Annotated in this window: 52 protein-coding genes and 1 pseudogene (1 of these 53 only partly in view); 38 read left to right on the forward strand and 15 right to left on the reverse strand. The window is 70.8% G+C overall.

Features of this window, described 5'->3' with window-relative positions; translation table 11 throughout:
• Window positions 1-7 carry the start of a hypothetical protein gene (locus OG385_RS30420; RefSeq protein WP_266859564.1) on the reverse strand. It extends 311 nt beyond the left edge of the window, so 7 of the gene's 318 nt are visible here — the first part of the coding sequence; its start codon is at window positions 5-7; its stop codon lies beyond the left edge, outside the window.
• A gap of 69 nt (window positions 8-76) precedes the next feature.
• Between OG385_RS30420 and OG385_RS30425 the strand changes: the two genes are divergently transcribed.
• Window positions 77-925 (forward strand): LysR family transcriptional regulator, encoded by an 849-nt coding sequence (locus OG385_RS30425; protein WP_266859565.1) that lies wholly within the window; start codon window positions 77-79, stop codon window positions 923-925.
• Between the two features lie 49 nt (window positions 926-974).
• On the opposite strand, the gene OG385_RS30430 is transcribed toward OG385_RS30425, so the two are convergent.
• From OG385_RS30430 to OG385_RS30440, 3 genes are all read right to left on the reverse strand, one after another.
• Window positions 975-2459, reverse strand: coding sequence for an amidase (locus OG385_RS30430; protein WP_266859567.1), 1485 nt, complete (start codon window positions 2457-2459; stop codon window positions 975-977).
• Entirely contained in the window at window positions 2456-4150 is a 1695-nt protein-coding gene (locus OG385_RS30435) for an MFS transporter (RefSeq protein WP_266859568.1), read from the reverse strand. Before OG385_RS30435 ends, OG385_RS30430 begins: the two co-directional genes overlap by 4 nt.
• A gap of 205 nt (window positions 4151-4355) precedes the next feature.
• Entirely contained in the window at window positions 4356-5036 is a 681-nt protein-coding gene (locus tag OG385_RS30440) for a pyridoxamine 5'-phosphate oxidase family protein (protein ID WP_266859570.1), read from the reverse strand.
• 242 nt (window positions 5037-5278) lie between these two features.
• Here OG385_RS30440 and OG385_RS30445 point away from each other — a divergent pair, with 242 nt between their 5' ends.
• Window positions 5279-5731 carry a PPOX class F420-dependent oxidoreductase gene (locus OG385_RS30445; RefSeq protein WP_266859572.1) on the forward strand — a complete coding sequence of 151 codons (453 nt, stop codon included), beginning with the start codon at window positions 5279-5281 and terminating at the stop codon, window positions 5729-5731.
• Here the strand turns inward: OG385_RS30445 and OG385_RS30450 are convergent.
• Window positions 5689-6459 carry a sirohydrochlorin chelatase gene (locus OG385_RS30450; RefSeq protein ID WP_266859574.1) on the reverse strand — a complete coding sequence of 257 codons (771 nt, stop codon included), beginning with the start codon at window positions 6457-6459 and terminating at the stop codon, window positions 5689-5691. The genes OG385_RS30445 and OG385_RS30450 overlap by 43 nt on opposite strands.
• Window positions 6456-7595 (reverse strand): uroporphyrinogen-III synthase, encoded by a 1140-nt coding sequence (locus OG385_RS30455; protein WP_266859576.1) that lies wholly within the window; start codon window positions 7593-7595, stop codon window positions 6456-6458. Before OG385_RS30455 ends, OG385_RS30450 begins: the two co-directional genes overlap by 4 nt.
• A 190-nt stretch (window positions 7596-7785) precedes the next feature.
• On the opposite strand from OG385_RS30455, the gene OG385_RS30460 reads away from it, so the two are divergent.
• The 5 genes from OG385_RS30460 (at window position 7786) to OG385_RS30480 (ending at window position 15681) form a co-directional block, all read left to right on the forward strand.
• Entirely contained in the window at window positions 7786-9915 is a 2130-nt protein-coding gene (locus OG385_RS30460) for a molybdopterin oxidoreductase family protein (protein WP_266859578.1), read from the forward strand.
• Window positions 9912-11174, forward strand: a complete 1263-nt coding sequence (locus OG385_RS30465; protein WP_266859580.1) for an NAD(P)/FAD-dependent oxidoreductase — start codon at window positions 9912-9914, stop codon at window positions 11172-11174. Before OG385_RS30460 ends, OG385_RS30465 begins: the two co-directional genes overlap by 4 nt.
• Window positions 11171-13777, forward strand: coding sequence for a nitrite reductase large subunit NirB (gene nirB, locus OG385_RS30470; RefSeq protein ID WP_266859582.1), 2607 nt, complete (start codon window positions 11171-11173; stop codon window positions 13775-13777). The genes OG385_RS30465 and nirB overlap by 4 nt, the downstream gene beginning before the upstream one ends.
• Window positions 13774-14166, forward strand: a complete 393-nt coding sequence (nirD, locus tag OG385_RS30475) for a nitrite reductase small subunit NirD (protein WP_266859584.1) — start codon at window positions 13774-13776, stop codon at window positions 14164-14166. The genes nirB and nirD overlap by 4 nt, the downstream gene beginning before the upstream one ends.
• A gap of 96 nt (window positions 14167-14262) precedes the next feature.
• Entirely contained in the window at window positions 14263-15681 is a 1419-nt protein-coding gene (locus OG385_RS30480; RefSeq protein WP_266859586.1) for a NarK/NasA family nitrate transporter, read from the forward strand.
• 56 nt (window positions 15682-15737) lie between these two features.
• On the opposite strand, the gene OG385_RS30485 is transcribed toward OG385_RS30480, so the two are convergent.
• Window positions 15738-16139, reverse strand: coding sequence for a glyoxalase (locus OG385_RS30485; protein WP_323183949.1), 402 nt, complete (start codon window positions 16137-16139; stop codon window positions 15738-15740).
• A gap of 242 nt (window positions 16140-16381) precedes the next feature.
• Here OG385_RS30485 and OG385_RS30490 point away from each other — a divergent pair, with 242 nt between their 5' ends.
• Window positions 16382-17020, forward strand: a complete 639-nt coding sequence (locus tag OG385_RS30490; protein WP_266859590.1) for a DUF998 domain-containing protein — start codon at window positions 16382-16384, stop codon at window positions 17018-17020.
• Between the two features lie 83 nt (window positions 17021-17103).
• On the opposite strand, the gene OG385_RS30495 is transcribed toward OG385_RS30490, so the two are convergent.
• From OG385_RS30495 to OG385_RS30505, 3 genes are all read right to left on the reverse strand, one after another.
• Entirely contained in the window at window positions 17104-17811 is a 708-nt protein-coding gene (locus tag OG385_RS30495) for a DUF2470 domain-containing protein (protein WP_266859592.1), read from the reverse strand.
• A 185-nt stretch (window positions 17812-17996) separates the two neighbouring features.
• Window positions 17997-19142: a mannosyltransferase family protein gene (locus OG385_RS30500; protein ID WP_266859594.1), complete on the reverse strand. Its 1146-nt coding sequence runs from the start codon at window positions 19140-19142 to the stop codon at window positions 17997-17999.
• Window positions 19143-19647: 505 nt separating this feature from the next.
• A complete protein-coding gene (locus tag OG385_RS30505) occupies window positions 19648-19869 on the reverse strand; it encodes a hypothetical protein (protein ID WP_266859596.1) in 222 nt (73 codons plus the stop codon).
• A 255-nt stretch (window positions 19870-20124) separates the two neighbouring features.
• Here OG385_RS30505 and OG385_RS30510 point away from each other — a divergent pair, with 255 nt between their 5' ends.
• The 8 genes from OG385_RS30510 to OG385_RS30545 all read left to right on the forward strand — a co-directional run bounded on the left by OG385_RS30510 (window position 20125) and on the right by OG385_RS30545 (window position 27820).
• Window positions 20125-20679 (forward strand): YceI family protein, encoded by a 555-nt coding sequence (locus OG385_RS30510; protein ID WP_266859598.1) that lies wholly within the window; start codon window positions 20125-20127, stop codon window positions 20677-20679.
• 105 nt (window positions 20680-20784) lie between these two features.
• Window positions 20785-21909, forward strand: a complete 1125-nt coding sequence (locus OG385_RS30515) for a PP2C family protein-serine/threonine phosphatase (protein WP_266859599.1) — start codon at window positions 20785-20787, stop codon at window positions 21907-21909.
• A 173-nt stretch (window positions 21910-22082) separates the two neighbouring features.
• Window positions 22083-23141: a chitinase gene (locus OG385_RS30520; RefSeq protein WP_266859601.1), complete on the forward strand. Its 1059-nt coding sequence runs from the start codon at window positions 22083-22085 to the stop codon at window positions 23139-23141.
• 174 nt (window positions 23142-23315) lie between these two features.
• On the forward strand, window positions 23316-24095 hold the full coding sequence (locus OG385_RS30525; RefSeq protein ID WP_266859603.1) for a GntR family transcriptional regulator: 780 nt from the start codon (window positions 23316-23318) through the stop codon (window positions 24093-24095).
• Between the two features lie 124 nt (window positions 24096-24219).
• A complete protein-coding gene (locus tag OG385_RS30530) occupies window positions 24220-25014 on the forward strand; it encodes a TauD/TfdA family dioxygenase (RefSeq protein WP_266859605.1) in 795 nt (264 codons plus the stop codon).
• A 49-nt stretch (window positions 25015-25063) separates the two neighbouring features.
• Window positions 25064-25918, forward strand: a complete 855-nt coding sequence (locus tag OG385_RS30535; protein WP_266859607.1) for an ABC transporter permease — start codon at window positions 25064-25066, stop codon at window positions 25916-25918.
• A 41-nt stretch (window positions 25919-25959) separates the two neighbouring features.
• Window positions 25960-26757, forward strand: coding sequence for an ABC transporter ATP-binding protein (locus OG385_RS30540; protein ID WP_266859609.1), 798 nt, complete (start codon window positions 25960-25962; stop codon window positions 26755-26757).
• Window positions 26758-26842: 85 nt separating this feature from the next.
• Entirely contained in the window at window positions 26843-27820 is a 978-nt protein-coding gene (locus OG385_RS30545; protein WP_266859611.1) for an ABC transporter substrate-binding protein, read from the forward strand.
• 282 nt (window positions 27821-28102) lie between these two features.
• Here the strand turns inward: OG385_RS30545 and OG385_RS30550 are convergent, their stop codons facing one another.
• From OG385_RS30550 to OG385_RS30565, 4 genes are read right to left on the reverse strand one after another with little or no spacing between them, the layout of a single operon-like run.
• Window positions 28103-29737 (reverse strand): 3-(methylthio)propionyl-CoA ligase, encoded by a 1635-nt coding sequence (locus OG385_RS30550; RefSeq protein ID WP_266859613.1) that lies wholly within the window; start codon window positions 29735-29737, stop codon window positions 28103-28105.
• Complete coding sequence (locus tag OG385_RS30555) at window positions 29734-30147, reverse strand: hypothetical protein (protein ID WP_266859615.1); 414 nt, start codon at window positions 30145-30147, stop codon at window positions 29734-29736. Before OG385_RS30555 ends, OG385_RS30550 begins: the two co-directional genes overlap by 4 nt.
• Entirely contained in the window at window positions 30144-30596 is a 453-nt protein-coding gene (locus tag OG385_RS30560) for a hypothetical protein (RefSeq protein WP_266859617.1), read from the reverse strand. The genes OG385_RS30555 and OG385_RS30560 overlap by 4 nt, the downstream gene beginning before the upstream one ends.
• The gene (locus tag OG385_RS30565) at window positions 30593-31582 is read right to left on the reverse strand and encodes a zinc-binding dehydrogenase (RefSeq protein WP_266859619.1); all 990 of its coding nucleotides are present in this window, start codon (window positions 31580-31582) and stop codon (window positions 30593-30595) included. The genes OG385_RS30560 and OG385_RS30565 overlap by 4 nt, the downstream gene beginning before the upstream one ends.
• 172 nt (window positions 31583-31754) lie before the next feature.
• Between OG385_RS30565 and OG385_RS30570 the strand changes: the two genes are divergently transcribed.
• From OG385_RS30570 to OG385_RS30650, 17 genes are all read left to right on the forward strand, one after another.
• A complete protein-coding gene (locus OG385_RS30570) occupies window positions 31755-32684 on the forward strand; it encodes an amidohydrolase family protein (RefSeq protein ID WP_266859621.1) in 930 nt (309 codons plus the stop codon).
• A complete protein-coding gene (locus OG385_RS30575; RefSeq protein ID WP_266859623.1) occupies window positions 32684-33706 on the forward strand; it encodes an NADP-dependent oxidoreductase in 1023 nt (340 codons plus the stop codon). Before OG385_RS30570 ends, OG385_RS30575 begins: the two co-directional genes overlap by 1 nt.
• A 202-nt stretch (window positions 33707-33908) precedes the next feature.
• A complete protein-coding gene (locus OG385_RS30580) occupies window positions 33909-35126 on the forward strand; it encodes an acetyl-CoA C-acetyltransferase (protein WP_266859625.1) in 1218 nt (405 codons plus the stop codon).
• Between the two features lie 43 nt (window positions 35127-35169).
• A complete protein-coding gene (locus OG385_RS30585) occupies window positions 35170-35928 on the forward strand; it encodes an SDR family oxidoreductase (RefSeq protein ID WP_266859627.1) in 759 nt (252 codons plus the stop codon).
• On the forward strand, window positions 35928-36617 hold the full coding sequence (locus tag OG385_RS30590) for an HAD family phosphatase (protein ID WP_266859629.1): 690 nt from the start codon (window positions 35928-35930) through the stop codon (window positions 36615-36617). The genes OG385_RS30585 and OG385_RS30590 overlap by 1 nt, the downstream gene beginning before the upstream one ends.
• A complete protein-coding gene (locus OG385_RS30595; protein ID WP_266859631.1) occupies window positions 36614-37369 on the forward strand; it encodes an SDR family oxidoreductase in 756 nt (251 codons plus the stop codon). The genes OG385_RS30590 and OG385_RS30595 overlap by 4 nt, the downstream gene beginning before the upstream one ends.
• A 103-nt stretch (window positions 37370-37472) precedes the next feature.
• Window positions 37473-38501 (forward strand): phosphotransferase family protein, encoded by a 1029-nt coding sequence (locus tag OG385_RS30600; RefSeq protein ID WP_266859633.1) that lies wholly within the window; start codon window positions 37473-37475, stop codon window positions 38499-38501.
• Between the two features lie 4 nt (window positions 38502-38505).
• Window positions 38506-39687: an acyl-CoA dehydrogenase family protein gene (locus OG385_RS30605; RefSeq protein WP_266859635.1), complete on the forward strand. Its 1182-nt coding sequence runs from the start codon at window positions 38506-38508 to the stop codon at window positions 39685-39687.
• A complete protein-coding gene (locus OG385_RS30610; protein ID WP_266859637.1) occupies window positions 39684-40844 on the forward strand; it encodes an acyl-CoA dehydrogenase family protein in 1161 nt (386 codons plus the stop codon). The genes OG385_RS30605 and OG385_RS30610 overlap by 4 nt, the downstream gene beginning before the upstream one ends.
• Window positions 40845-41156: 312 nt before the next feature.
• Window positions 41157-42716, forward strand: coding sequence for a Re/Si-specific NAD(P)(+) transhydrogenase subunit alpha (locus OG385_RS30615; RefSeq protein WP_266859639.1), 1560 nt, complete (start codon window positions 41157-41159; stop codon window positions 42714-42716).
• Window positions 42713-44137 carry a Re/Si-specific NAD(P)(+) transhydrogenase subunit beta gene (gene pntB, locus OG385_RS30620; RefSeq protein ID WP_266859640.1) on the forward strand — a complete coding sequence of 475 codons (1425 nt, stop codon included), beginning with the start codon at window positions 42713-42715 and terminating at the stop codon, window positions 44135-44137. The genes OG385_RS30615 and pntB overlap by 4 nt, the downstream gene beginning before the upstream one ends.
• Before the next feature lie 141 nt (window positions 44138-44278).
• The gene (locus tag OG385_RS30625; RefSeq protein WP_266859642.1) at window positions 44279-45631 is read left to right on the forward strand and encodes an erythromycin esterase family protein; all 1353 of its coding nucleotides are present in this window, start codon (window positions 44279-44281) and stop codon (window positions 45629-45631) included.
• Between the two features lie 69 nt (window positions 45632-45700).
• On the forward strand, window positions 45701-46354 hold the full coding sequence (locus OG385_RS30630; protein ID WP_266859644.1) for a phosphoribosyltransferase: 654 nt from the start codon (window positions 45701-45703) through the stop codon (window positions 46352-46354).
• 228 nt (window positions 46355-46582) lie between these two features.
• Entirely contained in the window at window positions 46583-47152 is a 570-nt protein-coding gene (locus tag OG385_RS30635) for a 2Fe-2S iron-sulfur cluster-binding protein (RefSeq protein WP_266859646.1), read from the forward strand.
• A complete protein-coding gene (locus tag OG385_RS30640; RefSeq protein ID WP_266859648.1) occupies window positions 47149-48138 on the forward strand; it encodes a xanthine dehydrogenase family protein subunit M in 990 nt (329 codons plus the stop codon). The genes OG385_RS30635 and OG385_RS30640 overlap by 4 nt, the downstream gene beginning before the upstream one ends.
• Window positions 48139-48201: 63 nt before the next feature.
• Window positions 48202-50292, forward strand: coding sequence for a xanthine dehydrogenase family protein molybdopterin-binding subunit (locus OG385_RS30645; RefSeq protein ID WP_266861268.1), 2091 nt, complete (start codon window positions 48202-48204; stop codon window positions 50290-50292).
• A 72-nt stretch (window positions 50293-50364) separates the two neighbouring features.
• Window positions 50365-51228, forward strand: a complete 864-nt coding sequence (locus OG385_RS30650; RefSeq protein ID WP_266859650.1) for an endo alpha-1,4 polygalactosaminidase — start codon at window positions 50365-50367, stop codon at window positions 51226-51228.
• Window positions 51229-51295: 67 nt separating this feature from the next.
• Here the strand turns inward: OG385_RS30650 and OG385_RS30655 are convergent.
• Window positions 51296-51469: pseudogene (locus OG385_RS30655) on the reverse strand (HAD hydrolase-like protein); the annotation flags it as partial.
• Window positions 51470-51681: 212 nt separating this feature from the next.
• Between OG385_RS30655 and OG385_RS30660 the strand changes: the two are divergent.
• From OG385_RS30660 to OG385_RS30680, 5 genes are all read left to right on the forward strand, one after another.
• Complete coding sequence (locus tag OG385_RS30660; RefSeq protein ID WP_266859652.1) at window positions 51682-53901, forward strand: NADP-dependent isocitrate dehydrogenase; 2220 nt, start codon at window positions 51682-51684, stop codon at window positions 53899-53901.
• 369 nt (window positions 53902-54270) lie between these two features.
• Complete coding sequence (locus OG385_RS30665) at window positions 54271-54525, forward strand: hypothetical protein (RefSeq protein ID WP_266859654.1); 255 nt, start codon at window positions 54271-54273, stop codon at window positions 54523-54525.
• Complete coding sequence (locus OG385_RS30670) at window positions 54522-55526, forward strand: ATP-binding cassette domain-containing protein (RefSeq protein ID WP_266859656.1); 1005 nt, start codon at window positions 54522-54524, stop codon at window positions 55524-55526. The genes OG385_RS30665 and OG385_RS30670 overlap by 4 nt, the downstream gene beginning before the upstream one ends.
• Window positions 55526-56437: an ABC transporter permease gene (locus OG385_RS30675; protein ID WP_266859658.1), complete on the forward strand. Its 912-nt coding sequence runs from the start codon at window positions 55526-55528 to the stop codon at window positions 56435-56437. The genes OG385_RS30670 and OG385_RS30675 overlap by 1 nt, the downstream gene beginning before the upstream one ends.
• A 99-nt stretch (window positions 56438-56536) precedes the next feature.
• A complete protein-coding gene (locus OG385_RS30680; RefSeq protein ID WP_266859660.1) occupies window positions 56537-57580 on the forward strand; it encodes a lactonase family protein in 1044 nt (347 codons plus the stop codon).
• The last annotated feature ends 91 nt before the right edge of the window (window positions 57581-57671 follow it).

Here is a 57671-nt window from a genome sequence, read left to right on the forward strand (position 1 = left end):
TGATCATGTGCCAATTTTGATGGCGACCACCGACCGTGTCCAAGATCGGTTCGATATTCAGCGATAACCTGGAGGCATGATTGAACTACAGACCCGTGAGCTGGAGTACTTCATCGCAGTCGCCGGCGAGCTGCATTTCGGCCGGGCCGCCGTGCGGCTCTCGATCGCCCAGCCGGCGCTGTCGAAGGCGATCCAGCGGATCGAGACCCGGCTCGGTGTCCCGCTGTTCGTCCGCTCCAGCCGCCGAGTCGAACTCACCCCGGCCGGGGAGGCGTTGCAGGAACACGGGCGGCACGCGCTCAACGCGGTCAGTGCCGCGGTCCGCAACGCCCGGCGCGCCGGCGACACCCAGGCCCACCTGCGACTCGTACTCAAGCCCGGCGGTGACGCGGGCCTGCTGTCCGGGATCCTGGCCGCGTACGCCCACCAGCCCGACGCCCGCCGGGTGGACATCCTGTTCAGCGGCCCCGCCGACCGCGCCGACTTCCTGCTCGGCGGCCGGGCCGATGTCGGCCTGCTCTATGTGCCGTTCGACGATCTCGACGGCCTGGCCCACGAGACATTGCGTACCGAGGACCGCGTGGTCATCGTCCCGTCCGGGCACCGGCTGGCCGGGCGCGCCTCGGTGCTCATGTCCGATCTGGAGGGTGAGACGCTGCCGCGCTGGAAGGGGATCCCCGGGGGCGACGGCACCGGCCCCGAGGTCACCGATGTGGTCCAGATGCTCCACATGATCACGGTCGGCCGGATGATCGGGGTGCTGCCGCGCTCACTGGTCGAACCGGTCCCGGCCGGCCTCACCTGCGTCCCGGTGACCGACGCGCCGCCCAGCCGTCTGGTGCTCGCCTGGAACGAGCAGGACCGCCGCCCGCTGGTCGCGTCGTTCGTGGCCGCCGCGCGCAGTACCGGAACCGCACCTGAGTGAGGCGCGGAGCACCCTTCACCGCCGTGCCCGGCCTGCCGTCCGGTGGCTTTCAACCGGCCGCCGCTCCCGGATCCGCGGAGAGGAGGCGTGCGTACCGGTGCTGCCAGGGAGATGCCTCCTCCAGCTGGGCGCTGAGCGAGATGAGGGTGGTCTCGCCGGCCGGGCGCCCCACCAGGGAGACTCCGACGGGCAGCCCGCCCCGGGACCAGTACAACGGTACGTTGACGACCGGCTGGCCCGTCATGTTGTACGGGCTGGTGAACGCGCTGAAGGCGCTCTGGCGCCGCAGGTTGGCCAGCGGATCGCCGGTCTCGGCGAAGTACTCCACCGGCTGCGGCAGCGAAGCCAGTGTCGGGGTGAGGATGACGTCGTAACCGGCGGTCGCCTCGACGGCACGGCGGCTCGCCCGCTGCATACCGGTGATCGCGGCGGCGAACCGCTCGCCGGTGACCGTCCTCCCGTACTCGCGCCAGGCGCGGGTCACCGGGCGCAGCAGCTCCTCGGCCCCGGGTTCCACGGCGTAGCCGAGTGACTGCACGCTCCATGCGGCGGTGAAGAAGTCGCCGAGCTCGGGGCCGAACGGCGTGGCGATGTCCTCGATGTCATGTCCCAGCTCCTCCAGGAGCTGGGAGGCGTGCTCCCAGGCCGCCAGGCACGTGGGGTCGACGTCCACGCCCGGGGCTGCGGGCTTCGCGTACCGGCCGATACGCAGTCGACCGGGGCTGCGTTCGGCGTGGGCCAGGAACGTCTCGCCCTCCGGCAGCGGCGGCGCCCAGTGCGGGTCGCCCGGCATGGGTCCGGCCAGCACATCCAGCATGGCGGCGGCATCCCGTACGGTACGGGCCAACGGGCCTTGCACGGCGAGGCCGTTGACCTCGGCCCCGGCCGGCCCGGAGCTGACCCGGCCACGGGACGGCTTGATGCCGAACAGCCCGCAGGCGCTCGCCGGGATCCGGATGGAGCCGCCGCCGTCACTGGCGTGTGCGACCGCCACCATGCCGAGTGCCACCGCGACCGCCGCCCCGCCGCTGGAGCCGCCGGCGGACAGCGCGGGGTCCCAGGGATTGCGGGCCGGCCCGGTCAGGTCGTTGTCGGTGTAGCAACAGCAGCCGAATTCCGGGGTGTTGGTCTTTCCCAGGCTGATCGTGCCGGCCTCGCGCAACCGGGTCACCGTGTGGGCGTCCACCTCCGGTACGGACCCGGCGAAGGCCCGGGAACCGTACGTCGTGCGCACACCGGCGGTGTCGACCAGGTCCTTGACAGCCGTCGGTACGCCGAACAGCGGTGAGAGACCCTCCTCCCCGCGCCGCTCCTGCACCGCTGCGGCCTGCGCGACGGCCGCACGGTGATCGATGGTGAGGAATGCTCCGTAGCGGTCGTTGAACTGCTCGATACGGGCCAGTTGGTGCTGTACGAGTTCCAGGGGGCCGACCTCGCCCCTGCGTACGGCTGCGCCCTGGTCGAGGGCGCTGAGTCCGTGGAGACCGCCACCCGCCTGCTGGGGCGCTCCGGCCTGTCCCGTCACTTCCGTCATGCGCTGATCTCCTTCATCCCGGCGAGCTGTTGTGCCACCAGACGCTCGTGGGCCTCGGTGTCGCGGCGTGCTTCACGTGGGCGCCAGCGGCCGGTCATCACGAAGATGCACGGCAGGAACAGCACCTGGCCTCCCAGGCAGACCCACCACCAGGTCTGCCACTCCTGCGCGTTGTGTGCGGTGGCCTTCTGCACTTCCGGGCCGTGGACGCGCAGGATCTTCAGTTGTGGTGCGGCCTTCCGGACGGTCCGCAAGCCGCCCGCGCCGACCTCCTGCACCGCCCGCGCCGTCAGCGGTGCGGGTGCCTTGCCCGGGGGATAGGAGGAGAGCTGCGCGAAGAGCTGCGGATGGGCGCGCGTGATGGCCAGGGCGGGGGCGGCCTGGACAGAGGCCTCTTTGACCGCTGTGCCGTGCTCGATGAGCGGGGTCACGGTGCTCACGACCAGCGGCAGGCAGGCAGCGGAGGCGGCGACCGTGATCCGTATGAGCCACCCCCACACGGCCAGCCCGGTCGCGATGGCCGCGGGGTTGCGCCGCTCGACCGTCTCGGTGAAGCCCGCCATCCACGGTGAGTACGCGACGCCGCTGGTGGCGCCGATGCCCGCCACGATGAACGCGAAGGTGTAATAGCCCGTGTGCGGCTGGGTGGTGTGCAGCACGAATGCGAGGGTGAAGCCGATCGAGCCGAGCGCACCGATCAGCATGAACGGCTTGCGCACCCGCAGCCGGTCGGAGAGGAGTCCGGCTGCCACCAGGAAGACGGCGTTCGTCCCCCAATACCAGTTGAGCAGGGAGTTCGTGCGCTGCGCGGAGTATCCGAAGTTCGTGGCGAAATAGACTACGAAGTTGCCGACCGCGGCGAAGTACAGCAACAGGTAGAGGCTGATGGCGAGGGCCGAGCCGAGGACATCGAGGCGGAGCATCTGGCGCCACTGTCCGTGCAGGGCCGACTCGGCGTCGATCCCCTTGGCGCGTGCCTCGACCAGGGCGCGGTCACGCAGGCTCACCATGATCTGGCCGCGCAGCGCGGGGGCGAGTTCCCGCAGTCCGATGAACGCGGCCACGAACACGACCAGTCCGGCGACCCCCGCATACCGGATCTCGTCCTGCCAGGTGGTGGAGCCGGTGAAGGTGCGGCCGGTGACCGCCGTGACCACGAGACTCCCGACAACCGGGCCCATCGTCCAGTACCCCATGGCCGAGGCGCGGCCGAGCTGCGGCGAGAAGTCGCGGATCAGCGCGGGGGTGGCCACCAGGATCATGCCTTCGACGAGTGCGACGCACGCGTAGATGACCAGGTAGCTCACCTTTCCCGGCGCGTTCGGCAGGGCGAACGTGGTGAGCAGGCCGACCAGGAGCAGGCCGTACACCGCGATGTTCGCCCGTCCCCAGCGGTCGGCAAGACCGGCCACCAGGGAGGCGAAGGCGCCGACCGCGTTGGCGGCCACCGAGATGTAGACGAAGTACAGGAACGTCATGTGGTAGTGGCTGATGATGGCCGTCGACACGGCGTACTGGATGTAGAGCTGGTAGTACAGAACGACCGTGGCGAGCACGACGATCGCCAGATACCAGTAGCGGCGACGGTTCTCCGGATAGTGGTCCAGCTGACGGTTGCCCAGCCCCCTCAACGCTGAAGTGAGCGCCCGGCCCTGCGGCCGTGCTGTCCCCGCCGGTGACGGAACCGTCATCCTGGCCTCCTGCCGATGAGTGCGTACGCCTTCGGGCGTCGCATGGCCGGGAGGGTAGTACTGACTGGTCGGTATGGGCCAGGGGTGCGCAGAGGATTAGTGATCCGGGCATCCGCACGCCGGTCGCTCCGGACGTGACCGCGTGCCGCAGGCAGCCGGGCGGCGCGGAGGCCGAGCGGGCGGGGGCGGACCGGCGGGGTCGTGACTACGTGGCGTCGGTCCCCGCGCGGTCTGCGATGTGGGGCGGGGCGGTGATGCCGGGGGTGAGCAGGGGGTCCGGTTCGAGGGTGCCCCAGGTGGTGCGGAGGGGGAGGGTGCCGGCCCAGACGTCCAGCTCGGCGTCGGGACTCCCGCCGTCGTCCGGGGGACCGGTGCGAATCTTCACCGATGCCTCGTCGAGGGAGAGGGCGAGCAGGGCGGTGGCGGCCAGTTCCTTGCGGCTCGGGCGGCGGGCGTAGTCCCACTGGCCCGGAGTGGCCTGCTCGGTGAGGCAGCGCAGGCCCTCGGTCTTCTCGTCCGGGTCGGTGACGAGACGAGGGGTGCCGAAGACCATGGCACTGCGGTAGTTGACACCGTGCTCGAAGACCGAGCGGGCGAGTACCAGGCCGTCCACGTGCGTGACGGTGACGCAGACGGCTGCCTCCGGGGACGCGGCCAGGCTGCGACTGGCGACGGAGCCGTGGAAGTAGAGCGTGGTGCCGTCCGATCCGTAGACCGTGGGGACGACCATCATGGTCCCCTCGACGGTCACCCCGAGATGGCAGATGAAGCCTGCGGCCAGGATGGCGTCGAGGTCGGCGCGTTCGAGGCTGCCCTGTTCGCGGAGCCGGCGGTGGCGTGTGCGCTCGGACTCCGGCAGCGGCCGGCTGGGGAGGGCTGGGCTCATGGCTGTCTCTCCGCGGTGACGGTGTACGGGGCTGAGCCGTTACTGGTACTGGTCCCCGCGCTCGCACGGTTTCCGGCGGTCCGGATCCCGGCTTCCGGCGGAGCATACAGATTTCGTCCCTGTATGCCCAGATCTTCTTCTGATTTCGTTGCACTGGTGGATTGATTCAACGAATTCCGTCACTGAGTCATCGACGGCTGTTCGATGATTCCAAGGGGTGGGGGAGGGCCGGGATTCCTGCCGTGGCTACCGTTGCCCAGTACCCCACCGATCCCGACCTCTGGAGCAGCCCCGTGTCCGTACCCCTCGGCGATGACGTGGTGGCGCTGCTGCGCCGCCCCAGCACCTGCTACATCGCCACGACGATGCCCGACGGTTCGCCCCAGCTCACCCAGACATGGGTGGACACCGACGGCGAGCACGTCCTGATCAACAGCGTCGAGTCGCATCAGAAGACCCGGAACATCGCGCGCGACCCGCGCGTGGCCGTCGCGGTCTCCGACCCCTCGGACCCCTCCTCCTACGTCCAGATCCGTGGCCGGGTGCTGCGGGTGACCACCGAGGGGGCTGTCGACCACATCGAGGCGCTCGCGCAGAAGTATCTCGGCGGCCCCTACCCGTGGTTCGGCGGCCGGGACCAGGTCCGGGTGATCTATGTGATCCGGCCCGAACGGGTCAGCAGCCCCCGCGGCTGACGACCGGCACCGCGGGCCTCGTCGTAGCGGCGCATGACGAGGCGGGCGAGCGCGTCGTGCGTGCCGAGCGGGGCGGAGGTGAGGCAGGCGCCGGAACGGGCGGCGCTGCGGGCGAAGAAGCCGGGGCTCAGCAGGTATTCGGCGACAGCGACGCGGGCGTGGCCCTCGGAGCGAAGTGCGGCGACGGCCTCGGCGGGGGTGGGGCCGACGGCACAGAGGTGGGCGGGGACGACTCCGTCCCCGCCCGGGAGGTGTTCGCGCAGCAGCGAGGCCATGGCCGCGGTGCCGGCGTTGGCGCCGGGATCCGTGGATCCCGCCGCCGCGAGTACGACCGGCCCGTCCCCGGCGCGCCACCCGGCGTCGGCGAGACGGTCGGCGAGGGCCTCGGCCAGCAGCGGGTCGGGGCCGAGCACACGGGCGACCCGGACGCGCAGGTGCGGCGCGGCCGCGAGGGCGCCGGGGATGTCGGCGCGGACGTGGTATCCGGCGCCGAGCAGCAGCGGTACGAGAACCACCTCACCGTTCAGTCCGGCCAGCGCCTCCGGCAGGGAGGGGGCGACCAGGTCGAGGAAGCACCGCTCCACGCGCAGTCCGGGACGGAGCGCGCGCACCCCGGCGACGAGCGCCTCGGTCACCGCGACACCTTCGGCGTCCCGGGTGCCGTGGGCCACCGCGAGCAGGGTCGGCGGCGCCTGGCGGGCGGGATCGGGACCGGCAGGGACGGTCATGCCGTCGCCAGCCGGTAGCCGCGCTTGGGCACGGTCCTGACCAGGTCGCCGTGCGGGCCGAGCGAGGCGCGCAGCCGGCCGATCGCGGCCTCCACCGCGTGCTCGTCCGCATCGGAGCCGGCCCAGGCGCGGCCCAGCAGTTCGGCGCGGCTGAGCACCCGGCCAGGTCTCTCGGCCAGCGCGCGGAGCAGCGTCGCGCCCTTCGGCGAGAGCCAGTAGTTCTCCCCGTCGACCAGCAGCGCGCTGCCCTGGAGCACCAACGCACGCCCGGCGACGCGGAGTTCCTGGCGGCTGCGCCGGGGCAGCGTCTCGGTGAGCGTGCGGACCAGCGCGCCGAGGCGGCCGCGTTCGGGCCAGACCACCGGCAGCCCGGCGTCCAGCAGCGGCCGGCCGCAGACCGGGCCGACGCAGACCGGCAGTACGTCGCCGGACATCGCCTCCAGTACCAGCTCATGCAGGCCGTCGGCCGCCGCGGTCTCCAGGAAGGCGGTGATCGCGGGCGCGCTGGTGAAGGTCAGCGCGTGGACCTCGCGGCGGACGGTCTGCTCGACCAGCCGCCGGACCGGGCCCGGGTCCTCCGGCGGAGCCCAGCGGTAGACGGGGACCGGGACGACCTCGGCGCCGCGCTCGCGCAGGGCCGCGCCGAACGCGGTGAGCGGCAGGCCGTGTTCCTGCACCGCGATCCGGCGGCCTGCCAGTGGCTGGGCCAGCAGCCAGGTGAGCAGTTCGCCGGTGACCTCGCTCCCGGGGGAGTACGCCTCGTCGAGCCCGCTGGCGCGGACCGCGCCGGTCGCCTTCGGGCCACGGGACAGTACGACGGCGTTCCGGCACGCGGCGGACAGCGCGGCGCCGCGCCCCCAGCCGTCGGCCGCGCTCATCCAGCCGCGCCAGCCGACACCGGTGGTCGCCACGACGTAGTCCAGCGGCGCGGTCAGGCACAGCTCGGTCGCCCGGCGCAGCGCGATGTCGTCCTCCAGCGGGAGGATGCGCAGCGCCGGTGCCTCGACCACGCGCGCGCCGCGCCGGGTCAGCAGCGCGACGAGCTCGTCACGGCGGCGCGCGGCGGTCACGCCGACGGTGTACCCCGTCAGCGGGCCCGTCGGCGCGGTCGGGGTGGGGTTGCCGGAAGTGCTCATGGACGCAGACTCGGGCCACCCGGTTACCGGGAGATTGCCCAGCCGTCACGCGCGCGTGAGATGACGCCGTGCGGTGTTACGGCGCATGTCCGCGACCGCACCCCGTCCCGGCTGCGGTGTGAGGGACGCGTACCGCGGGCGCAACACGGGCGACAAGGACGCGTAACGACCGGCGGCCAAGGTCGATGGCATGACGACCCTCACCGACACGCACTGCCCGTACTGCTCGCTGCAGTGCGGTATGCGCCTCGCCGCGGCCGACGGCGCCGGGACGCTGGTCGTCGAGCGGCCCGGCTTCCCCGTCAACAGGGGCGCGCTCTGCGGGAAGGGCCGGTCCGCCGCAGAGCTGCTCGGCCCGGCGAACCGGCTGAGCACGCCGCTGGTCCGTGAACGCGGCGAGTTGCGGGCGGCGAGCTGGGACGCGGCGCTGGACCGGGTCGCGCGGGGCTTCGCGGCGATCCGGGCCGAGCACGGCGCCGACGCGGTCGGAGTCTTCGGCGGCGGCGGGCTGACCAACGAGAAGGCGTACCAGCTGGGCAAGTTCGCCCGGGTCGCACTCGGCACCGCCAACATCGACTACAACGGCCGCTTCTGCATGGCGTCGGCCGCCGCCGGGAACAGGATCGCCTTCGGCCTGGACCGGGGGCTGCCCTTCCCGCTGGAGGACATCCCGCGCACCGAGTGCCTGATCCTGGTCGGCAGCAACCCCGCGGAGACGATGCCGCCCGCGCTGCGCTACTTCCGCGAACTCCGGGAGAACGGCGGCACGTTGATCGTCGTCGACCCGCGCCGCACCAGGACCGCCGCCCTGGCCGACCTCCACCTTCAGCCGCTGCCCGGCAGCGATCTGGCACTCGCGCTCGGCCTGCTGCACCTGCTGATCGCCGACGGGACGGTCGACACCGATTTCGTCGAGGCGCGCACCACCGGATTCGGGCAGGCACGTGCCGCGGCGATGGCCCACTGGCCGGAGCGCGTCGAGCGGCTCACCGGCATAGCGGCCGAACAACTCCGGGATGCTGCCCACCGCTTCGGACGGGCCAGGACCGGCATGGTGCTGACCGCACGCGGCCCGGAACAGCAGAGCAAGGGCACCGACACCGTCGGCGCATGGATCAACCTCTGCCTTGCTTCGGGCAAGGCGGGCCGGCTGTACTCCGGTTACGGCTGTCTGACCGGCCAGGGCAACGGGCAGGGCGGGCGGGAGCACGGCCAGAAGGCCGACCAGCTCCCCGGCTACCGCTCCATCGAGGATCCGGCCGCACGTGAGCACGTCGCCCGCGTCTGGGGCGTGCACCCGGACAGCCTGCCGCGCTCGGGCCGTTCGGCCTACGAGCTGCTCGACAGCCTCGGCGCGCCGGGCGAGGACGGCGTGCACGGGCTGCTGCTGATGGGGTCCAACCCCGTCGTCTCCGCCCCGCGCGCGGCCCATGTGACGCAGCGGCTGCGCTCACTGGACCTGCTCGTGGTCAGCGACCTCGTGCTCTCCGACACGGCGCAGCTCGCCGATGTCGTCCTGCCCAGCGCCCAGTGGGCGGAGGAGACCGGCACGATGACCAATGTCGAGGGCCGGGTGATCCTCCGGCAGCGGGCGGTGGACGCGCCCGACGGCGTACGCGGAGACCTGTGGCTGATGCGCGAACTCGCCGAACGGCTGGGCGTCGACCGGGGGTTCCACGACGACCCGGAGACGGTCTTCGATGAGCTGCGCCGTGCATCGGCCGGCGGTGCGGCCGACTACGCGGGCATCAGCTACGACCGGATCCGCGCCGGGGACGGCGTCTTCTGGCCCTGCCCGGCCGGGGACCACCCCGGCACGCCGCGACTCTTCCTGGACGCCTTCGCCACGCCGGACGGCCGCGCCCGTTTCGCCCCGGTCACCCACCGCCCGGCGGCGGAGGAGCCCGACGCGGAGTACCCGCTGTACCTGACCACGGGGCGCGTGCTGTCGCAGTACCAGAGCGGGGCGCAGACCCGGCGGGTCGGCGCGCTCAACTCCGCCGCACCCGGACCGTTCGTGGAGCTGCACCCGCTGCTCGCGCGGCGGCTGGCGGTGACGGAGGGGGAGCTGCTCGCGGTCACCTCCCGGCGGGGCCGGGCGGTCGCACCGGCCCGGATCACCGATGCGATCCGAACGGACACGGTGTTCATGCCCTTCCACTGGCCGGGTGCGGGCCGGGCCAACACACTCACCAACCCGGCACTGGACCCGACCTCGAAGATGCCCGAGTTCAAGGTCTGCGCGGTGCGGGTGGAAGCAGCGCGGGCCGGAGCAATGCCGGCCGGAGCGGCGCGGTCCGGCGAAGGGGAACCCGTATGAACGAGCGCCTGAACCATGGCCTGACGGCACGTCATATCGCGGTCGTCGGGGCCGGGATGGCCGCAGCGCGCTTCGCCGAGCGCTACCGCGCCCTCGGCGGCACCGCCCGGATCACCCTGTACGGGGCCGAGGCCCGCGCTCCCTACAACCGGGTGCTGCTCGCCGATGTGCTGACCGGACGTTACGACGCGGAGTCGATCGCTCTGCCGACCGGTGAGGCTCAACTGCGGCTCGGTATCGAGGCGGTGGCCGTGGACCCCGGCGCACGCACGCTGACGCTGGCCGACGGCCGCCGGGAGGCCTGGGACCAACTCGTCCTCGCGACCGGCGCCAACCCGCTGCTGCCCCCGGTCCGCGGCCTGCGCCGCCCCGACGGCGCCGGGCTGCGCGACGGCGTGCACGCCCTGCGCACCCTCGCCGACTGCGCGCGGCTGGCCGAGGATGCAGGCAGGGCGCGACGCGCGGTGGTCATCGGGGGCGGGGTGCTCGGCGTCAGCGTCGCCCGGGCGCTGGCCGCCATCGGCCTCACCGTCGAGATCGTGCACCAGGGTCCGCATCTGATCGAGCGGCAGCTCGACGCCGAAGCGGCGGCCGCGCTCCGCGCCGGGCTGCGCGGGCTGGGCGTCGAGGCCTATCCGGGCAACCGCGCCCGTGCGGTCGTGGAGGGGAGCGCCACCGACGGCGCCGCCGTCGAGCTGGCCAACGGCTACCGCCTCAGCACCGACCTGACCGTCCTCGCCTGCGGTGTCCGGCCGCGCACCGCGCTCGCCCACGCCGCCGGACTGGACGTCGGCGCCGGCGTCGTCGTCGACGACACGCTGGCCACATCCGAGCCCCACGTGTATGCCATCGGCGACTGCACCCAGCACCGCGGCACGGTGCACGGGCTGTCCGGACCGGCCTGGGAGCAGGCCGACGTACTTGCCGCACGGCTCTCCGGCGCGGACCCCGGCGCGCTCTACCGGGGCGCGCGCCCGCTGGCCCGGCTCAGCGCCGGACCGCTGGAGTACGCGGCCTTCGGCGATGCCCACCTCGACGATGCCGATCAGGCAGCCGATCCCGGACTGGACGTGCTGCGGCTGACGGACGCGACGCGCGGCACCTACAAGAAGCTCATGCTGCGCGACGGGCGTCTGGTGGGCGCGATCCTGCTCGGCGACCTGGCCACCGTGGGCGACCTCGCCCTTGCCTGCGAGCGCGACGACCTCCTTTCCGACCGACCCCTGCACCTGCTCACCCCTTACGGAGCCTCCCGATGACGCATCACCAGACATCCGGCCGGCTGCCCCGCCGGCTGAAGGATCTCGTCCTGGTCGGTCACGGCATGGTCGGCCAGCGCTTCCTGGAGGCGCTGACCGGGCAGCCCGGGGCCGCCGCCTGGCGGATCACCGTACTCGCCGAGGAACCGCGCCCCGCCTACGACCGGGTCCATCTGACCTCGTGGTTCTCCGGCACCAGCGTCGAGGAACTGTCGCTCGCCGCGCCGGGCTTCCTGACCGAGCACGGCATCGACCTGCGCCTCGCCGACCCGGCCGCCGCGATCGACCGGGCCGCGCAGACCGTCACCACCGCATCCGGCGAGGTGCTGCACTATGACGCGCTGGTGCTGGCCACCGGCTCGTACCCGTTCGTGCCGCCGGTCCCCGGCCACGACGCGGCCGGCTGTCACGTCTACCGGACCATCGAGGACCTGGAGGCGATCCGCGCCGACGCCGGCCGGTCGGGCACCGGCGTCGTTGTCGGCGGCGGCCTGCTCGGCCTCGAAGCGGCCGGCGCCCTCAGGGCGCTCGGCCTGGAGACGCACGTCGTCGAGTTCGCGCCCCGGCTGATGGCCCTCCAGATCGACGAGGGCGGCGGGCAGCTGCTGCGCCGCAAGATCGAGGACCTGGGAGTCCACGTCCACACCGGGGCCGGCACCCGGGCCATCGTCACCGGCGACGACGGACGGGTGTGCGGGACGGAACTCTCCGACGGCCGCGAACTCCCGGCCGGTCTGGTCGTCTTCTCGGCCGGTGTACGACCGCGCGACCAGCTGGCCCGAGAGAGCGGTCTGCCGGTCGGTGAGCGCGGCGGCATCGTCGTCGACGAGCGCTGCCGTACCCAGGACCCGCACGTCTACGCCATCGGCGAGTGCGCGCTGGCCGCCGACGGCAAGGTCTACGGCCTGGTGGCCCCCGGCTACGCGATGGCCGGCACGGCCGCCCGCTCACTCGCCGGCGAACACCGCGACGAGTCCGCCTTCACCGGCGCGGACACCTCGACCAAGCTCAAACTGCTCGGCGTCGACGTCGCCAGCTTCGGTGACGCCCACGGCGCGACCGACGGCGCGCTCGACGTCCTCTACAGCGACAGCCGATCCGGGGTCTACAAGAAGCTGGTCATCGGCCGCGAAGGGCAACTGCTCGGCGGTGTGCTGGTCGGCGACACCGAGTCGTACGGCCTGCTGCGCCCGCTGGCGATCGGCGGCAAGCCGTTGCAGACCGCCCCCGAGCGGCTGGTACTTCCGGCCGGTGCCGGCCCGGCCGGGCCGGTCGCGCTGCCGGACGATGCCGTGGTCTGCTCCTGCCACAACGTCAGCCAGGGCGAGATCCGCGCCGCCGTCCGTGAGCAGGGCTGCACCACCGTCCCCGCGGTCAAGAAGTGCACCAGCGCGGGCACCGGGTGCGGCAGCTGCGTCAAACTGCTGGGCACCATCGTGACCGAGGAGCTGGCAGCGAGCGGCGTCAGCGTCGACACGAACCTGTGCGAGCACTTCGCGCACACCCGCGCCGAGCTCTACGAGATCGTCCGGGCCACCGGGATCACCTCCTTCTCGGCCCTGATCGACGGACACGGCAGCGGGGAGGGCTGCGACATCTGCAAACCGGCCGTCGCCTCGATCCTGGCCGGCTCGGACAACGGCCACATCCTCGACGGCGAGCAGGCCGCGCTGCAGGACACCAACGACCACTTCCTGGCCAACCTCCAGCGCAACGGGTCCTACTCGGTGGTGCCACGGATCCCGGGCGGCGAGATCACCCCGTACGGTCTGATCACCATCGGCGAGATCGCCCGGGACTTCGGGCTCTACACGAAGATCACCGGCGGCCAGCGGATCGATCTCCTCGGCGCCGCGGTCGATCAACTGCCCGGGATCTGGAGGCGGTTGGTGGACGCGGGCTTCGAGTCCGGCCACGCGTACGGCAAGTCGCTGCGTACGGTGAAGTCCTGCGTCGGCGAGACCTGGTGCCGGTACGGAGTGCAGGACTCGGTCGGCCTCGCGATCGAGCTGGAGCTGCGCTACCGGGGCCTGCGCTCGCCGCACAAGCTCAAATCCGCGGTATCCGGCTGCGCACGCGAGTGCGCGGAGGCGCAGGGCAAGGACTTCGGCATCATCGCGACTTCCTCCGGCTGGAACCTCTACGTCGGCGGGAACGGCGGTATGACGCCACGTCACGCGGACCTGCTGGCTGCCGACCTGGACCGGGAGACGCTGATCCGGAGCATCGACCGATTCCTGATGTTCTACATCCGCACCGCCGACCGGCTGGAGCGGACGTCCGTCTGGCTGGACCGCGTCGAGGGCGGCCTGGAGCATGTGCGGGCGGTCGTCATGGACGACTCGCTGGGCATCTGCGCCGAGCTCGATCTGCTGATGGAGCGTCATATCGGCGGCTACCGCGACGAATGGGCCGCCGTGCTGGACGACCCCGAACGGCTGCGCCGCTTCGCATCCTTCGTCAACGCCCCCGGCACGCCCGACCCTGCCGTGGCCTTCATGCCGGAGCGCGGCCAGATCCGGCCGGCCCGCCCCGGCGAGAACGAGCAGAGCCCCGCACCGGCCCTGGTGGCCGGAGCCCGACTGGAGGTGCGTACCGCATGAGCACACTGGTGGAGATCTTCGACGGCACTCGGTGGACGCCTGTCTGTGACTACCGGGACCTGATTCCCGGGCGCGGTGTGGCCGTGCTCAGCGGACGCGGCGCGCAGGTGGCGGTCTTCCGCGACCGGGCGGGCGCGCTGTACGCGGTCGACAACCGCGACCCGTTCAGCGGCGCGTACGTCATCTCACGCGGCATCCTCGGCAGCCGGGGTACGGCCCCGACGGTGGCCTCGCCGATGTACAAGCAGGTCTTCGACCTGCGGGACGGCCGCTGCCTGGACGAGGACACCGCCCCCGACGGCACCCCGGCAGAGCTGCGGGTCTGGCCGGTTCGGACCGGAGCGGCGGCGCCCTCACAGCTGGTCGGAGCGGCCGTGCGCGAGCCGTAGCACGGCTGAGCGGCGGGGGGACGACCGGCGAAACCCGCCGCTCCTAGCGTCGGGTCGACACGTACCCCCAACTCACGAACCAGCAGGTGACAGCTGATGCGCACTGCCGTCGGAACAGCCGGAACAGCCGGAACAGAAGCCCCGGCCGGGGACGTTCCCCGGGATACAGAAGGGGCGGTGGACGCGGCCCGGCCCCGGTCCATCACGGACTGGCGTCCGGAGGACGAGGTGTTCTGGGCGGAGACCGGGGCGGGAGTCGCCCGCCGGAATCTGGTCTTCTCGGTCCTGTCCGAGCACATCGGATTCTCGGTGTGGAGCCTGTGGTCGGTACTGGTGCTGTTCCTCGGACCGGAGTACCACGTCGACGCGGCAGGCAAGTTCACACTCACCGCACTGCCCACGGCGCTCGGCGCGGTCCTGCGTCTGCCCTACACCTTCGCGGTGGCGAGGTTCGGCGGCCGCAACTGGACCATGGTCAGCGCGCTGCTGCTGCTGGTTCCGACGGTGCTGGCGGGGCTCGTGCTGCGGCCCGGTGTCTCGTACGGAACGCTGCTCGCCGTGGCGTGTGCCGCCGGTGTCGGCGGCGGCAACTTCGCTTCCTCCATGGCGAACATCAACGCGTTCTACCCCCAGCGCCTCAAGGGCTGGGCGCTGGGGGTCAACGCGGGCGGCGGCAACCTCGGCGTCCCGGTCGTGCAACTGGTCGGCCTGCTGGTGCTGGCCACAGCGGGCGCGGCGCACCCGCGGCTGGTACCGCTGGTCTACCTGCCGCTGATCGTGCTGGCCGCGCTGGGCGCGGCGCTGAGGATGGACAACCTGACGTCGCTGAGGAGCGACAGGCGGGCGCTGCGGGAGGTGGCCGGGGAGCCGCACAGCTGGGTCATGTCGCTGCTCTACATCGGCACCTTCGGTTCGTTCATCGGCTTCGGCTTCGCCTTCGGACAGGTCCTGCAGGTGCAGTTCCACCAGCAGTTCGACACCCCCGTGAAAGCCGCGTACCTGACCTTTCTCGGCCCTCTGCTGGGCTCGCTGGTACGGCCGTTGGGCGGGAGGATGGCGGACCGCTGGGGCGGCGCCCGGGTGACGCTGTGGACCTTCGCCGCGATGGCGGCGGGCACGGGCGTGGTGCTGGTCGCCTCGCAGCAGAAGTCGCTGCCGATGTTCCTGACCGGCTTCGTGGCACTGTTCGTGCTGAGCGGGATCGGCAACGGCTCGACGTACAAGATGATTCCGGCGATCTTCCAGGCCGGGGCACGGATCGCGGTCGCGGCCGGAGCCGACGAGGACACCGCGGAGCGGGACTCGCGGCGCCGGGCGTCGGCGCTGATCGGACTGGCCGGCGCGCTCGGGGCGTTCGGCGGTGTCCTGGTGAACATCGCCTTCCGGCAGTCGTTCATGGCCGTCGGGGACGGCGACGCGGCGTACTGGGCCTTTCTGGCGACGTACGCGGTGTGCTGCGCCGTGACGTGGGTGGTCTATCTGCGGCCCCGGGTGGGACCGATGCCGGGGGTCTGAGGGCGGCGGTGTACCTGGCGCGCGAAGGCACGTCCGGGCCACGGGCGGGGGCGGGATCAGCCCCCGTCGGCCTCCCGCTCCGCGTCCGCGTCCGCATGGAACTGGGGTGTGTAGCAGACGGCGATGAGGAGTCCTTCCGGGCTGAGCAGCCGCGCGGTCACCTGCGTCCACGGTTCCGTCCGGGCTTCGTGGATCAGCCGGTGGCCGCGCTGCTTCAGCTCGTCGGCTGCCCCGGCGACGTCCAGGACCTCGAACTCCACACTGGCTTGAGGGATGGGAACATCTGTCGGCCACTCCTCGGTTCCGAAGCAGGCGCGAGCGGCCTCGGCGAGCGGCCACAGCCCGAAGTGCTTGACGCCGCCCAGCCTGTGGGTGAAGACGTAGTCGCCTTCACCGCCTTCGAACGTCAAGTGCAGAGCGTCCTGATAGAACGCTCGCGCAGCCTCGCGGTCCCGCACGATCGGCGCGATGCTCGTAACGAATTCGACCTGCAACGGCTCGTCCCTTCCGCCCGATGTCCTGACAGACGCCAGGATCAGCGGCCTTCCCCGGGAAGAACGGCAGCCGCGCCACCCGCCCACCAGCCGCCCATCCGTTCGGTGCAACGGCACGCACGCACCCGGGCGGCCGCCCGCGAGCGCGGTCGTGCTTCCCGCGTGGGATCCAGCGAGCGCAGAGCATGGCATCTTATGGTGATCCGATGCGACTTGTACCCTGGTGGGCCTTGCTCTCGTCCGGGTTCGCACCTGTGTTGCTCATCGGGGGCTGGAATCTCGCGGAGCTGCTGCAGGGGCCCGGCTACAACCCCAAGACCCGCACGATCAGTGTCCTCGCCGCTTACGGTATGCCCGGATACGGGGTGATGACCGGGATGCTGCTGGCCCTCGGGGCCTGTTACGTCGTCACCGCGATCGGGCTGCGCTCCGCCACGCTCCTCGGCCGGGCCGCGCTCGCCGGGGGCGGGATCTCCGCGATGGTGCTGACGCTGGTACCGGCGCCCCCGAGTGGAGGTTCGTTCGGTCACGGGGCTGTGGTCACGGTGGGGTTCGGGCTGCTGGCCGTCTGGCCGGTACTGGCGGTCGACCGTGGTGCGGACGCGCCGTGGGGACTGCGGCCTGCCGCAGTCCGGGACGGGGGTGCGTCATGGGGGCTGCGGCACGACGTGTCGATCGCGGTCACTGCCATGATGGGCGCCTGCGCGGTCTGGTTCCTCGTCGGGCTCCAGCTTCACGGGCTGCCGGGCGTCGCCGAACGTGTCCTGACCTTCACGCAGGCGCTGTGGCCCTTCCTGGTCGTCATCTCCTGCTGGCCGCACCAGGTCAGCAGCGAACAGGCGTAGCGCGGGCCCTACGGCCGCGCTTGGGCCATATCCGGTTGAGGCGGTCTCTCGTGCGGGACGCGTCGGGCGCGGCCCGTGGCCGGTCAGGCGAGCAGCCGGTTGAGGTGGGACACGCGCCGGGCGGCGGCCACCAGGGAACGGATCTGAGGGCCGGCCTGGTCGGTCCGGGTCAGCGGCTTCGCGAACGGCAGGCGCACATCACGGTGGGTTCCGGGGTATTCCAGACGCAGGGTCAGGCCGTAACGGTCCATCGCCAGCGGCAGGACGCGCACCATGCCCTTGTCCGGCTGTGGCTGTGCGAGACGCAGGAGGAGGGGCACGAGTTCGCTGTGGCCGTCCATGAGGTGGGTCAGCATCGCCGCCTCGCCGGTGGCGATCGGATCGGGGTCCGTCCTCTGCAGCGCGGCATACGTGACGAAGGCCCGGCCGTTGTGGTCGTCGAGGACCGCCTGGCCGAACTCCATGCAGGTGCTCGCCGTGGTCTCCATGCTGTACTCGGCCAACAGCAGGCCGGTGACCGTGACGCGGGCCCGCATCCGGTCCCGTACGGGCGTGGGCGCGATGTCGGTGAGTTCCAGCCGGACCGGGACGCGTGTGCCCGGGTGGGCGGGGCGGGCCTCGGGCGGCGCGTGCAGGTGGACGTGGCCCATCGCGCCGGCGCCGTCGAGACGGTGCACCTCGATGGGGTCGTGACCGTCGCTCACCACCGTCATCGAGTGGGCTGCGGTCAGGATCGACAGCACGCGTTCGGCGGGCGTCGGCTGCGTGACGCGGGCGTTGAAAGGGCGCATCCAATTTCTCCAGGAGGAGCGGGCGGGTAGGTCTCATTACGGCTACTTAGGTATGCCTAACCTAACCTATAGCCCCGGGGTCCGGACAGCAGGGCGGCGTGCCGGTCCGGAGCGCCGCCGCGGCCCGGACCGGCCGTGCCCGCAAGGTGTCGCCCACTGGTGTCGCCCGACTCACCCCAACTCCCTCACCCCGCCCACCTGCCCGAGAGGAAGGTCAGTGCGACGGCAGTCGTGACAGGGGTGGCGACAGCGAGGCAGAGGGTCTTGAACCCCGGCCTGCGCAGGCTCCACCCCGCCAGGGCGATCCACAGCGGCCACCACAGGAGGGTGGAGCGGGGGATGGACATGTACCAGTACGAGGTACCCAGGGCCCACAGGGTGAGGCCCATGTACAGCGCCTCGGCCCAGCGGCGCTGCCGTACCAGGAAGGCGACGAGGGCGAGTCCGGCGACCATGGCCAGGAGTTCGGCCTGGAACATGACGGCGTAACCGGTGGTCTGCGCATGGGCGAAGGCGGCGTGCCAGGTGTTGGACCAGGCTTCCCAGGGAGCGTGGAACGTGCGGTTCCAGCCGTGTTCCTCGGCGTGTTTCCAGGCCATCCAGTCGCCGGTGTGGGCGTGCAGGAAGCCGCTGTAGAGCGCCACGGGTACGGCGGGCAGGGCGAGCCAGGGGAGTTGGCGCCACTGGCGGCCGGTGCGGGCGGTGAGCAGGAAGTGCAGCGCGATGGCGGCTGCGAGGAACAGACCGTTCACCCGGACCGCGGTGGCCAGGGCGGTCAGCGTGGCGGCGAGCGGCCAGTTGCGCCGCTGGGCGGCGAGCCAGGCGGGCAGTGCGAGGGCGAGGAAGAGCGCCTCGGTGTAGCCGGCGGCCAGGAAGATCGCACACGGCGAGAGCAGCAGGAAGGCCACGGTGCGCCGGCCGGCCCCGTGGTCGGGCAGGTGCAGCCGGGTGATCCGGGAGAGCGCCAGAACGGCAACGGCCCCGGCGGCGAAGGAGATCAGCAGGCCGGCCGCTGTCCAGTTCGTCACGACGGTGTGCACCGCCCGCAGTACGAGCGGGAAGCCGGGCAGAAAGGCCTCCCTGTGGTCCAGGGTGCTGCGCAGGAATTCGCCCTGCCCGGGGAAGTAGCCGTCCTTGGCTATGTGCAGGTAGAAGTACCAGTCCCACTGCTGGAAGGGTGCCAGAAGGGGACCGGCGGCACGGGAGTTGTGGTCGGCGGGAAACAGCCAGCGGGCGCAGTAGGCCGTGGTCCAGATACCCAGGCGGGTCACCAGATACAGCCACAGCACCTCACGGTCGGCAGGGCTCACCCGCAGAAGAAGCGATCGCAAGGCCCCCGGCCGGTGGCGGGGACCGGACTCGGATCGGTACCGGCTGTCTCCGTACCACCGGGCCCCGCGCGAACGGTTTCCGGTCGGCCGGTCTCCGTGCGACCGGTCTCCGTCCGGCTTGGCTTCGCACCCTGCTGACGAGTGCGTCCGCTGGCCCGGCGCGCGGGACTTGCGTGCGGATACGGGTGTGTTCTCACGCAGCCCGGACGGCAAGAACGGCATGGTGACTCTCTCCTGGTCTGCGGGGCGTGCCGGGATGACCGGTGGCACCCGCGGTTCCTGCGTGTTCGGCTCTCCTGGGAATACGCCTGGGACCGGGCATCCGGCTGACACGGGACACCGGGAAATGAGCGTGATGATCGTCACGGAACCAGGAGCCATGACTGCACATCAGGCCGGCGGACCGCACTGGGGCATCTCGATGGAAAGCCGCAGGGAGCCCCAACCCAGTGGCCGCGGCGCCCCCTTGACGGCCCCGTCCGGCGGCGCTCCGGCGCTCCGGGAATCAGGCAGGTCGGGCCGATGCGTACTGGTGGGCTCGCCCGCCCCGCCACTTCACCCACGCCTCGTCGTCCAGCAGGGTGTCCGCGTCCAGCAGCCCGGCCCGCCGCAGGAACTCGACGACGTCCGCGTCGTGATGGGCCAGGCCTGCGATCTCTCCTTGGATCGTCACCCGCCGTCCGCCGCTGGGGGAGGGCGGGTGCACCACTATCGGTGTGCTGTCCATGACCTCAGGGTGCGTCCGGCCGCCTGTTCCGGCACGCCGGGAGGCCGGCGCACCCCGGCTGATCCGGAGCCGCAGCCGTGCGCGGACAGCGGGGCGGCGCGCCCTCTCCGGGGGCCCGGGGGAGGGGCATCGCGGGCTCTGAGCCCTTGGCCCATCGGGGTGACCGGCGGGCGGCACGGTGGCGCGGCCCGGCTCCGGTACCGGCCGGTCTGCCTAGCGTGAGGTGCCCTTCCCCCGCGACCCCTGGAGTACGCCATGACGATGCCCGCCCTCGCCGACCTGACCGGTACGTATGTGCTCGACCCGGCCCACACCCGCATCGGGTTCGTGGCCAGGCACGCGATGATCACCAAGGTCCGCGGCTCGTTCGCCGAGTTCGAGGGCACGCTCAAGCTGGACGGCTCGGACCCGGCCAAGTCGAGCGTCGCGGTCACCATCAATACCGAGACCATCGACACCGGTAACGAGCAGCGCGACGGGCACCTGCGGACCAACGACTTTCTCGATGTCCCGAACTACCCGCGGATCACCTTCACCTCGACCGGGATCAAGCAGGTGGACGGCACCCACTTCCGGCTGACCGGCGATCTGACGATCAAGGACACCAGCAAGCCGATCAGCATCGACTTCGAGCTCACCGGCACCGCCCAGGACCCCTTCGGCAACCAGCGGGTGGGCTTCGAGGGTGAGGTGGCCGTGAGCCGCAAGGAGTACGGCATGACGTGGAACGCGGCTCTCGAAGGCGGTGGCGTCCTCGTCGGCGACAAGGTGGTGCTGGAGTTCGACATCTCGGCCATCAAACAGAGCTGAGCAGCAGCTCTGTGCGGCCCGGAGCACACGGCGTCCGAAGCCGGGCCGGTCCGAAGCCCTGGCCGCCCGAAGCGCGGGTGCGAACCGGGTGAGACAGGCAGGAGTATGAGTTCGTTGCGCTTTCTGCACTCGCTCCAGGGGCCGCGACGCCATCCGAAGGCACTCATGGTGGTGCCGTTCGCTCTGATCGCCGCTGTCACGGTGGTGGACGTCTTCACCCCGCCGGCTGTGCATCTCGGACCCTTCCTGGTGGCGGCGCCCGCCGTGACAGCGTCGTTCGCCGGCCCCCTCGGCACCGCGGTCGTCAGTGTGGTGGCCCTCGTGGCCGACGCGTTCGTGGCCGGCACCCGGGGCAGCGTCACCGATCTCAATCACACCTACCAGCTCGCCGCACTCTTCATGATCTCCGTCTTCGTCACCTTCCTCGCCCATCTGCGAGTGCGGCACGAACGTGAGATGACCCATCTGCGCTGGGTGGCACGCGCGGTGCAGCGTGTGGTGATGAGGCCGCTGCCGGAACGCAGCGGGCCGCTGCGCATCTCCTCGGTCTATCTGGCGGCGGAGGCGGAGGCGCAGCTCGGCGGCGATCTGTACGCGGTCACGCGTACGGCGGGCGGAACCCGCGTGATCATCGGTGACGTACGCGGCAACGGACTCGAAGCCATGGGTGAGGCGGCCGGTGTCCTCGGCGCCTTCCGGGCGCTGACCCACTACGATCCGGAGCTCCCCGAGGCCGTTGCCCAGCTGGAGGCCGGTGTCGCGGCCGACCGGATCGACACGGCCGGGGCGCAAGGGGCCGACGAGGACATCGGGGAGGCCTTCGTCACCGCGGCCGTGCTCGACATCCCCGACGCCGAACCGGAACTGGAGCTGGTCAGCTGCGGCCACCCGCCGCCGCTGGTGGTGCGCGCGGGCCGGGTGCACTCGCTCGACGTACGGGAGCCGGCCCTGCCTCTCGGGCTCGGCCAGCTGCTCCCCAGCGCCTTCACCGCGGAGACGTTCGACTTCGGTGTCGGCGATGTCCTCCTCCTGTACACGGACGGCGTCATCGAGGCCCGGGACACCGCAGGCCGGTTCTACCCGCTGCCCGACCGGATCGCGTCCTGGGGGGCCGACGGCCCGGACGCGCTGCTCGAACGGCTCTGCACCGACCTGCTGCGTCATGCCGGCGGCAGCCTGGGCGACGACGCGGCGATGGTCGCCATCGAAAGGCTGCCGGCCGGCGAATGAGCGGACGCCCCGTCGCTGTTCACCCCTCACCTGCGCCTTGGTCCAGACCTATTGACCACAGGTCTGGACCACTTTAGATTGACAGGTACGTGACATTACGTGGATGCCTGAGTGTGTGCCAGGTGCGTGATGCCCGTGCTCCGCCAACTCGCCGGGCCAGGAAGGGACACGACATGATCGGTCGGACGGTACGTCTTCTGGGGGTCGGTCTCGCGACGGCCGCCGTCGTGCAGATGCTGGTCGCCGCCGCGCCCGGCAGTCCGCGGGCCGTCGACACCTGTGCGGTCAAGTCGAAGCCCGCGGGCAAGGTGCTCCAGGGGTACTGGGAGAACTGGGACGGGGCCGCCAACGGTGTGCACCCGCCGCTCGGCTGGATCCCGATCACCGACCCCCGTATCCCCGCCCACGGTTACAACGTGATCAACGCGGCCTTCCCGGTCATCCGCTCGGACGGTACCGCCCTCTGGGAGGACGGGATGGACTCGACGGTGAAGGTCCCGACCCCGGCCGAGATGTGCCAGGCCAAAGCCTCCGGCCTCACGACACTGATGTCCATCGGCGGCGCGACGGCGGGGATCGACCTGAGCTCCACCGCGGTCGCCGACCGGTTCGTGGACACCGTGGTGCCGCTCCTGAAGCAGTACAACTTCGACGGCATCGACATCGACATCGAGACCGGACTGACCGGCAGCGGCAACATCAACCAGCTCTCGGCCTCCCAGTCCAACCTCATCCGCATCATCGACGGCGTGCTCGCCCGGATGCCGTCGAACTTCGGTCTGACGATGGCGCCCGAGACCGCGTACGTCACCGGGGGCAGCGTCACCTACGGCTCGATCTGGGGCGCGTATCTGCCCATCGTGAAGAAGTACGCGGACAACGGCCGGCTCTGGTGGCTGAACATGCAGTACTACAACGGCAGCATGTACGGCTGCTCCGGTGACTCGTACTCCGCCGGGACGGTCGAAGGCTTCACCGCGCAGACGGACTGCTTGAACAAGGGGCTCTCCGTTCAGGGCACGACGGTCAAGGTCCCCTACGACAAGCAGGTGCCGGGACTCCCGGCGCAACCGGGTGCGGGCGGCGGGTACATGTCGACCGGGCAGGTGGCGCAGGCGTGGAACACCTACAACAGCGGTCTCAAGGGACTCATGACCTGGTCGCTCAACTGGGACGGCTCCAAGGGCTGGACCTTCGGGGACAACGTTTCGTCGCTGTTCAACCAACTCTGATCCGGGCAATGGGAGTTGGGCGGGCTCACCCCGCGTCGGTAAGGCTTTGGCGCTTTCCGGGATTCCCTGGTGGCTTCGCGCGGGCCGCCCTGGCTGGATGGGCCGGTACTGTGGCGTCCGCGCGGTTGGTGGTGGCATTGACCGACGACACCGACCGAGGAAGAGGGCTGCGGCTTGGCACGCAAACGGACGGAGGACCTGCCTGACCTGTCCGGGCTGCTCCTGCCTCGTGACCAGCGGATGACGGCTGTGGAGCAGTCGTTGCTCAGGCATCGCTCCAGTACGCAGGTGGCGGTCTCCCTGGCGGAGCAGATCGCTGCCCGGTTGGCCTGTGTCATCACCTTCGACCTGATCCACGGCGGTCAGCGCCTGCTCGAACAGGACATCTGCGAGATCCTCGGTGTCAGCCGGGCGCCGGTCCGTGAAGCGCTGCGCATCCTTGAGCGGGACCGGCTCGTCGAGTTCCAGGCACGGAGGGGCGCGCTCGTCACCGCGCCGACGGCCAGGGAGGTGCGCAACGTCTTCGACGTGCGGATCGCGCTGTACGTCATGCTCCTCCGGGAGGAGATGAAGGAACCGAAGCGGCTGCTCGCCGTCCTGGACTCCCACATGTCCGCGGTCGAGAGGTCGGTCTCCCAGTCCGTCGACGACCAGTCCGCCGACGACTATGCGACGGCGACGTTCTTGCTGAACTCGTCGATCGCGGCGGCGGCGAGCAACCAGACCCTCGCGGACCTGTTGCAGTCCGTCTCCCTCCAGACGCTCCGATATGTGCGTCTGGGACTGGCGCGCGACCCCGGGAGCATCCCGCGGTCCCTGGAGAGCTGGCACACCCTTCGGGCCGCGGTGGCGGCGGGCAAGGCCGCCCCGGTGATCCGGATCGCCGTGGATCGCATCGAGCGAATCCGCGACGCGGCCCTGGTGGCCCTTGAGGACACCCGCGTATCTGACTGAACGTATCTGACTGAACGGGTTTCGTCCGTGGGGTTGACAGTGGTCACCCCTTCTTTATTCTTGTCGACATCAATCTGAAAAAGGATTGAGCCATCCCTGTCGGCACGGATCGCGGAGGAACATCATGGCCCTGAAGATCACACCACTCACCGGGTCGATCGGTGCGTCGGTCGAAGGGGTCCGCCTGGGGGAGGACCTCGACACGGCGACACTCGCCACACTCCGGGAAGCGTTCCTGGAGCACTGCATGCTCCTCTTCCGGGGACAGCACCTCGAACCGCCGGCGCACGCCAGGTTCGCACGCCACTGGGGCGACCCGGTCGTCACGGCCATGCTCAACCAGCTCGCGGACGCTCCGGGCGTCGTCCAGATCACCGACGTCAAGAAGGAGACCACCGCCACCGAGGCATGGCACTACGACGCCGCTTTCGAGGCGGTCCCGCCCAAGATCTCGATGCTCTCGGCCGTCACCATCCCGGTGGGCGGCGACACCCTGTGGTCGAACCAGTACCTCGCTTTCGAAAGGCTCTCACCGGATCTGCGGCGTGTGCTGGAGACCCTGCGGGTGCGCTTCCGCGGCATCCGGCTCGGCCGGATGATGGGCATCCCCGAGGCGGAGCGGCCGCAGGCGGTGCACCCCCTCGTCCGTACCCACCCGGAGACCGGGCGCAAGGCCCTCTATGTCGGCCACCTGGAGAACAGCTGCATCGAAGGCTGGACCAGGGAGGAGAGCGACCCGCTCATGGAGTTCCTCTACACCCGGTCCGTCACCCCGGACAACGTGTACCGGCACGGCTGGCAGCCCGGTGACCTCGTGATGTGGGACAACCGCTGCACGATGCACTACGCCGTCCACGACTACGGCGACCAGCCGCGGGCCCTCAACCGGATCACGCTCCACGGCGAGGCCCCGGCCTGAGCGACCGGGCATCTTGAACCTCTTGATGCATTCCCGAGACGGAGAGGCCATGACCTCCAGCAACACCAAGTCACCCGTTCCCGTGGGGGCGGCCGGAGCCGCCGAAGGGCAAGGCCGTCCCCCGTCCGCTCGCCGCAAGCGCGGACGGATCAAGGTGCGCGCATGGCAGGTCTTCCTGCTGATCGCCTGGTTCGGCCTGTGGCAATGGACCACCAGCGCGGGCATCCTGGACCCCGTCCTCTCCAAGTCCCCTGAGCAGTCGTGGCATTACCTCGTCACTGCCGGGGAGTCGGGGGAGCTGTGGTCCAACACCCGGGCGACGATGACGGCGGTGCTGCTGGCCTGGGTCATGGCGGGGGTCGCGGGCGTCGTAGCGGGGCTCGCGCTGGGCCTCCTGCCCTCCACCGAGCGGATTCTCACGCCGTTCCTGGACGCCATGAACTCCATGCCGCGCATCGCGCTGGCGCCGCTGTTCATCGTGGCGTTCGGCATCGGGCTGTGGGCCAAGGTCGCCCTCGCATCGACGCTCGTCTTCTTCATCGTCATGTCGGGGGCGCGCGCGGGGATACGGTCCGCCGACGCGGAGTGGCTCCGGCTGTCGGCCGTCCTCGGAGTGAACAAGGTCCAGCTGTTCACGAAGATCTTCTTCCCGGTCGCGACGCCCGCCATCTTCGCGTCCCTGCGCCTCGGCCTCGTCTACTCGCTGCTCGGTGTAGTGGGCTCCGAGCTGATCTCCGCCGAGAACGGTCTCGGCCAGCTGATCGCGAACTACTCCGCCATCTTCCGGATGGATGCGGTGTACGCGATTCTCATCCTGCTGGCTGTGATCGCCGTCATTCTCAACCAATTCATGGGCGCCATCGAGGCACGGCTGCTCAGGTGGCAGCCCCCGGAAGAGCGGTGAACATGCCAGCCCGATCCCATAGGTCCGAGACGGATCCCGCCATGAACGGCGCGTCGGCACTTCAGGGTGGCGCGCACCCGGCCGACGCCGTGACGTTCGAGAACGTGACCGTCACCTTTCCCTCTGCCGACGGCGGAGTCCGCACGATCCTCGAAGAGCTCAACCTGTCGATACCCGCCGGGCAGTTCGTGGCGGTCGTCGGCCGGAGCGGCTGCGGCAAGACGACCATGCTCAACATGGCGGCAGGTCTCGTCGAGGCGGCCGACGGCGCGGTGACCGTCCTCGGGTCCGCACCCCGGGCCGCCCGCAAACGGATGGGATTCATGCTCGCCCGCGATGCCCTGCTTCCTTGGCGCACCGCGTCGGGCAATGTGCAGTACGGCCTGGAGCTGCGCGGGGTCAAGCCCACCGCCGAACGGAAGGAGACCGCTTCCCGCTGGCTCTCGACCGTCCACCTCGCTGACCACGAGAAGCACTACCCCTGGCAGCTCTCCCAGGGGATGCGCCAGCGGGTCGCACTGGCCCGGACCTGGGCCCTCGACCCTGAACTGCTCCTCATGGACGAGCCGTTCGCCGCTCTTGACGTCAACACGAGGCGATCCGCCCAGAACGAGTTCCTCGATCTGTGGCAGCGGGAGGAACACCGCACGGTCATGTTCGTCACGCACGATCTCGGTGAGGCCGTCGCGCTGGCCGACCGTGTCGTGCTCATGGGGGAGGGCGGAGTCCTCGACGACGTCATGATCGACATCGAGCGGCCGCGGGATCTGACACACATCACGATGGACTCGGCCTATCAGGACATCCTTGAGCGGCTCCGTGCCCATCTGCGCCGGTGAACGCCTGCGGCGTACCCGGCCGGTTCACCGTCCGTCCGCTTTTGCCCCCGGCCCCTGCCACATCGAACAGTAGAGGAGGCCCAGGGTGTACAAGGCCAGCAAGCCGGCTGCCGTCGGGCTCGGTTTCGCACTCGTCCTGCTGACCGGCTGCGGCCAGGGCAACTCCGGTGACCAGGGCGACGGTTCGAAGATCGTCCTCGGCAACTATCTGCACAACTCCATCGCCTGGCCCTCGACCATCGCCATCGAGCAGGGCTTCTTCAAGAAGGAGGGGCTGGATGTCAAACCCCTGGCGGCGAAGTCGGGCCCCGAGCTCGCCGCGCAGCTCATCGGCGGCTCGACCCAGATCGCGGCGGTGAGCCCGGACAACATCATCCCGGCCATCCAGCAGAAGCAGCCGGTCACCCTGCTGCCGCCCTACGGCCGGCTGGACATGGTGCTGCTCGCCCCGAAGTCCGGTCACATCACCAACGTGAAACAGCTGGCCGGGAAGCGGGTCGGCGTCGTCTCACGCGGGTCCGCCGTGGAGAAGTACGCGCAGGAGGTACTGAAGGCGAACGGTGTGGACCCCGGCTCCGTCACCTTCGTGGCCGTGGGCGGGGCCGTGACGCAGGAGCCCGCTCTGCGCAACAACACGGTCGATGCCGTCGTCGGCTCCTCGTCGACGTACTTCACGCTGGCTTCGCACGGGCTCGACCTCGTGCCGTTCTCGGACGCCCTCGCAGGCGGGGCCGGTGACCTCAGCCGCAATGGCCTTCAGGTCCTCTGGGCCACCACGAAGGGCTACAAGGCCAAGCACCCCGGTACCGTCGGCAAGTTCTGCAGGGCGATGGACTCCGCGGTGAAGTGGATCAACGACGACACGAACAAGGCCGCCGGTGTGAAGTCGTTGTCGAAGCTGCTGGGGCTCAGGGCGGATGCGGCCGGCCGACTCTGGGACAAGGTTCATCAGTCGTACATCACCTCGACCGACGCCGCCGCCTGGAAGACGAACGTGAAGTTTTCCACCGGGAAGCCGGACGCTGTGCCATTCGACGTGATCGACAACAGCTGCGGACAGTGAGGGCCGGCGGGCGAACCCCGCATCTTCGCTGACCGTTCAGAGCCCCGCCCCGGCCGATGCCACCAGGACCCCTGGGTGGCGAAGGCCGGGGCGGGGCCCTTTTGCTGCCGGAGCGGCCGGACTGCCCGGGTCGTCCTGATGTGCCCGGCGCCCGGCCCTGCGCCCGGCCCTGCGTACGGCCCTGGAACGACGAAGCCGTCGGCGAACGGCCCGTTGCCGACCGCTCCGGCCGTGGTGCAACGGACCGCCCGACGGCGGCTCCGGTGGGGGAGACGCCCCCGGTCAGCTGTGAGTGAGGTGTTCTCGGTACTGCTCCCGCAAGGGCGCCTTGAGGATCTTGCCCGTTGCCCCCATGGGCAGGGTGTCCACGAACACCACGTCGTCGGGGACGCACCATTTGGCGATCTTCCCAGCGAACGAGCCGAGGAGCTCCTCCGCCGTCACCGCGGAGCCGGGCCGCCGGACGGCCACGAGGATCGGGCGCTCATCCCACTTCTCGTGCGCGACACCTATGCAGGCAGCCGCCTCGACCTCGGGGTGGTTCACGGCGAGGTTCTCGATCTCGATCGAACTGATCCACTCGCCACCGGACTTGATGAGGTCCTTGCTCCGGTCCGTGATCTGCATGAACCCTTCGGGGTCCATCGTCGCGATGTCGCCGGTCGGGAACCAGCCGTTGACGAGGGGGCTCGGACGGCCCGGGGGGTAGTACCCGCTGGTGACCCAGTGGCCCCGCACCATGAGGTGGCCCGGCGTGCGGCCGTCCCACGGCAGCTCGGCGCCCTCATCGTCCGTGATCTTCATGTCGATGCCGAACAGGGAGCGGCCCTGCTTGGCGAGCACCGCCTCCTGCGCCTCGCGGTCGAGAGCCTGGTGGCTGAGCTTGAGGACCGACGCGGAGCCCAAGGGGCTCGTCTCCGTCATGCCCCAGCCGTGGATGACCCGGACCCCGTGGACGTCCCGCAGCTCACGGGCCATCCAGGCGGGGCAGGCGGCGCCTCCGATGACGGCCCGCTGGAGGGTCTTGAGCGTGATGCCGGTGGCGCGTGCGTGGTCCAGCTGCCCCTGCCAGACGGTGGGGACGCTCCCGGAGATCGTGACGCCCTCGGCCTCCTGGAGCGCCGTGAGGGCCGGGCCGCTCAAATCCTTGCCGGGCAGCACGAGTTTCGCCCCGGTGAGGCATGCGGCATACGGGATGCCCCATGCGTTGACGTGGAACATCGGCACGACGGGCATGACCACGTCGCAGGCCGAGAGCCCCATCGAGTCGGGCAGGGCGACACCGTACGAGTGCAGCACGGTCGAACGGTGCGAGTACAGCGCCCCCTTGGGGTGTCCGGTGGTGCCGCTCGTGTAGCACAGGGAGGCCGCTTGCTTCTCGTCGAAGTCGGGCCAGGTGTAGTCGCCGTCCTGTGCCGCCAGGAGGTCCTCGTACGCCGTGACCTCCAGGTCGTCGCCGGCGGGCTGTGCGGCCGCAAGCTGCCCGGCGTCGCTCAGCAGGACGAACTTCCGGACGCCGGGCACGCGCGGAGCGATCTCCCGGACCAGGTCGACGAAGGTGAGGTCGAAGAAGAGGACCGAGTCGCCGGCGTTGTTGATGATCCAGACGAGCTGGTCCGGGTGCAGGCGCGGATTGAGCGTGTGCAGAACCGAACCGGAACCGGAGACGCCGTAATACAGCTCCACATGGCGGTAGCCGTTCCAGGCGAGGGTGGCGACGCGGTCGCCGGGCCCGACGCCCATCGCCCCGACGGCCTGCGCCACCTGCCGGCTGCGGTGGGCCATGTCGCGGAAGGTGTACCGGTGGATGTCCCCCTCGCACCGTGCCGAGACGACCTCGGTGTTCGCGTGATGGCGCTCGGCGTGCGTGAGGAGAGTAGAGACGAGGAGCTGCTGATGCATCATCAGGCCGTTCACCGGGCCTCCTGGAGTGAGTCGGCGGAGTGGGCGGAGCCCCTGGCTTCGACGGAGCCGGCGGCGCGCAGCCGCATGGCGGTGAGCAGTTCCAGCGCGCGGCGTCCGGCGGCGGATCCGCCGGGGACGTCCCCGCGCACGTGCAGGGGACGCAGATCCTCGATCTCCTGAAGGGCGCGGACGAGGGCTGGCTCGGCGACCGCGTACTTGCGGACCATGTTGACGACGAGCATCGAGCAGTGGATGACGTCCTCGTCCTCGGCTGTGACGCCGTCCGCGTGCAGGGCGGCGTTGAGCCAGTGGGTGCCGGCGAGCATCGCGGCCTCGATGGCGATCTCGTGGTCGTCCGGGCCGAGTCGGGTCAGCGAGCGTTCGATGTTCGAGGCCAGCTCGACGTGGCGTTCGACGTTCATGCTTCCCCCTTCAGACGTGGGGCCGCCACCGATGTCACGACCGCGAACGCGTCGTCGCACTCGGCCACGACGGCGGCGTCGGGCCGCCGGTTCCCGCGCAGGCACGGGTCGCGGAAGACCTCGATGCGGTGAATGGCGTGTTCCAGGAGGACGATGTCATCGGGCTTGTCACCGTCCACCGGGGGCCAGCCGACATGACTGACGTCGCCGAGCTCGCGCAGCTCCCGGTGGAACGAGCCGTCGGTGTCCGGGACCACGTACATCCCCGGAATCGTGGAGAACGCGCCTTCCGCGACGGTGAGTCCGGCGTCGTGGACGGCCGCGTTGTAGGCGTTGGTGCACGCCGTCAGCGTCGTCCAGTACCACAGCTCGAAGTCCTCGATCGGGTCGAGGCGTTGGCGCAGGGCCACGAGGCGGTCGAATTTGCCGCGGTGGCCTGCGATCTTCACCGGTCACCGGCCGGGGGCGGCATGAGCAGTGCGATCTTGCCGATGTGCCCGCTCCTGGTCATGTGGTCGTATGCCGCGCCGACGTCCGCCATGGCGAACGTGCGGTCGACGACCGGCACGATGACCCGGCGTTCCCACAGGTCGAGCAGGTCGCGTTCGGCCGCCCGGATGCAGTCCAGCCGCTCCTCCTCGGTCCGGGTCTGGAAGGTGACGCCGATGAGGGTCAGCCGCTTGCGCCACAGAGTGGTCAGGTCGATCTCCGCCCGGGCCGAACCCATCCGGCCCACCTGAACGAGGCGGCCCCTGACGGCCATCGACGTCAGGTTGTCGTCCAGAACCGTGCCACCGACGGAGTCGATGACGACATCGACGCCCCGGTTGCCGGTGATCTCCGCGACGGTGGACACCTGGTCCTGCGAGGACATGCCGATGACGTGATGGGCTCCCTGGTCGTACAGGGCTTGCGTCTTGGACGCCGAGGTCGTCGTCGCGATGACCGTGCCGGCGCCGAGGGCCCGCGCGATCTGGACGGCCGCGAGTCCGATGCCGCCCGTCGCGGCGTTGATGAGCACGGCCTCGCCGGGTGCCATGCGGCCGTTGGTGACGAGCGCGTCGTGAGCCGTCATGTAGACGTTGAGGAAGGAGCCCGCCTCGGCCCAGGAGCTGCTCTCCGGCTTGCGGACCAACGCACTTGCGGAGACCACGACGAGCTCGGCCTGGGTACCGGTGCCGTGCGCGACGACGGCGTCGCCGGGCTTCCAGTCCGTGACGCCCGCCCCCACGGTGTCGATCTCCCCGGCGAGTTCGACGCCAACGGGCACCAGGTCGCCGTCCTTGACCCGGCCGGCCTGCAGCAGTTCTCCGCGGTTGAGCCCCGAAGCCCGGACGCGGACGAGGACCTGGCCGGGGCCCGGAGCCGGTGCGGGCAGGCCGACGACGACCGGAACGCCGCCGTCGGGAGTGGGACGGATCCGTACAGCATCCATGGGTCAGACCTTCCTAGAAGTTACTGTCGACAATAACACTGGAACGGATTACTCTGCCAGAGCGACAGCGCGAGAGCGGTGGCCGAAGTACCCGGACATCTCCGCCTACCCGGACACCTCCGCCTGTTCCTCCGCCTGTCCCTCCGTCTGATCAAGAGAAGGGCAACACGCCATGACCCGCACCCCCGCCGAGCGGCTCGACGGCCTCCGTGGCCGGATCATCGACTTCCGTCTCCGCCCGCCGACCGGCCCCTACCGCAACTTCTTCACCCCGACCGTCGTCGGCGCCGTGAACCGCATCCTGGGTGACGCGGTTCCGCGGTCCTACACGATCAGCACGGACCCCTTCCCGAACGCGGAGGACCGCGCCATCGAGGCCGTGATCGCGGAGATGGACTCGGTCGGCGTCCGCCTCGGCGTCATGAACGGCCGTCACTCGGTGAACCGTCCGGTCCCCGTGCACATCGAGGACACCGACCTCGCCGAGCTGACCGAGCGCACCGACGGCCGCGTACTCGGCCTGGCCGGCATCGACTTCGACAAGCCGATCGACGACATCATCGCGGGCCTGGACGTCGCGGTGAAGGAACTGGGCCTCATCGGCGTCTGCATGGAGCCGGGCCTCGCCCGCACGCCCATGTACGCGGACGACGAGCAGCTCTTCCCGCTCTACGAGAAGATTGCCGACCTGGGCGTCCCGCTCCTCTTCATGACGGGCCCGCTCGCCGGTCCCGACATCAGCCACACCGACCCGGTCCGCTTCGACCGGGTGGCCCGCCGCCACCCCGGGATGCCGGTCGTCCTCGGGCACGGCTGCTACCCGTACGTGAACGAGGCGATCTCGCTCGCCTTCAAGAGCGAGGCCACGGGGATCCACAACGTCTTCGTGTCTCCCGACGTCTACATGTTCGCTCCGGGCGGGCAGGCGTACGCCGACGGCGTCAACTGGCTGCCGAACCGCTTCGTCTACGCGTCGGCCTACTCCTTCTGCGGTGTCGAGGAGGGTGTCCTGAAGAGCTGTGAGCTCGACCTCGACGACGCCGCCCTGCGCGCCTACATGTACGGCAACGCCGAGCGGCTGCTCAAGAAGGCGGGCAAGTGATGGGTGAGGGTTCCCTCCGCGTCGCGATGCGTGACCACCCCCAAGGGATGGTCACCGAGGGCGACTTCCTCATCGAGAAGACCGCGCGCCCCACTCCCGGCCCCGGCCAGGCGCTCGTCCGGGTCCGCCACCTCTCTCTCGACCCGTACATGCGGCCGATGATGAACCCGGTCCGGTCCTACGTGGAGCCGCTCAAGCCCGGCCAGACCATGCCCGGAGCGACAGTCGGTGAGGTCGTCGAGAGCAATGAGGACGCGCTGCCCGTGGGTACCCACGTGGCCTGCATGCTCGGCTGGCAGGAATACGGCCTCGTCACCAAGGAGAGTGCCCGGACAGTGGATCTGGGCGCGGCGGACCTCTCGCTGGCTCTGCACGTTCTCGGTATGACCGGCGCCACGGCGCACTACGGCCTGTTGTACCTGGGTGATCCCAAGCCCGGCGAGACCGTTGTCGTCACGGCGGCCTCGGGCGCGGTCGGCAGTGTCGTCGGCCAGCTCGCCAAGATCAAGGGATGCCGGGTCATCGGCGTCGCCGGCGGGCCGGAGAAGTGCCGGTACGTCAAGGAGGAACTCGGCTTCGACGAGTGCCTCGACCACCGCGCCGACGACTTCGAGCAGCGGTTCACGGAGCTCACCACCGACTGGGTCGACATCCTCTTCGAGAACGTCGGCGGTCGCATCCTCGACGCGATCCTGCCGCGGATGAACGACCACGGCCGAGTCGTGCTCTGCGGCAACATCAGCGACTACAACCGCGACGAGCCGTACGGCATCAAGGGGATCAGCCACCTGCTGCTCCACCGGGTCAACGTCTACTCCTTCGTCATCGCGGACCACCGCGACTACTGGCCCCGGGCCATCGGCGAACTGGCCGGCTGGGTCAAGGAGGGGCGCATCCGGTTCCGCGAGGATGTCGCCAAGGGTGGCCTGGAGGACGCACCGGCGGCTTTCATCAGCATGCTCACCGGTCGCAACTTCGGCAAGCAGCTCGTGGAGGTCGCGCCTGCCTCCGCGGGGAATTGACCTGGCGCGGCTCGACCGGCGCAGAGGTCCGGCCCCCGGAGACCGTCCACCCGATGCTCTCCGGGGGCCGGGCTCAGCGGCCCACCCACGTCCATACGGTCTTTTCCACCTCGCGGTCCGGGGCGGTCCGCTTGAGCGCCCCGCACGCTTGTGACTCAGTAGTTATTAATGTAGACATTAATTTATTCCGGAAGGAAATGTCATGCCAGAGGCGGTCATCGTCTCCGCAGCCCGCTCGCCGATCGGGCGGGCGGTCAAGGGCTCGCTCAAGGACATCCGGCCCGACGACCTCGCCGTGCACATCGTGCGGGCGGCACTCCGGGCCGTACCCGATCTCGACCCGGCCGAACTCGGTGACCTGATCCTCGGCTGCGGACTGCCCGGCGGGGATTCCGGTCACAACATGGGCCGCGTCGTCGCCGTTCTGGCCGGGCTCGACCAGTTGCCCGGCACCACGGTGACGCGATACTGCGCATCCAGCGTCCAGTCCATCCGGATGGCGATGCACGCGATCCGGGCCGGCGAGGGCCACGCGTTCATCGCGGCGGGCGTCGAGAGCGTGAGCAGTTACGCACACGGCAACAGCGACAACCTCCCGGGCACGTACAACCCCGTGTTCGCGCCGGCCCAGGAGCGGACCCAGCGGTTCGCCGAGGGCGGTCTGACCTGGTCCGACCCCCGTGAGGCGGGGCTGCTGCCCGACGCCTACATGTCCATGGGGCAGACCGCCGAGAACGTCGCCCAGCTCAAGGGCGTCACCCGGGCCGACCAGGACGAGTTCGCCGTACGCAGCCAGAACCGGGCCGAGAAGGCCATCGCCGACGGGTTCTTCGCCCGCGAGATCACCCCGGTGACACTGCCGGACGGCACCGTCGTCGCAGCCGACGACGGCCCCCGGCCGGGTGTGACCTTCGAAGCGGTGTCCGCACTGCGGCCGGTCTTCCGTCCCGACGGCACCATCACCGCGGGCAACTGCTGCCCCCTCAACGACGGCGCGGCCGCTCTCGTCGTCATGAGTGACATCCGGGCCCGGGAACTCGGCCTCCGGCCGCTCGCCCGCATCGTATCGACAGGAGTGACAGGCCTGTCCCCGGAAGTCATGGGCCTCGGTCCCGTGACGGCCGTCCAACAGGCCCTGCATCTTGCACACATGACGGTGGCGGACATCGACCTCGTCGAGATCAACGAGGCGTTCGCGGCCCAGGTCATCGCGTCCTCGCGGGAGCTGGGCATCGACGAGGACCGCCTCAACGTCAAGGGCGGGGCCATCGCCCTGGGCCACCCCTTCGGCATGACCGGGGCACGCATCACCACCACGCTCCTCAACGCACTGAGCACCGAGGACAAGCAGACCGGTCTCGTGTCCATGTGCGTCGGCGGCGGCCAGGGGATGGCCATGGTCATCGAGCGCCTCGCCTGAACGCTGTTCCGGGAAACCTGGATCCCCTGAGGAGGAGAGAGTCATGAAGCCATTCGACGGCAAGGTGGCCCTGGTCAGCGGTGCCAGCCGCGGCATCGGGTACGCCATCGCGGAGCGGCTCGTCGCCGACGGCGCGCGGGTCGTCATCACCGCGCGCAAAGAAGCAGCACTGAAGGAAGCCGCCGACGCGCTCGGTACGCCGGACCAGGTCCGGTTCGTGGCCGGGAGTGCCGAGCAGCCGGAGAGCCGGCAAGCGGCCGTCGCCGCGGCCGTCTCCGCATTCGGCTCCATCGACCTGCTGGTCAACAACACCGGAATCAACCCGGTGTACGGCCCGCTGATCGACATCGACCCGGTGGCGGCCCGCAAGATCTTCGAGGTCAACTGCCTTGCGGCGCTGGACTGGATCCGGCTGGCCCGCCAGGCCGGGATGGGCGGGCGCGGGCCGGGAGCCGTGGTCAACGTGTCCTCCATCGCCGGGCTCCGGCCGTCCACCGGAATCGGCTTCTACGGGGCCACCAAGGCGATGCTCTCCTTCATCACGTCCCAGCTGGCGGTCGAACTCGCGCCCGGTATCAGGGTGAACGCCGTCGCGCCCGCGGTCGTCAAGACCCGGTTCGCCACCGCGCTCTACGAGGGCCGCGAAGAGGCCGTGGCCAAGGGGTACCCGATGGGGCGTCTCGGTGAACCCGGGGACATCGCAGGCGCGGTGGCCTTCCTCCTCTCCGAGGACGCCGCGTGGACGACGGGGCAGACCCTCGTGGTCGACGGCGGACACCTCTTCGTCGGCGAGGGGGAGTGATGGGCGGCGCAGGTCCCGTCGAGGCCGTCGCGTTCGACTACGGCGGGGTGCTCACCACTCCGGTGGCAGACTCGCTCGCGCAGTGGCGTGCCACCTCCCGTATCGACCCGCAGTGCTTCACCGACTGCCTGCGTACCTGGCTCGGCCGGGAGGCCGAACCGGACTCCCCGGTACACGAGTTGGAGACCGGAAAGCTCGACGCGGCGGGGTTCGAGCAGGCGCTCGCGGCCCGGCTGCGGCGCACCGACGGAAGCCGCCCCGAGCCCGCGGGCATGCTCGCGGACATGTTCGCCGGGCTCCACCCCGATCAGGAGATGTGGGACCTGACCGACGAGTTGCGGGCCCGCGGTGTCAGGGTCGCCATCCTCTCCAACAGCTGGGCGAACACCTACCCGGACCGGCTCTACGACGGAAGGTTCGATCCGGTCGTCATCTCCGGGCAGGTCGGGCTGCGTAAACCCGCCGCGGACATCTACCGGCTGCTGTGCACGCGCCTCGGCCTGCCGCCCGAGCGGGTCGCGTTCGTCGATGACGCCCGGCCCAACGTCGAGGGCGCCCGCCGCGCCGGCTTGCACGGCCTTCTCCACCGCGACGCCGCCACCACCCGGGACGCGCTGCTGTCCGTCATCGAGTCCGGCGCACCCGTCGGACCGACCACGTCCCACCCGAGCAAGGAGCCCCGAGCATGAACTCCCCACGCGTCGCCATCGTCACCGGTGCCGCCCGCGGCATCGGCGCCGCGGTTGCCGAGCGGCTGGCCACGGACGGATTCGCCGTCGCTGTCGCCGACCTGGACCAGCGGGCCTGTGCCGAGGTCGTCGCCCGTATCAAGTCCGCCGGCGGCCATGCCCTGGCCGTTCAGATCGACGTCTCCGACGAGGACTCCGCGGCGCGCGGGACAGCGCTCGTCGCCGAGCGGCTCGGCCCGCCGACGGTCCTCGTCAACAACGCGGGCGTGCTCCGCGACAACCTCCTCTTCCGGATGACGAACGCCGAGTGGTCGACCGTCATGGACGTCCACCTCCGCGGCTCCTTCCTCATGTCCCGTGCCGCCCAGGCGCACATGACCAAGGCGGGCTTCGGACGGATCGTCAACCTGTCGAGCACGTCCGCCCTCGGCAACCGTGGCCAGGCCAACTACGCGGCCGCCAAAGCGGGCCTCCAGGGCTTCACGAAAACGCTCGCCATCGAGCTGGGCAAGTTCGGCATCACGACGAACGCCATCGCGCCGGGGTTCATCGCCACGGACATGACCCGGGCGACCGCCGAGCGGATGGGCGTCTCCTTCGACGAACTGGTCGAGCACGGAGCCAAGGAGATCCCGGCCGGCCGGGTGGGAACACCGGCCGACATCGCCGCCGTCGCCTCCTTCCTCGCCCGCGCGGACGCGGGGTTCGTCAACGGGCAGGTCATCTATGTCGCCGGCGGACCGAAGGGCTGAGAGCCATGCGCACTTTCGATATCACCGTCGCATCCGGGGGCGGCTACCGCCCCGTCCGCCCTGTCCGTGCCGTCCGGGCCCTCCTCGTCCTTGCGGTGCTGTGATGGCCGACGAACGCAACCTGCCCGGCCTCGACCTCGATGTCGTCGGCACGTTCCTCCGTACCCATGTCGACCCGCAGCTCGGTGAGTGCACCGGCCGGATCATCACCGGCGGCAATTCGAACATGACCTACCTCGTCGGCAACGGCCACCGGCGGTGGATCGTCCGGCGGCCACCGCTCGGTCATGTCCTGGAAACCGCCCACGACATGGGCCGTGAGGCTCGCGTCATGAGCGCGCTCGCCACGACAGCTGTCCCCGTGCCGCAGGTCCTCGCTGTGTGCGGCGACCCGGCACTGATCGGCGCGCCCTTCTACGTCATGGAGTACGTCCCGGGGACCGCCTACCGGGACGAGAAGGAACTGCGCGCGCTGGGCGCCGACCGCACCCGGGAGATCGCCCACGAGATGATCGACGTGCTCGCCGGCCTCCACGCGGTCGACCCGGAGGCCGTCGGCCTCGGCGGCCTCGGCCGCCCCGAGGGCTTCCTCGGCCGGCAGCTGTCCCGGTGGACCCGGCAGCTCGAAGCGTCCCGCTCCCGCGAGCTGACCGGGGCCGAGGAACTGCGAACGGCCCTCGCGGCCCGGGTGCCCACCGAGTCGGCCGCCCGGATCGTGCACGGCGACTTCCGGCTGGACAACCTGCTCGTCGACGAGTTGGGGGTGCGGGCCGTCATCGACTGGGAGATGGCGACGACCGGCGACCCCCTCACCGATCTCGCGCTTCTCGTCGTCTACGGGCGGGTCGCCGGGATCCCCGGTGGCGAGGCCATCACGACGATCTCCCGCGCCCCCGGCTTCCCGTCCGCGCCCCAGCTCGTGGAGTGGTACGTCGCGCGCAGCGGTCCGCTGCCCCCGGCGGGTCTCGGGTTCTACCTGGGCCTGGCGGCGTTCAAGCTCGCCGTCATCCTCGAAGGCATTCACCTCCGGCACTCCCGGAAGCAGACCGTCGGGGCCGGATTCGACACGGTCGGCACCCTCGTGGAGCCCCTCTTCGGCGAAGGCATCGCCCTCCTCAGGGAATGGAGCTGAGGTCATGAACGAGAACACGATGCGTGGACGCGTCACCGAACTGCTGCGCGCATACCCGCCCGCCACCACCGACCCGGCCGTTTTCCACCGCGCCCGGTTCGACGCCGGGCTCGCCTGGGTGCACTTCCCCGAGGGCCTCGGCGGACTCGGCATCTCCCGCGGCCTCCAGGACGTCGTCGACACCGAACTCCGGTCGGGCGGAGCCCCCTTGAACCCGGCCGGCCACATCGGAATCGGCCTCGGTATGGCGGCGCCCACGATCCTCGCGTTCGGAACCGCGGAGCAGCAGCTGCGCTACCTGCGGCCGCTCTGGCTCGGCGATGAGGTCTGGTGCCAGCTGTTCTCCGAGCCCGGTGCCGGGTCCGACCTCGCCGCTGTGGCGACACGTGCCGTGCGTGACGACGGGGGCGGCTGGGTCGTCAACGGGCAGAAGGTGTGGACCTCCAGCGCCCACGTCGCACGCTTCGCCATCCTGCTGGCCCGCACCGATCCGGACGTGCCCAAGCACCGCGGTCTTTCGTACTTCGTCCTCGACATGTCCGCCCCAGGCGTCGAGGTCCGGCCGCTCCGCCAGATCACCGGGGAGGCCGAGTTCAACGAGGTCTTCCTCACCGACGTACGCGTCCCCGACACGGCCCGGCTCGGTGAGGTCGGTGACGGCTGGAAGGTCGCCAACGCGACACTGAGCAGCGAACGGGTCGCCATCGGCGGCGACCAGGCGGACCGCGAGTCGGGGATGATCTCCAAGGTCGCGCAGCTGTGGCGCGAGCACCCCGGGGTCCGCAGTGCTGCCGTGCACGACCGCGTCATGGAGCGCTGGGTCGCCGCCGAGGTGTTCCGGCTCACGGGCGCCCGGCTCCGGCAGCGGCTCGCGACGGGGGCGCCCGGATTCGAGGGCGCCGCCATGAAGGTGATGTTCGCCGACCTGGCCCAGAGCATCAGCCTCCTCGAACTCGAACTCGACCCCGACGGCGCACTCCAGTACGACGACTGGGCGCTCGTCAGGCCGGCCTCCGTCGACTTCCTGAGCCGGGGACCGGGCTACCGCTACCTGCGCGCGAAGGGCAACTCGATCGAGGGCGGAACGTCCGAGGTCCTCCGCAACATCGTCGCCGAACGTGTGCTCGGCCTCCCGGGCGAGCCCCGGGTGGACAAGGACGTCCCCTGGAAGAAGGTCCCCCGATGACGCTCCCCGTTTACTCAGGCCCGGTCCGGCTCTCGCTCGTCGAGTCCGAGGACGAGGAGTCGGTACGGACCGTCGTGCGCAAACTGCTCGCCGACCGGTGCGCGTCCGAGGATGTCGCGGCCGTCTACGACGGCGCCCAAGGCCTGCACGGCGCGCTGTGGCGGACCCTGGCCGCCGACCTGGGACTCGCCGGGCTCCTCGTACCGGAGGAGGCAGGGGGAGCCGGGGCAGGTCCGCGCGAGACCGGGACCGTGCTGGAGGAACTCGGCTCGGCCGTCGCCCCGGTCCCCTTCCTCACCAGTGCCGTCATCGCCACGAGCACCCTGGTGCGGCTGATGTCCGAGCAGTCCGCGGACCGGAGCGCGGTACGCGACACGCTGGTGGCAGCGGCATCCGGGGAACTCGTCCTCACGCTCGCGGTCCCCTGGTCCGCGGCCCCGGACAGCCCGGCGTACACCGTCCGGGAGAAGCCGGACGGTCTGCACGGTGACGTCACACCGGTGGCCGGTGCGGACGCCGGCACCTTCCTCGTCCCGGCGCTGGGCACGGACGGTCCGGGGCTCTGGCTCGTCGACCGCGCAGAGGTCCGGGCCACCCCCGTGACAGCCCTCGACATGACCCGTCCGCTGGCCACCCTCAGGCTTGACGGTGCCCGCGCCCGCCCGGTGGCGCGGGGGCGGGCCGCGGAGGACGCCGTACGCGCCGGTCTGCTCACGGGCGCCGGGCTGCTCGCTTCGGAGCAGGTCGGCCTCGCGCACTGGTGCCTCACCGAGACCGTCTCCTACCTGACGGAACGCCGCCAGTTCGGGCGAGTCGTCGGTGGCTTCCAGGCGATCAAGCACCGTATGGCGGATCTGCACATCGCCGTTGAGAGCGCCCGCGCCGCGGCCCGTTACGCCGCGGCCGCGCTGGCCGACGACCCCGGCGACGCGCCGGTGGCGGTGGCCGTGGCCGCGTCGGTGTGCAGCGAGGTGGCGGTCCGTGCCGCCGAGGAGTGCGTTCAGCTCCACGGCGGGATCGGCATGACCTGGGAGCACCCCGCACATCTGCGGCTGAAGCGCGCCGTCGCGGACCAGGTCGCGCTCGGCACACCCGTCCGCCACCGGGCCCGTCTCGGCGGCATCGTCGGAATCGTCCCGGACAAGGAGTGCCGCTGATGGTCACGGCCGCTCAGGCCGTGGCTGCGTACATGCACCATCTCGCCCCGGCGGTGGGCGGGGTGACGTTCTGAGGCTGCGTCATACTGCGGACCACGGACATCCTTCCCCAGGGGGCCCTCGACGTGGCCGACCAGGTGCAGAGCGCCGCCATCGGTATGGCGCTGTTCGGGATGGGCTCCAGCGGGTACTTTCCCACTCTGCTGCGCCGAGGCGGGCCTCGCTGTTCTCGCCACCGTGTTCATCATGGCGTTCTGCTGCGCCGGAACGCTGCTCGTCATCAACTGACCGACCCGCCCGAGGAGGCCGGCCATGTCGTCGATTGTTCGCCGTATCGGTATTCCACTGGAAACCAAACCGGGTGAGACCCGGGTTGCGGCCACCCCCAGGACCGTTGAGCAGTTGATCAAGCTGGGGTATGCCGTATCCGTCGAATCCGGGGCCGGTGACGGCGCGGCGTTCGACGACGCGTCGTACCGGGCTGCCGGCGCCGAGACCGCCGGCCCGGAGGTGTGGGACGCCGACATCGTGATGAAGATCAATGCCCCGGACGACGCGGAAGTGGCCCGGTTCCGCCCGGGACAGACCGTCGTGAGTCTGATGGCGCCGGCGCTGTCCCCGGAACTCGTCAGCGCTCTCGCCGAGCGGGGCGTCACGGCGCTCGCCATGGACGTCGTCCCCCGCATCTCCCGCGCGCAGGCGCTGGATGTGTTGTCGTCGATGGCGAACATCGGCGGGTACCGGGCCGTCATCGAGGCGGCGAACGAGTACGGGTCGCTCTTCACCGGGCAGGTGACGGCGGCCGGGAAGGTGCCGCCGGCGACGGTGCTGGTGGTCGGTGCGGGTGTGGCCGGGCTGGCCGCCATGGGCACTGCGAACAGTCTGGGCGCCGTCGTGAAGGCGTTCGACGCCCGGCCGGAGGTCGCGGACCAAGTCGATTCGATGGGCGGGGAGTTCCTCCGCCCCGACCTCGAAGGTCTGGAGACCGGCCCGTCCGCCGACGGCTACGCCAGGGAAATGGGCGAGGAGTTCAACCGGCGGACCGCACAGATGTACCGCGAGATCGTCCCGACGGTCGACATCATCGTGACGACCGCGTTGATTCCGGGCCGCCCGGCGCCCCGGATCATCGACGCGGACATGGTCGCTTCCATGAAGCGCGGCAGTGTCATCGTCGACATGGCCGCGTCCAACGGCGGCAATGTCGCGGGCACGGTGGCGGACCAGAAGGTCGTCACAGCCAACGGCGTGACGATCCTCGGCTGGACGGACCTGCCGGGCCGGCTGCCCACCCAGGCGTCCCAGCTGTTCGGGCAGAACCTCGTCAACCTGCTGAAGCTCCTCACGCCGGCGAAGGACGGCCGGCTCACCCTCGACCTGGAGGACGCCGTCCAGCGGGGGATGACGGTATGTCACAACGGTGAGGTTCTGTGGCCACCGCCGCCGGTGCAGGTCTCAGCGGCGCCCGCTGCCCCGGCCGCCACGGTCGCGCTGCCACCGAAACCCGAGAAGAAGCCGGTCGGTCAGGGCACTCGCACGGCTGTCATCGGCGCCGCCGCAGCTCTGTTCCTGGTACTGGCCGCGTACTCCCCGCAGCCGTTCCTCGGCCACTTCACGGTGTTCATGCTGTCGGTCGTCATCGGCTACTACGTCATCGGCAACGTCCACCACGCGCTGCACACACCTCTCATGTCGGTGACGAACGCGATCTCCGGGATCATCGTCGTCGGCGCGCTCCTCCAGGTCGGTGTGTACGGCAGCCGGCTGATCGCCTTCGTCGGCATCCTCGTGGCGACCATCAATGTCTTCGGCGGGTTCACCGTGACCGCTCGCATGCTGCAGATGTTCAAGAAAGAGGACGCGTCCCGATGAACCCCACACTCCTCCAGGGCGCCTACATCGTCGCCGGTCTGCTCTTCATCCTCGCCCTGAAGGGCTTGTCCAAGCACGAGAGCGCCCGCATGGGCAACCGGTACGGCATGGCGGGCATGGCGATCGCGCTGATCGCCACGGTGGTGGCCGCCGTCGCGGGCACCACGGGCGGCGGGCCGTCGTCCGGGGGCAGCGGGCTGTCCGGGCTTGCGTTGATCCTCCCCGCCATGGCGGTCGCCGCCGTCATCGGCATCACCCTCGCCCGGCGCGTCGAGATGACCGGAATGCCGGAGCTCATCGCGATGCTGCACAGCTTCGTCGGTCTCGCGGCCGTCCTCGTCGGCTGGAACAGTTCGTACGAGAAGAACGTGGCCTACCCGACGATCCACGACGTGGAGGTCTTCGTCGGGGTCTTCATCGGTGCGGTGACCCTGACCGGATCCGTCGTCGCCTACCTGAAACTGTCGGCGAAGATCAAGAGTGCGCCGCTGGCCCTGCCGGGGCACAACGCGCTGAACCTCTTCCTGCTCGCCGCGATGGCCGCCCTGACCGTCACCTACTGCCTGACCCCGCACGGCGCGGGGCTCACCCGGCTGCTCCTGCTGGCGGGCGTGACGCTGCTGGCGCTCTTCCTCGGCTGGCACCTGGTGATGTCCATCGGTGGCGGCGACATGCCCGTGGTCGTGTCGATGCTCAACAGCTACTCCGGGTGGGCCGCCGCGGCCGCCGGCTTCCTCCTGGACAACGACCTGCTCATCATCACCGGTGCCCTCGTCGGCTCCTCCGGTGCCTATCTGAGCTACATCATGTGCACGGCGATGAACCGGTCGTTCATCTCCGTCATCGCCGGCGGCTTCGGCGTCGAGGCCGGAGCCACCGCGGTCGAGGGCGACTACGGGGAACACCGCGAGATCACCGCCGACGATGCCGCGATGCTCCTGGCGGACGCGTCATCGGTCGTCATCACACCGGGCTACGGCATGGCCACCGCGCAGGCACAGCACGCCGTCGCCGAACTCACCAAGAACCTCCGGGCCAGGGACATCAACGTCCGGTTCGCCATCCACCCCGTCGCAGGCCGCCTTCCGGGGCACATGAACGTCCTCCTCGCGGAGGCGAAAGTGCCCTACGACATCGTCCTGGAGATGGACGAGATCAACGACGACTTCCCCGACACCGACGTCGTCCTCGTCATCGGCGCCAACGACACCGTCAACCCGGCCGCCATCGACCAGCCGGGATCACCGATCGCCGGTATGCCCGTCCTGCAAGTCTGGGAGGCCAGGAACGTCATCGCGTTCAAACGGTCCATGGCCACCGGATACGCCGGCGTCCAGAACCCCCTGTTCTTCAAGGACAACACCCAGATGCTCTTCGGCGACGCCAAGCTGCGTGTCGAAGACATCCTCAAAGCCCTCTGACCGCCTCGCTGCGCGGCTGATCCGCACCAGCAGGGGGCCTCGAAGGGGCTCGGGCGGGTCTCGCGCGTTGGACTATGCGTCCGGGGTGGCACCAGACTGGGTATTGAGCCCAGCACGCTGTCGGTGCGAGAGGGAACGGCCATGGCCTCCAGGCGGTCGGACACGGAGCCCCGGGCGGACCTGATCCAGGCGAGCGCCCAGCCGCTGACCGGCCCCGCGTCCCTCGACCCGCTGCTGGAGCGGATCGGTGACGCACGGTACGTACTGCTGGGCGAGGCCTCCCACGGAAGTGCCGATTACTACCGCTGGAGGGCGGTACTGACGCGTCGGCTGATCGAGGAGAAGGGCTTCTCCTTCGTCGCGGTCGAGGGTGACTGGCCGGACTGCGAGGCCGTTCACTCCTCGGTCACGGCAGCGCCGGGCGCCCCGGAGGACCCGCTCGATGTGCTGATGGAGTTCGGCCGCTGGCCGACATGGATGTGGGCCAACACCAACGTGCTCCGCTTCGCCCGGTGGCTGCGCGAGTACAACACCGGTCTGCCGCACGGCAGTTCACGCGTGGGCTTCTTCGGCCTGGACGTCTACTCGTTGTGGGAGTCGCTGGACGCCGTGATCGGCTACCTCGACGAACATGCCCCGGCCGAGCCGGCGGGCGCACTGGAGGCGTACCGCTGCTTCGAGCTGTACGCCGGGGATCCCCGCTCCTACGCACACGCCACCCGGTTCGTGCCGTCCGGTTGCGAGCGCGAAGTCCTCACCCTGCTGGTGCGGTTGAGGCAGTTCACGGAGGGCGCCGAGGCGGCAGACGGCGGCTTCGCGCAATTCACCGCACGGCAGAACGCGGAAGTGCTGGCCGGCGCCGAACGCTACTACCGGGCCATGGTGGGCGGCGGCCCGGAGTCCTGGAACATCCGTGACCACCACATGGCTGACACCCTCGACCGGCTCATGGAGCACCATGGTCCCGACGCGAAGGCTGTGGTGTGGGCACACAACACCCATGTCGGAGACGCACGGGCCACCGACATGCCTGCGGCCGGAGTGGTCAGTCTCGGCCAGATCGTTCGCGAACGCCACGCCACGGAAGGCGTCGTACTGGTCGGTTTCGGCTCCTACGACGGAACGGTGATCGCCGCCGGCCACTGGGGCGATCCCCCGAGCATGATGCGCGTACCTCCCGCGCGGACCGACAGCGTGGAGGAACTGCTGCACCGGGCGCTTCCCGGCGGTGCGGGACTGTTCGTCTTCCCGGAGGGCGTCCATCAGGGGGTGCCGGCCGGCCACAGCCCCGACTGGTTCGACGAGGAGCGGGACCACCGTGCCATCGGAGTGGTCTACCGGCCGGATGCCGAGAAGCGCGGCAACTACGTGCCCACCGTGCTCGGTGAACGCTACGACGCCTTCGTCTTCCTCGACCGCAGCCAGGCCCTCGCCCCGCTCCACGGCGCTCCGTTGGGCACGGGCGAGGAGGAGACGTGGCCCACCGGGATGTGACACCCGCGCACGATCAGCGATACCCGGAGCTGCGGGAGCTGTCGCAGCCCATGGGAGAGAGGAAGGATCATGCGATTCCGCGACCGCCGGGAAGCCGGGCGGGACCTCGCCGCCGCGCTCCTCGCATCAGTGGCCGCCGACGGCCTCGTCCGCCCCCTGGTGCTGGGGCTGCCACGTGGCGGTGTGCCCGTCGCCGCGGAGGTCGCCCGGGCCCTGGAAGCGCCGCTGGACGTGCTCGTCGTACGGAAGATCGGCGCACCGGGACAGCCGGAGACGGGGGTCGGAGCGATCGCCGGCGATGACCCGCCGCTGTTCGACTCGCGGTCCTTGCGGTGGCTCGGCCTGAGCGAGGACGCGCTCGCCTCCACCGTCGCCCGCGAGCGCACCGAACTCCACCGCCGGGAAGACCTCTACCGGCACGGCCGGCCGCCACTCGTGTGCGAGGGCCGAACCGTGATCCTCGTCGACGACGGACTCGCCACCGGCGTCACGGCACGCGCGGCCGTGCGTCATCTGCGCCGCCAGGCACCCGGCCGTCTGCTCCTGGCGGTCCCCGTGGGCGCGGCCGACGGCACCGCGGCGCTGCGCCAGGAGGCCGACGATGTGATCTGCCTCCAGCAGCCGGCACTCTTCCAGGCGGTCGGGCAGTGGTACGAGCAGTTCGACCAGACCTCCGACGGCGAGGTGATCGAGATCCTGCGGGAGTTCACCGTCCCGACCTGAGCCGGAGCAGTGGGCGGGCGGCCGCTGCCCCCGTACGTACCCCGTGATCCCGGGCCCGTGCCCCGCACGGACTGCGTCCAGTGGCATGTGGTGGCTCCGTGGCATCAAGTGGGAGCGGCGGCCGTTCGGCGCGTGTGCCGGATCCGGCGAGTGGATCCGGTCACCCCACGCACCCTCCGGGCGCACGGACCGATCCGTGACCCACCGCAGAAAGGGTGTGAAACACGTATGCAGCCGAGCACCGGACGGCCCCGGCCGCGCGACCCGGCAGGGAAGACGCCCGTGTGGTCGACCGTGACCCTGCGGGTCAACGGGACGGCGCACACCCTGGAACTCGACCACCGCACCACGGTCCTGGACGCCCTCAGGGACGAGATCGGGCTCACGGGTGCGAAAAAGGGCTGCGACCACGGGCAGTGCGGCGCCTGCACGGTGCTGGTCGGCGGACGCCGGGCCAACAGCTGCCTGCTGCTGGCCGTCGCCCACCAGGACGCCCCCATCACCACCATCGAGGGCCTCGTTTCCGCCGGCGCCCCGCACCCCGTCCAGGAGGCCTTCCTGGACCGTGACGGATTCCAGTGCGGCTACTGCACCCCGGGGCAGATCTGCTCGGCGGTCGGCGTGCTGGCCGAAGCCGCCGCTGGCCACCCCTCCCACGTCACGGCGGCGGCCGACCTCGCCGACGAGGGACCCGCCGAGCTCACCCCGGACGAGATCCGGGAGCGGATGAGCGGCAATCTGTGCCGGTGCGGCGCCTATCCCCGTATCGTCGAAGCCGTCGCGGACGTGATCGCGTGAAGCCGTTCGGTTATGTCAGGGCCCGCAGCACCGAGGACGCCGTGCACCACTTCCTCTCGCTGCCGGACGCCCGCTTCCTCGGCGGCGGTACCAATCTCGTCGACCTCATGAAACTCGGTGTGGAGGCCCCCGGCACCCTCGTCGACGTCAGCGGGCTGCCCCTCGACACCGTCAGCGAACTGCCCGGCGGCGGGCTCCGGATCGGGGCGACCGTGCGCAACAGCGACCTCGCCGCGCATCCGGCGGTGCGCCGCGACCTGCCCGTCCTGGCCCAGGCCCTGCTGTCCGGTGCGTCGGGCCAGCTCCGCAACATGGCCACCACCGGGGGCAACCTCCTCCAGCGGACCCGCTGCCCGTACTTCCAGGACACCGGGCAGCCCTGCAACAAGCGCGAACCGGGCTCCGGTTGCGGGGCGCTCGACGGCGTCAACCGTGACCACGCCGTGCTCGGCCACTCCGCGCACTGCGTGGCCACCCATCCCTCCGACATGGCGGTCGCCCTGGCGGCCCTCGACGCCGAAATCGAACTCGTCGGCCCCGGAGGCGAACGGAAGGTCCCCGTGGCCGACTTCCACCGCCTTCCCGGCGACCGCCCCCAGCAGGACACCGTCATCCGGCCCGGAGAGCTGATCACCTCGGTGGTGGTCCCGGCGTCGTCCGGGGGGATGCCCTCCGCGTACCGCAAGGCGCGCGACCGGTCCTCGTACGCCTTCGCGCTCGTCTCCGTCGCCGCCGTCCTGGCCGTCGGCGACGACGGGCTGATCCGCCACGCGCGCCTCTGCTTCGGCGGCGTCGCACACAAACCCTGGCGCGCGGTGACCGCCGAGGCGCTCCTCGTCGGAGCACCGGCAGGCGAGGACACCTATCTGCGCGCCGCCGAGGCCGAACTGGCACAGGCCGCACCGCTGTCCGGCAACGCCTTCAAGGTGAGGCTCGCCCGCCGTCTGGCGGTCGACACCCTGGGCCGTCTCGCGGACCGCGGCTGAGGAGGAGAGCACCCCGTGAACCCCCGACTGCCCGTGACCGCATGGCCCGTGTCCGAAGTGCCCATGACCGGCACCCCCGTCAGCCGCCGCGAAGGCCGGGCGAAAGTCACCGGCACCGCGGTCTACGCGGCCGAGCACGCCCCGTCCGGCCGTCTGCACGCCTGGCCGGTCCCGGCCGCGATCGCCTCGGGCCGGGTCCGTGCCGTACACACCGAGGACGCCCTGGCGCTGCCCGGCACCGTCGCCGTACTCACCGCGGGCAACGCGCCCCGGCTGGGCACCACCGACGACCCGGCCCTGGCCGTTCTGCAGAACGACCGGGTGCCGCACTACGGCTGGCCTGTCGCCCTCGCCGTGGCCGAGACCCTCGCGGGGGCCCGGGCCGCGGCGCACGCCGTGCGGGTGGAGTACGAGAGGGGCTCCCACGAGTCCGTCCTGAAGGCCGGCGACCCCACGATCTACGCGCCGGAGACCGCCAACGGAGGCCACCCCGCCTACCGGGAGCGCGGTGACTTCGCCACCGCTCACGCCGCGGCTCCGGTCCGCATCGACGTGTCGTACACCGTGTCCCCGCTGCACAACCATCCCATGGAGCCGCACGCCAGCACCGCCGAGTGGACCGGCGGGCATCTGACCGTGCACGACTCCAGCCAGGGTGCGACAGCCGTCCGCGAGGCCCTCGCCACCCTGTTCGCCGTGCCGGAGCGCGACATCACGGTCGTCTCCCAGCACGTCGGCGGCGGGTTCGGATCCAAGGGCACCCCGCGCCCCCATGTGGTGCTCGCCGTCATGGCCGCCCTGCACACCGGGCGCCCCGTGACGCTGGCCCTTCCCCGGCGGCAGATGCCCGCGATGGTCGGGCACCGCGCCCCCACCCTGCAACGTGTGCGGCTGGGGGCGGGCGACGACGGTGTCATCACCGCCCTGGCGCACGAGGTGATCACGCACACCTCGCGGATCAAGGAGTTCGTGGAGCAGGCCGCCGTTCCCGGGCGGGTCATGTACCGCTCACCGCACAGCCTGACGACCCATCGCGTCGCGGCCCTCGATGTGCCGAGCCCCTCCTGGATGCGGGCGCCCGGCGAGGCTCCCGGCATGTACGCGCTGGAATCCGCGATGGACGAACTCGCCGTCGCGACCGGCCTGGACCCGGTGGAACTGCGGCTGCGGAACGAGCCGGACACCGAGCCGGACAGCGGCCTCCCGTTCAGCAGTCGGCATCTCACCGAGTGCCTGCGGGAAGGCGCGCGCCGCTTCGGCTGGAACGACCGGGATCCGCGCCCCGGTGTACGGCGCGACGGCGCGCTCCTGGCCGGAACCGGTGTCGCCGCCGCGACCTACCCCGTCCTGGTCTCCCCGTCCCGGGCGACCGCGCACGCGGCGCCCGACGGCACCTTTCTGGTACGGATCAACGCCACCGACATCGGTACGGGCGCCCGTACGGTCCTGGCGCAGATCGCCGCCGACGTGCTGCACGTACCGCTGGCCCGGGTGGCCGTCGACATCGGCAGCAGCGATCTGCCCAGCGCCTCTCTCGCCGGCGGTTCCTCGGGCACCGCGTCCTGGGGCTGGGCGGTCCACCAGGCCTGCACCTCGCTCGCGGCAAGGCTCGGTGAACACGGGGGAGCGGTCCCTGCCGATGGCCTGGACGCCACCGCCGACACCAGCGGACAGGCCGGAGAGCCGGTGCCCTACGCCAGGCACGCCTTCGGGGCCCACTTCGCGGAGGTGGAGGCGGACACGGTGACGGGCGAGGTCCGGGTCCGGCGGATGCTGGGCGTGTACGCGGCCGGACACATCCTCAACTCCCGTACGGCCAGGGCACAGTTCATCGGCGGCATGGTGATGGGCATCGGGATGGCCCTCACCGAGGGCAGCACCGTCGACCCCGCGTCCGGTGCCTTCGTGGAGAGCGATCTCGCCTCGTACCACGTGCCCGTCTGCGCCGACATCCGCGACATCGAGGCGCACTGGATCGAGGAGCGGGACGAGCACCTCAATCCGATGGGGAGCAAGGGAATCGGCGAGATCGGCATTGTCGGTACGGCGGCAGCGGTCGGTAACGCCTTCTACCACGCCACCGGCGTCCGGATGCGCTCGCTCCCGATCACCGCGGACAAGGTGCTGGAGGCGATGGACGGCGCCGGGCTCTGAGGGGTCCGTTCGCCGCGGGGGCGGCTTGCATGATCCAATCACTTTCCCCCGTCCCCTCCCGAAAGTCCCTACGTGCCTGCCGTGTTCCGCCGCGCCGCCCGTGTCCTCGCCCCGCTGCTGATGGTCCTCGCCGCCGGATGCTCCTCCGGCGACCCCAACGGCGCCTCCTCCCCGGCCGCTTCGGGCTCCGCACGGGACGGCGGCGTGCACAAGCCCCCGGCCCGGGCGGCCTTCGACTACCAGCTGGGCGGTCCGTACCGGCCGCCCGCCGGGGTGCGCGCGGTCTCCCGGGACCGCACCGCGGATCCCGTACCGGGGCTCTACAACATCTGTTACGTCAACGCCTTCCAGACGCAGCCCGGTGGCGCTGTCGGCTGGTGGCACAAGCACCACCCCGACCTGCTGCTGCACGACCGCCACGGCAAGCCGGTCGTCGACGAGGACTGGCAGGAGCCCCTCCTCGACATCTCGGGCGCCGCCAAGCGGGAGAAGCTCGCGGGCATCGTCGGCCGCTGGATCGACGGCTGCGCCGACGCCGGGTTCGACGCGGTGGAGCCCGACAACCTCGACTCGTACGAGCGCTCCGACCATCTGCTCACCGCCGACGACGCGGCGTCCTTCGCCACCCTGCTGGCCGCGCGGGCGCACCGGCAGGGCCTCGCCGTCGCCCAGAAGAACACCACCGACCTGCTGGGCCTGCGCCACCGCATCGGGTTCGACTTCGCCGTCGTCGAGGAGTGCGGCCGCTACCAGGAGTGCACCGAGTTCGCCGACGCCTACCGGGGCAGGGTTTTCGACATCGAGTACGGAACCAAGGACTTCGACCGGGCCTGCCACTCCTGGGGCAGGAAGCTCTCGGTCACGCTGCGCGACCGCGAGGTGAGCCCTGCGGGCGAGAAAGCCCATGTGTACCGGCGGTGCGACGCCGCCGGCTGACGGGTGTGCTTCCGGGAGGCCCGCCCCTCACGGGACCCGATCAGGGCCGGGCCGCCGTGGCACGGGAGTCCAGCGTCTCCCTGGTGCCGGTCCCGATGCAAGGGGCGTGCCGCTGCCAGCTGAAATCCAGCACACCGTGCTCCGCGAGAACCTGGCGGCCGGCTTCGAAATAGTTCGGCTCGCTGTCCACGAGGGTGCCATCGAGATCGAAAATGACCGGAGCTGCGCTGGGTGTGCTCATCCCTCCCAGGATGCCAAGAGGGCAGTTCCCGGCCCTCCCGGGGCGCCCCGGCTCTGCTCCCCGGGCGCCTGCCGCTCCTCTGCCGGGGCGCAGCCGCCCGCGGCCGGATGCGTGCGGCTCCGTCGCCCCGGGGGCGGGGCCCTGTCGAGAGGGGGGCGCTCAGGAGATATCTTGATGTCGAGCAATGTTGCAGACGTGGAGCGGAGCACCCGGTGACTGACTCGACCATCATCTATACACATACCGACGAGGCCCCGGCCCTGGCGACGTATTCGTTCCTGCCGGTGATCCAGGCGTACGCCTCGACGGCCGGTGTGACCGTGGAGAGCCGTGACATCTCTCTCGCGGGGCGGATCATCGCCAGTTTCCCCGATCGTCTTGACGAGAGCCGACGGGTCGAGGACGCACTCGCCGAGCTCGGCGAGCTGGCCAGGACGCCCGGCGCGAACATCATCAAGCTGCCGAACATCTCGGCGTCCATCCCCCAGCTGAAGGCCGCCATCGCGGAGCTGCAGAAGCTGGGCTACGCGCTGCCGGACTACCCGGACGACCCGCAGACCGACGAGGACAAGGACGTCCGCGCCCGGTACGACAAGGTCAAGGGCAGCGCCGTCAACCCGGTGCTGCGCGAGGGCAATTCGGACCGCCGCGCCCCGGCATCGGTGAAGAACTACGCCAAGGCCCACCCGCACCGGATGGGCGCCTGGTCGTCCGAATCGAAGACGAACGTCGCCCACATGGACGGCGACGACTTCCGCTCCACCGAGAAGTCCGCCGTCATCGGCGAGGACGGCTCGCTCCGCATCGAGCTGGCCGGGGACGACGGCACCACCACCGTCCTGCGCGAGTCGGTACCCGTGCTGGCCGGCGAGGTCGTCGACGCCTCGGTGATGCGCGTGGCCGCGCTCCGTGAGTTCTTCACGGCGCAGATCGCCCGCGCCAAGGCCGAGGGCGTGCTCTTCTCGGTGCACCTGAAGGCCACGATGATGAAGGTCTCCGACCCGATCATCTTCGGCCACGTGGTGCGCGCCTTCTTCCCGAAGACGTTCGCCGAGCACGGTGCGGCACTCGCCGCCGCCGGGCTGACCCCCAACGACGGTCTCGGCGGCATCCTCAAGGGCCTGGACGCGCTGCCCGAGGGCGCGAAGATCAAGGAGTCCTTCGAGGCCGAGCTGGCCGAGGGCCCGTCCCTGGCGATGGTCGACTCCGACCGCGGCATCACCAACCTGCATGTGCCGAGCGATGTCATCGTCGACGCGTCCATGCCGGCCATGATCCGTACCTCCGGCCACATGTGGGGCCCGGACGGCGGCGAGGCCGACACCCTGGCGACCATCCCGGACAGCAGCTACGCCGGGATCTACCAGGTCGTCATCGACGACTGCCGCGCCAACGGCGCCTACGACCCGTCGACGATGGGCTCCGTGCCCAACGTCGGTCTGATGGCGCAGAAGGCCGAGGAGTACGGCAGCCACGACAAGACCTTCGAGATCCCGGTCACCGGCACGGTGCGGGTCCTCGACGGCCAGGGCAACGCCGTACTGGAGCACGCCGTCAGCGCCGGTGACATCTGGCGCATGTGCCAGACCAAGGACCTGCCGATCCAGGACTGGGTCAAGCTCGCGGTGACCCGCGCCCGCGCGACCGGCACCCCGGCCGTGTTCTGGCTCGACGAGGGACGCGCGCACGACGCCGCCCTGATCGCGAAGGTCAAGGCGTACCTCCCCGAGCACGACACCGACGGTCTGCAGATCGAGATCATGACGCCGGCGGACGCCATCGCGTTCTCGCTGGAGCGCATCCGCCGCGGCGAGGACACGATCTCCGTCACCGGCAATGTGCTGCGCGACTACCTGACCGACCTGTTCCCGATCCTTGAGCTGGGCACGAGCGCGAAGATGCTCTCCGTCGTCCCGCTCATGAACGGCGGCGGTCTGTTCGAGACGGGCGCCGGCGGTTCCGCGCCGAAGCACGTCCAGCAGCTCGTCAAGGAGAACTACCTGCGCTGGGACAGCCTGGGTGAGTTCCTCGCGCTGGCGGTCAGCTTCGAGCACCTCGCGCAGACGACGGGCAACGCACGCGCCCAGGTCCTCGCGGACACGCTCGACCGCGCGACCGGCACGTTCCTCAACGAGGACAAGTCGCCGAGCCGCAAGCTCGGTGGCATCGACAACCGCGGCAGCCACTTCTACCTGGCGCTCTACTGGGCCCGGGAGCTGGCAGCGCAGACCGACGACGCACAGCTCGCCGGGGCGTTCTCGGCGCTCGCCAAGACGCTCGGTGAGCAGGAGCAGACCATCGTCGGCGAGCTGATCGCGGTCCAGGGTTCCCCGGCTGACATCGGCAGCTACTACCAGCCCGACCCGGAGAAGGCATCGGCCGTCATGCGCCCGTCGGCGACCTTCAACCAGGCCATCGCGACGCTCGGCTGACGTCCGGCAGACCGGCCGCCCCAGCGGCGGCCGGCCGCCGACCCGCACCCTGGCCGCCCCGGCCGGCATCCCGCCGGCCGGGGCGGCCGCGTTGCGTGAAGGGCCCGCCGCCGGACCGGCCCGGAGCGACGCCGGATGCCGGGGACCGGCTTGCGTGGTTCCATGAGAGATGTCAGTGCCTGATATGCCCGCCGTATCCGCCGAGCGGACGCAACGGGGTTGCACATCAGGCTGATCCACGACTTTCAGGGCGGCGTGCGGCTGTCCGGCCGGACCGGTGCGAGCCGGCCGCCCTCATGGACACGCGCCGTGAATCCGCCTCGTGCACCCCCGGGTGCGCGGGCCGGCGGTCCTGAAAGGAGATGCGGTATGTCCACAGCCATCCTCACCGTGTTCAGACACCTCATACGGCTGGTGACAGGCTCGGCCAGGGCCATCGGCAGCTACCTAGCACAGCGCTTCGGGCCCCAGCGGCCCCCGGCGGAACACCCACGGCACCCCCGCCCCGCCGATCTGCTGGCCGGCCGGGTGGAGCAGGCCGACTACCAGGCGGACCAGGAACGCCTGGCGCTCGCCGACGCGTCCGCCCATCCCCTCCACGTGCCCCCGCTGCCGAGACGATGACCGATCCTGCTGACCGGGCTGACCGGGGGCAGCAGAACAGCCCGGCGCACGGCAGCGCCACAGTCATCCGGGCCGCCGGCCTCACCAAGGCCTACCCCAAGACGCAGACCCCCGCGGTGGACGGCCTCGATCTCCGGGTGTGCCAGGGCGAGATCTTCGGACTGCTCGGGCCCAACGGGGCGGGCAAGACCACCACCGTCGGCATGCTGACCGCCCGGGTGGTGCCGACGGCGGGGTCGGCGTACATCGGTGACATCGACGTGGTCGCGGAACCGACGCTGGCCAAGCAGCTCATCGCCGTCGTCAGCCAGCAGAACACACTGGACCGCTCGCTGACGGTGTGGGAGAACCTGTACTTCCACGGCCTGCTGTTCGGCATCCCGCGCCGGGAGTCGCGCCGTACCGCCGACGCACTCCTCGAACAGTTCCATCTGTCCCGCTGGGGCAAGGCGTCGGTGTTCGCCCTGTCCGGCGGGATGGCGCAGCGTCTGATGGTGGCGCGCGCGATCTTCCACCGTCCCGCCGTGCTCTTCCTCGACGAGCCGACGGCCGGGCTGGACCCGCAGGGCAGACTGGCCCTCTGGGAGGCGCTGGACGGGCTGATCGCCGACGGCCAGACGATTCTGCTCACCACGCACAACATGGACGAGGCCGACCACCTCTGCGACCGGGTGGCGATCATCGACCACGGCCGGATCCTCGCCCTGGACACGCCTGCCGCCCTCAAGCAGGGGCTCGGCGCCGACGCCGTGGTCACGGTCGCCACCAGCGGCAGCCAGGACGGCCTGGCGGCCCGGCTGAACAGTGACATCCCGGGCGTCGTCCGCACCCGGCTGGTCGACGGAGCCGTCGAGCTCCAGGTCAAGGGCGCCGAACGGCTGCTGCCGCGGGTCGTCACGAGCGCGGAGGCCGGTGGGTTCGAGCTGGTCGACCTCTCGATCGCCGAGAGCACCCTGGAAACGGTGTTCATCAGCCTGACCGGACAGGAGCTGAGGGACTGATGGCTGCGTCGAGTGCCGTCCCGCCGCCCGGGGACGTTCCGTCCGCGGGCCCGTCCGGGCACCCCATCGGCGTACGGCCCGCCCGGTCGGCCGCCGCCTCCAGCCGCTCCGCGCTGAGCGCGCTGATCCAGCGGGATCTGACCGTCCTGATGAAGAGCTTCGGCGAGTTCGCGGGCCGGACCGTCATGCAGCCGTTCCTGCTGGTCTTCGTGTTCCTGTACGTGTTCCCGCTCATCGGCCAGGGCATCGGATCGGGCGGCGGCGCCAAGGGGGAGTCGGCGTTCGCCACCGTGCTGGTCCCGGGGGTGGTGTCCATCGCGATCATGTTCCAGGGCATCCAGTCGGTCGCCATCCAGATGTCCCAGGAGTTCGGCTTCACCCGGGAGATCGAGGACCGGGTGCAGGCCCCGTGCCCGATCTGGCTGGTGGCGGTGGCGAGAGTGCTGTCCGGGTCGGCTCAGGGGCTGATCTCGGCGGTCATCGTGCTGCCCATCGCGGCCGTCGTGCACGCACCGGGCGTGCACCCCCAACTCAGCATCCACTGGTGGATCGTGGTCACCCTGATCCCGCTGTCCTGCCTCACGATGACCTCACTCGGACTGCTCCTGGGCACCACGTTCGAGCCGAGGAACATCGGCGTGATGTTCGGCTTCGTCGTGCTGCCGCTCGTCTTCCTCGGCGGCACCTACTACCAGTGGACCAAACTGGCTCCGGTACAGGTGGGAGGCTTCCACTGGCTCCAGGTGCTGGTGCTGGTCAACCCGCTGATCTATATGAGCGAGGGGATGCGGGCCGGCTTCACGGACGTGTCCCACATGCACCTGTACATCGTCTATCCGGTGCTCGCCGGGTTCTGTGCGCTCTTCCTCACCCTCGGGCTGCGCAACTTCCGCCGCCGCGTGCTGTCCTGACCGTGCGGCGGCGCGCCCGAATTGGTCCAGACCGCTCCTGCTACCGTCTGCCGGAGCCCGGCCACACACGGACCGGGCGCCGTCGGAGAGGGGAGCACGGTGGTCACCACAGGCGCCGGGCGGGCGTTCATCGGGTCATTCACCGCGGCGGGGGGACCGGGGCTCGTCGCCGCAACGGTGGACGGGGCGGGGGCGCTGACCCTGCTGGGCGCGGTGGACACGCTGCCGAACCCCTCGTTCCTCGCCCCGGCCCCCGGCGGCTCGGTCCTCTACGCCGTCTCGGAGACCGGCGAGGGCGCTGCGGCGGCCTTCGACATCACCGGAGCGCGGCCCCGGCTGATCGGTGAGCCGGTCGCCGTGGGCGGCGCCGACCCGACCCACCTCGTCCTCACGGGCGGGCATGTCGTCACGGCCAACTACAGCTCGGGAAGTGTCAGCGTGCTGCCCGTCCGTGCCATGGACGGCGGGCTGGACGCGCCCGTTCACGTACTGCGGCACGAGGGCAGGGGACCGGACCCGGCTCGCCAGGAGGGCCCGCACGCCCACCAGGTGAAGCGGGACCCCTCGGGGCGCTGGGTGCTGAGCGTCGACCTCGGGACCGACTCCGTACGGGTCTGCGCGCTGGACGGCGCCACGGGCGCGCTGACGGTGCACGGGGAGACCGCGCTGCGGCCCGGCAGCGGGCCCCGCCACCTGGCGTTCCACCCGGCGGGGGCGCATGTCTACGTCCTGAACGAGCTGGAGCCCACGCTCACGGTCTGCCGGTGGGACGCCGGGGCGGGCACGCTGGAGCCGGTCGGCCGGACCCGGCTGCTGCCCGGGGGCGCGACGGGGGAGAGCTACGGCTCGGGAGTGGCCGTCGCACCCGGCGGACGCTTCGTCTGGGCGGCGAACCGGGGCCAGGACAGCATCTCGGTCCTCGCCCTCGACGAGAGCCGGGAGAAGCCCGTCCTGACCACCACGGTGGACTGCGGCGGCCGGTGGCCGCGCGATCTCGTCGTGGACCCCGGGGGGCGGCGGCTGTACGCGGCCAATGAGCACTCGGGGGACGTGACCTGGTTCGACATCGACCCGCGGACGGGGATTCCGCACCGCGCCGGCTCCGTGCAGGTGGCCGCCGCCTCGTGCGTGGTGTTCGCCTGACTGCTCCGGCAGCGCTGCCCCGACGGTCCTGCTCCGGTGCCCCTGCTCCGGTTCCCGGTGACAGCTGGGGGCACCGGAGCGGGACGTACGG

Source organism: Streptomyces sp. NBC_01306, assembly GCF_026340465.1.
Classification (GTDB): Bacteria; Actinomycetota; Actinomycetes; order Streptomycetales; family Streptomycetaceae; genus Streptomyces.

Excerpts from the sequence above, each read along its gene's own strand:
- OG385_RS30425 (WP_266859565.1), top strand. The coding sequence starts at position 77 with ATGATTGAACTACAGACCCGTGAGCTGGAGTACTTCATCGCAGTCGCC.
- OG385_RS30430 (WP_266859567.1), bottom strand. The coding sequence starts at position 2,459 with ATGACGGAAGTGACGGGACAGGCCGGAGCGCCCCAGCAGGCGGGTGGC.
- OG385_RS30435 (WP_266859568.1), bottom strand. The coding sequence starts at position 4,150 with ATGACGGTTCCGTCACCGGCGGGGACAGCACGGCCGCAGGGCCGGGCG.
- OG385_RS30440 (WP_266859570.1), bottom strand. The coding sequence starts at position 5,036 with ATGAGCCCAGCCCTCCCCAGCCGGCCGCTGCCGGAGTCCGAGCGCACA.
- OG385_RS30450 (WP_266859574.1), bottom strand. The coding sequence starts at position 6,459 with ATGACCGTCCCTGCCGGTCCCGATCCCGCCCGCCAGGCGCCGCCGACC.
- OG385_RS30455 (WP_266859576.1), bottom strand. The coding sequence starts at position 7,595 with ATGAGCACTTCCGGCAACCCCACCCCGACCGCGCCGACGGGCCCGCTG.
- OG385_RS30460 (WP_266859578.1), top strand. The coding sequence starts at position 7,786 with ATGACGACCCTCACCGACACGCACTGCCCGTACTGCTCGCTGCAGTGC.
- OG385_RS30465 (WP_266859580.1), top strand. The coding sequence starts at position 9,912 with ATGAACGAGCGCCTGAACCATGGCCTGACGGCACGTCATATCGCGGTC.
- nirB (WP_266859582.1), top strand. The coding sequence starts at position 11,171 with ATGACGCATCACCAGACATCCGGCCGGCTGCCCCGCCGGCTGAAGGAT.
- nirD (WP_266859584.1), top strand. The coding sequence starts at position 13,774 with ATGAGCACACTGGTGGAGATCTTCGACGGCACTCGGTGGACGCCTGTC.
- OG385_RS30480 (WP_266859586.1), top strand. The coding sequence starts at position 14,263 with ATGCGCACTGCCGTCGGAACAGCCGGAACAGCCGGAACAGAAGCCCCG.
- OG385_RS30490 (WP_266859590.1), top strand. The coding sequence starts at position 16,382 with ATGCGACTTGTACCCTGGTGGGCCTTGCTCTCGTCCGGGTTCGCACCT.
- OG385_RS30495 (WP_266859592.1), bottom strand. The coding sequence starts at position 17,811 with ATGCGCCCTTTCAACGCCCGCGTCACGCAGCCGACGCCCGCCGAACGC.
- OG385_RS30505 (WP_266859596.1), bottom strand. The coding sequence starts at position 19,869 with ATGGACAGCACACCGATAGTGGTGCACCCGCCCTCCCCCAGCGGCGGA.
- OG385_RS30510 (WP_266859598.1), top strand. The coding sequence starts at position 20,125 with ATGACGATGCCCGCCCTCGCCGACCTGACCGGTACGTATGTGCTCGAC.
- OG385_RS30515 (WP_266859599.1), top strand. The coding sequence starts at position 20,785 with ATGAGTTCGTTGCGCTTTCTGCACTCGCTCCAGGGGCCGCGACGCCAT.
- OG385_RS30520 (WP_266859601.1), top strand. The coding sequence starts at position 22,083 with ATGATCGGTCGGACGGTACGTCTTCTGGGGGTCGGTCTCGCGACGGCC.
- OG385_RS30530 (WP_266859605.1), top strand. The coding sequence starts at position 24,220 with ATGGCCCTGAAGATCACACCACTCACCGGGTCGATCGGTGCGTCGGTC.
- OG385_RS30535 (WP_266859607.1), top strand. The coding sequence starts at position 25,064 with ATGACCTCCAGCAACACCAAGTCACCCGTTCCCGTGGGGGCGGCCGGA.
- OG385_RS30540 (WP_266859609.1), top strand. The coding sequence starts at position 25,960 with ATGAACGGCGCGTCGGCACTTCAGGGTGGCGCGCACCCGGCCGACGCC.
- OG385_RS30555 (WP_266859615.1), bottom strand. The coding sequence starts at position 30,147 with ATGAACGTCGAACGCCACGTCGAGCTGGCCTCGAACATCGAACGCTCG.
- OG385_RS30565 (WP_266859619.1), bottom strand. The coding sequence starts at position 31,582 with ATGGATGCTGTACGGATCCGTCCCACTCCCGACGGCGGCGTTCCGGTC.
- OG385_RS30570 (WP_266859621.1), top strand. The coding sequence starts at position 31,755 with ATGACCCGCACCCCCGCCGAGCGGCTCGACGGCCTCCGTGGCCGGATC.
- OG385_RS30575 (WP_266859623.1), top strand. The coding sequence starts at position 32,684 with ATGGGTGAGGGTTCCCTCCGCGTCGCGATGCGTGACCACCCCCAAGGG.
- OG385_RS30580 (WP_266859625.1), top strand. The coding sequence starts at position 33,909 with ATGCCAGAGGCGGTCATCGTCTCCGCAGCCCGCTCGCCGATCGGGCGG.
- OG385_RS30585 (WP_266859627.1), top strand. The coding sequence starts at position 35,170 with ATGAAGCCATTCGACGGCAAGGTGGCCCTGGTCAGCGGTGCCAGCCGC.
- OG385_RS30590 (WP_266859629.1), top strand. The coding sequence starts at position 35,928 with ATGGGCGGCGCAGGTCCCGTCGAGGCCGTCGCGTTCGACTACGGCGGG.
- OG385_RS30595 (WP_266859631.1), top strand. The coding sequence starts at position 36,614 with ATGAACTCCCCACGCGTCGCCATCGTCACCGGTGCCGCCCGCGGCATC.
- OG385_RS30600 (WP_266859633.1), top strand. The coding sequence starts at position 37,473 with ATGGCCGACGAACGCAACCTGCCCGGCCTCGACCTCGATGTCGTCGGC.
- OG385_RS30605 (WP_266859635.1), top strand. The coding sequence starts at position 38,506 with ATGAACGAGAACACGATGCGTGGACGCGTCACCGAACTGCTGCGCGCA.
- OG385_RS30610 (WP_266859637.1), top strand. The coding sequence starts at position 39,684 with ATGACGCTCCCCGTTTACTCAGGCCCGGTCCGGCTCTCGCTCGTCGAG.
- OG385_RS30615 (WP_266859639.1), top strand. The coding sequence starts at position 41,157 with ATGTCGTCGATTGTTCGCCGTATCGGTATTCCACTGGAAACCAAACCG.
- pntB (WP_266859640.1), top strand. The coding sequence starts at position 42,713 with ATGAACCCCACACTCCTCCAGGGCGCCTACATCGTCGCCGGTCTGCTC.
- OG385_RS30625 (WP_266859642.1), top strand. The coding sequence starts at position 44,279 with ATGGCCTCCAGGCGGTCGGACACGGAGCCCCGGGCGGACCTGATCCAG.
- OG385_RS30630 (WP_266859644.1), top strand. The coding sequence starts at position 45,701 with ATGCGATTCCGCGACCGCCGGGAAGCCGGGCGGGACCTCGCCGCCGCG.
- OG385_RS30635 (WP_266859646.1), top strand. The coding sequence starts at position 46,583 with ATGCAGCCGAGCACCGGACGGCCCCGGCCGCGCGACCCGGCAGGGAAG.
- OG385_RS30645 (WP_266861268.1), top strand. The coding sequence starts at position 48,202 with ATGACCGGCACCCCCGTCAGCCGCCGCGAAGGCCGGGCGAAAGTCACC.
- OG385_RS30665 (WP_266859654.1), top strand. The coding sequence starts at position 54,271 with ATGTCCACAGCCATCCTCACCGTGTTCAGACACCTCATACGGCTGGTG.
- OG385_RS30670 (WP_266859656.1), top strand. The coding sequence starts at position 54,522 with ATGACCGATCCTGCTGACCGGGCTGACCGGGGGCAGCAGAACAGCCCG.
- OG385_RS30675 (WP_266859658.1), top strand. The coding sequence starts at position 55,526 with ATGGCTGCGTCGAGTGCCGTCCCGCCGCCCGGGGACGTTCCGTCCGCG.